The following is a 40,689-nucleotide window of genomic DNA, read 5'->3' on the forward strand; positions in this document are numbered from 1 at the left end:
GCGACCCAGGCCCACCAGCGATGGATGAAATGGACGAGGAAGGGATCGTTGTTGAACGCGGCCAGCCCCTGCGACCAGTCGACGCCCGCCGGGAAGAAACTGCCCTGCATCAGCGGCCAGTCGCTCGCGACATAGCCGGCGCGCATCCCGGCGACCCAGGCGCCGTAGAGCAGCTGGACGAAGAGGATGACGAGTACGCCTATGCCGAAGCCGGTCAGTTTCGCGGGCCGGGCCTCGGCATTGCGATGGAGGCGTTGGAGGTCGAGCGCGGTCCAGACCAGCCCGCCGAGGATGAAGAGCGCGAGCAGCAGGTGCACCGCCAGCCGGTAATGGCTGACCCGGTCGCCGGTCCACAATCCCGACGTCACCATCCACCAGCCGATCGCGCCTTGTAGCCCGCCGAGCGCGAGGAGGGCGAGCAGGCGCGGCTTGTATCCGGCTGGGATCGCCTTGCGGATCCAGAACCAGGCGAGGGGAAGGGCGAAGGCGAGGCCGATGACGCGGCCCAAGAGCCGGTGCACCCATTCCCAGAAGAAGATGAACTGGAATTGCGACAGCGTCATCCCGGCGGGGCCGGTGACGGTGCGATATTGTTCGGTCTGCTGGTATTTGGCGAACTCGGCCATCCAGTCGGTCTGGTTCAGCGGGGGGAGGGCACCGGTGACGGGATCCCATTCTGTGATCGAAAGCCCCGATTCGGTCAGCCGCGTGATTCCGCCGACGACGACCATCGCAAAGACGAGACCCGCCACGCCGAGCAGCCAGAGCGCAAGGGCGCGTGGGCGCTCTGTCCTGAAAGGGCTCGATGTGCTCGCGGCGGGGGCGGTGCGGCTGGCCATATCGGTCCGCCCATAGGCGAGCGGCGGCGCGAAACCAATATGCGGAAAAAATCGAAGAAGCATGTGTTGTGATATTGTATCGTTCGTGCCATAGCCTAGATGAACAGGGAGCCGCGCGACGGACCATCGCGCGGGCGAAGGAAATTTGACGATCATGCCACGACTGGCTTTCGGAGCAGGTTCAATGGACCGATGGGCAATCGCCCTGTCGGGCCTTTGTCTCGTCCATTGCCTGAGCACGGCGGTGTTCGTCGCGCTCGCCTCGGCGGCGGGCGGTGCGCTTTTCGATCCGCTGATTCATGAAGTCGGCCTTGCCGTCGCCATCGTCTTCGGCGTGATCGCGGTCGGCCGCGGCGCCTATCGGCACGGTTATATGATGCCCGTCGCCATCTCCTCGCTCGGCATCGGCGCGATGGCCGGCGCGCTGAGCCTGCCGCATGGCGAGATGGAAACGATCTACACGATGATCGGCGTCGGGTTGCTGGCGCTGGGGCATGACCTGAACCGTCGGGCTTTCAGATAATTTTGTCAGACTTTGGCTAGCGGCAAGCCAAAGGCGAGATCTGACAAACAACGCAAACCTCACAAACACCCGCACGCCTGCATCTATTGCACCCCGTGCCCCTCGCGCCTAACTTTCAACCATGGCCGACACCCACACCCATCATCACGAAATGCACGAGGGCGAGGCGCTTGCCGCTGCCGCGCAGACGGCGCTGGAACGCTCGGGCGAACAATGGACGCGGATGCGCGCCGCCGTCTTCGATGCGCTGGCCGAATTCGATCAGCCCGCATCGGCCTATGATATCGCGGAGGCGGTTTCCAAGGCGCAGGATCGCCGCGTCGCCGCCAACAGCGTCTACCGCATCCTCGACCTGTTCACCGCCGCCAATGTCGCGCGCCGGGTGGAGAGCGAGAACGCCTATCTCGCCAATCGCCATCCCGATTGCCTGCACGACTGCATCTTCCTCGTCTGCGACAATTGCGGGACGACGACGCATCTCGACAATGACAAGCTCGCCAACGGCGTGCGCGACGCCGCGCGCGCAAAGGGCTTCAATCCGGAACGCCCGGTGATCGAAGTGCGCGGGCTGTGCGAGAAGTGCGGGTAGGCCCAAAATCCTCTCCCATTTAGGGAGAGGATAGTGGAGCTTGCGAGCGCAGCGAGTTAGCGAAACTTGGTGAGGGCCCTCACCAAGTCGGCTAAGAAAATCGATCGCTTCGCATCACGATTTTGCAAGCCTTCCTATCCTCTCCCTAGATGGGAGAGGAAAAACCTCCATTCGACACGGCGCTTTCCCGCCCCTAAATAGGGGGCAAGAAAGGTCGTGCCTCATGTCAGATCGTCCCGAGACCCCGTTGCTTGATCAGGTGTCCTATCCCGAAGACCTGCGCAAGCTGAAGCAGAGCGAGCTGCGTCAGTTTGCCGATGAGCTGCGCGAGGAGGTGATCTCGGCGGTGTCAGTGACCGGCGGGCATCTCGGTGCCGGGCTGGGCGTGGTCGAACTGACGACCGCGATCCACTACGTCTTCGATACCCCCGATGACCGGCTGGTCTGGGACGTCGGCCATCAATGCTATCCGCACAAGATTCTGACCGGCCGCCGCGATCGTATCCGGACGCTGCGGCAGGGCGGCGGGCTTTCGGGCTTCACCAAGCGTTCCGAGAGCGAGTACGATCCGTTCGGCGCCGCGCACAGCTCGACGTCGATCTCCGCCGCGCTCGGCTTTGCCGTTGCCAACAAGTTGAGCGACCGGCCGGGGAAGGCGATCGCCGTGATCGGCGACGGCGCGATGAGCGCGGGCATGGCCTATGAGGCGATGAACAATGCGGAACAGGCAGGGAATCGCCTTGTGGTGATTCTCAACGACAACGACATGTCGATCGCGCCGCCCGTGGGCGGGCTTTCCACCTATCTCGCGCGGCTCGTTTCGTCCGGCAAATTCCTTGGCCTGCGCGAACTCGCGCGCCGGTTTGCCCGCAAGCTGCCGCGCCCGCTTCACATCGCGGCGCGCAAGACCGACGAATATGCGCGCGGCATGATGACCGGCGGGACGCTGTTCGAGGAACTGGGCTTCTATTATGTCGGCCCGATCGACGGCCACGATATGGACGCGCTGATCCCGGTGCTCGAAAATGTCCGCGATGCTGCCGAGGGGCCGATCCTCGTCCATGTCGTCACGCAAAAGGGCAAGGGCTACGCCCCCGCCGAGGCCGCTGCCGACAAATATCACGGCGTTGCCAAGTTCGATGTCGTTTCGGGCAAGCAGGACAAGGGGCCGGGTGGCGGGCCGCCCGCCTATCAAAACGTGTTCGGCGAAACGTTGGCGAAGCTTGCCGAGAGCGACCCGCGTATCTGCGCGATCACTGCGGCGATGCCGGGCGGCACCGGCGTCGACAAGTTCGCCGCCGCGCACCCCGACCGCGCCTTCGATGTCGGCATTGCCGAGCAGCATGCCGTGACCTTCGCCGCCGGCCTTGCCGCACAGGGGATGCGGCCCTTCGCCGCCATCTATTCGACCTTTCTCCAGCGCGCATACGACCAGGTCGTGCATGACGTGGCGATCCAGAACCTGCCCGTGCGCTTCGCGATGGACCGCGCCGGGCTGGTCGGCGCCGATGGTTCGACTCATGCCGGCAGTTTCGATCTCGCCTATCTGTGCACGCTGCCCAATTTCGTCGTCATGGCGGCGGGCGACGAGGCCGAGCTCGCGCACATGACCTATACCATGGCCGAATATGACGACGGTCCCATCGCTGTTCGCTATCCGCGCGGCGCGGGCATGGGCGTGCCGCTGCCCGAAACGCCCGAAAAGCTCGAGATCGGCAAGGGCCGGATCGTGCGCAAGGGAAAGAGCGTCGCGATCCTCTCGCTTGGCGCGCGGCTCGAGGAATCGCACAAGGCGGCCGATAAACTGGAGGCCATGGGCCTCTCAGCCACCATCGCCGATATGCGCTTCGCCAAGCCGCTGGACGAGGCGCTGATCCGCAAGCTCCTCGCCAACCATGAAGTCGCGGTGACGATCGAGGAAGCGAGCATCGGCGGCTTCGGCGCGCACGTCCTGACCATGGCGAGCGACGAAGGCCTGATCGACACGGGCCTCAAGCTGCGCACGATGCGCCTGCCCGACGCGTTCATCGACCAGGACAAGCCCGAGAAGCAATATGCCGAAGCGGGCCTCGATGCCGACGGCATCGTCGAGACCGTTCTGAAGGCGCTCCGCCATAATAGTGCAGGCGTCGAAGAGGTTGGCGAGAGGGCGTAGTTCGGGCGGGGGGATGTCGATCCGCGCTGCCCTCTATCGCGAACTCGAACCGCGTGCGCGGCCGGGGGCGCTTTCGACGACCAACCTCATCATCGCGGGCGTCATTATCCTCGCGGCGTTTCTGGCGATCATCGAGACCGAGCCGACCATCGGCAAACCCTATGCCGCCACCTTCCTCACGCTGCAGCTCGCCTTCGGCGTCCTGTTCTGCATCGAATATGCGGCCCGGCTATACGCGGCGGGGGAGGATCCGCGGTTCAAGGGCAAGCGGTTCGGCCGCCTGCGCTGGATTGTCACGCCTTCGGCGCTGATCGACGCGGTGGCGCTGCTGCCCCTGTTCCTGACGCTCGCATCAACGAGCTTCTACTGGCTGCGTTTCGCGCGCATCGTCCGCATCCTGCGCGTCGTGCGGCTCGGCCGGATGAGCACCGCTTTCGACAGCGTCATGGCCGCGCTCTACGACCGTCGTTTCGAGCTTTGGGTGTCGATCATCATCGCGATGCTGCTGATGCTGTTCAGCGCCAGTCTGCTCTATTTCGCCGAAGGCCAGGCGCAGCCCGAGGCATTCGGTTCGATCCCGCGTGCGCTGTGGTGGTCGATCGTGACGCTGACGACGATCGGCTATGGCGACGCCTATCCGATCACCGTGCTCGGCAAGATGTGCGCCGCGGTGATCGCGGTGTGCGGGATCGGCGTGATCGCGATGCCGACCGGCATCTTCGCCGCCGCCTTTTCCGATGCCATGCAGCGCCGCCGCGACAGGGAAAGCGACGATGAATAAGGCTTCAGCCCATTCCCGGCAGCCTCTTCCACCAAGGTAGCGATGGTGCGATGCGCTCCGCCTCTTCGGCGACATAGCGGGCCTGTTCCTCGCTCGGCGGCGGGATATGGCCCTTGCCCCAGTCGCCAAGAATGAGCTTGAACATGCCGTCGTCGCCCGGCTCGGTGGACACGCCGAGCGTTTCGGCGAACGGCTTCAGCTGCAGTTCGACATGGTCGTCATGCCGGTTCTGGCAGTAAACGATCCGGTGCGGCACGACCCTGTCGCGCAGGTCGAGATGTTCCTCGCCATGCGCCAGCCCCTCGAAATATTCCTCGATATCCCAACCGTGAAGCAGCCAGGGTTGGACGCGGCTCCAGGTGAAATTGCGGAGCACGATCTGCGGGTTCATGACGACGCTTGTATCCTGCTCGCGCGCATAGATTAGGGCCGCCGTCCCCCCCGCGCTGTTGCCCCAGAGCAGGCGAGGGCCGTCCGCGCCCATCAGCGCGTCGATTGTATCCATGATCCGGGGCCAGATGGCGGGCATGTCGACATGCTTGCTGCCGAGGAACCAGCCGACGCGCACGTCGTCGTGCAGGTAGAGCGAGGGATCGGAGACGAGCACGGTGTTGAGTCGCTGCGGCGCGATTTGCCGTCCTTGAAAATAGGGGACGGGCCGTCGCGTCACCGGGCTTTGTGCGGCGTGGAAACCGTAGAAGGTCGAGGTTGCCCCGCGGTTGCGGATCAGCAGGCCGAGCTCGACCGCGCCGAAATCGATGAGGTGCAGACCCGACGGCAGCGTCTCGAGCGCCAGGAAGCCGTCGAGATCGTGCCGCCAGCGCTTGCGGCCCCAGCGGGCGTAATCGGTTTCGACGGGAAAGCGCATTGCCCCAGCCTCTTGCCGAGAAAGGGGCGCGGATGGCAATGCTGCAATCCACCGCGGAAAGGATCGCCATGGCCAAGGGAATGCGCGCCGATCAGGCGCTGGTCGATCGCGGGCTGGTCGAAAGCCGGACGCGGGCGCAGGCGCTGATCCTCGCCGGCAAGGTGTTTTCCGGCGAAACGCGCGTCGAAAAGGCGGGGCAGCCGGTCAAGGCCAATGCGCTGCTGGAGGTGCGCGGACGCGATCATCCCTGGGTGTCGCGCGGCGGGCTCAAGCTCGATCACGGGCTCGTCCATTTCGGTTGGGACGTGACGGACGCGGTGGCGATCGATGTCGGGTCGTCGACGGGGGGCTTTACCGATGTGCTGCTCAGCCGGGGCGCGGCGCGCGTCTATGCCGTCGATTCGGGCACCAACCAGCTCGCCTGGAAATTGCGGCAGGACGATCGCGTCGTCGTGCTCGAGCAGACCAATGCACGTCATCTGACGCGCGAACAAATTCCGGAGCCGCCGGATATCGTCGTTTGCGATGCCAGCTTCATTTCGCTCGCCAAAGTGCTGGAAACGCCGCTGAATCTGGCTGCGCGCGATGCCAAACTCATCGCCCTGATCAAACCGCAGTTCGAGGCGGGGCGTGAGGAAGTGGGGAAGGGCGGCGTGGTGCGCGATCCCGCCGTCCACGCCCGGGTCTGCCAAGAAGTTCGCCAATGGCTGGAAGGCATTGGCTGGAACGTCTCAGGCGTGACGCAAAGTCCCATTACGGGACCCGAAGGCAACGTCGAATTTCTCATCGGCGCGGAACGCTTGGAAAGCTTGGCCGGTTAAGGCTATCGGGTAACAACGCAAGCGCAGCAAAGGGATTCGCATATGGTCGGCGTCGCCACGAAGGGCCAGCTTCGCATGTCGTTTCTGCGCTGGGCACTCGTGCTGGTGCCGGTGGTCGTGTTGCTCGGGCTCGCCTCGGGCATGATCTCCGGATCGGGCGATACGAACTGGTATCGCGCGCTCGAAAAGCCGTCCTTTCAGCCACCATCTTATCTGTTCGGCATCGTCTGGCCGATTCTCTATGTGTTGATGGGGCTGGCGCTCGTGCTGGTCGTCAACGCCAAGGGATCGCGGCTGCGCGGGATCGCGATCGCCACGTTCATCGCCCAGTTCGTCGCCAACCTGCTCTGGTCGCCGATCTTCTTCGGCATGAACCAGGTCAGTTTCGCCTTCTGGTGGCTGCTGCTGACACTGGGGCTAGCCGGGCTGACGACATGGTTCTTCTGGCGCGTACGGACGGTCGCGGGCGTCATGATGCTGCCCTATATCGCCTGGCTGATTTTCGCCGCGGCGCTCAACTTCCAGGTCGACCAGCTCAATCCCGACGCCGAAACCCTTGTCGTCGGCAACAACAGCACCCAGATATAGCTGTATTAGAGACCTGATACGCCGGAGGGCATCATGCAGACCGAAAACAAGCTGATCGACGATATCGTCAAGATGGTGAACAGCGCCGCCGGCACGATTGCCGGGATGGGGCGCGAAGCCGAATCCTCAATGCGCGAAAAGGCACGCGAGTTCGTCGGCGGGATGGATTTCGTCAGCCGCGAAGAGTTCGAAGCGGTGAAGGAAATGGCCGCCGCCGCGCGCGACGAAGCCGAGGAATTGAAGGCGAGACTCGACGCGCTCGAAGCCGCCGCAGCGAAACCTGCGCCGCGCAAAAAGGACGCCACATCAACCACTTCGAAGAAAAGTTAAGCCGCGATTCACTGCGTTCCTCCACAGCTTGGTAAGGCGGGGAGGTTGCGGGCGGACTCGCGATGATTCACTTCGCACCCATGACGAACGGGGCGCGAACATCATGAACGTGGGCGAATATGGCGACCGCCTGCTCGCGGGCGCGCCGCTCGATATTCTCGAGGACTATTTCAACGCCCATGGCTGGCAGTCCGAGCGCAATGGCGACGAGGAAATCGTCACCGCGGTCAAGGGAAGCTGGACGCAATACGAGATGCGCGCGGTCTGGCGCGAGGAAGAGCGCGTGCTGCAATTCCTGGCGCTCCCCGACATTCGCGTCCCCGCCGAAAAGCGCGGGCTGGTCTACGAAACCTTCGGCCTGATCAACGAGCAGCTCTGGCTCGGCCATTTCGAAATGTGGGCGGCATCGGGGATGATCCTGTTCCGCCATGCTGCCTTGCTCGATCCCGGCAGCGACGGGACGCTGTCGATCGAACAGGCCGAGATGCTGATCGAGGCGGCGCTCGACGAATGCGAGCGTTTTTACCCGGTGTTCCAGTTCGTGCTCTGGGGCGACAAGACGCCGCCCGAAGCGATCCAGGCGGCGCTGGTCGAGACCGTCGGGGAGGCCTGAGGCGATGGGCGAGCGGCCCATCTGGCTGATCGGCTGCGGCAATATGGCGGGCGCGATGCTCGACGGCTGGCTGGCGAGCGGGATGGCGACGCAGGATTTCCGCGTTGTTCGTCCCAGTGGCAAGGCCGCGGCCCGCGACGTGCCCGTCCAGCGCGAATTGCCCGGTACGCTCTTTGGCGATGCGATCGTGCAGATCGGTTTCAAGCCCTATCATCTGGCCGAGGAGGCGCCGAAGCTTGCGCCGTTGATCGGGCCGGACACGCATATCGTGTCGATTCTTGCCGGCGTCGAACTGGCGACGCTGCGCAAGGCTTTCCCCGATGCAGGGTCGATCGTGCGCGCCATGCCGAACACGCCGGTGGCGCTGAATGCGGGGGTCGTGGGATTGCTGGCCGAAGACAGGAACGCGGTCGGCGCCGATGCCGTCGAGGCGCTGATGGGGCGTCTGGGCCTGGCCGAGTGGCTCGACGACGAGGCGCTGTTTAACGTCGTCACCGCGCTGGCCGGCAGCGGCCCGGCCTTCCTGTTCCGCTATATCGACGCGATGGCGCGGGCGGGGGCGGCGCTGGGGCTCGATCCAGCGCAGTCGGAGCGCATGGCAATCGCCACCGTCGAAGGCGCCGCGCGCCTCGCCGCCCGGTCGGACGAAGACCCCGGCACGCTGGCGGATCGCGTCGCCAGCCCCGGCGGTTCGACGCGCAAGGGGCTCGACGTGCTCGACGCCGATGGGGCGCTGGACGCGCTGGCGCGGGCGACGTTGGAGGCGGCTACCCGGCGCAACGAGGAAATGGCGGAAGAGGCGCGGTAGTCGTTCGTCATTGCGAGCGCAGCGAAGCAATCCAGAGCTACAAGGCGCAACGCATGCCGCTCTGGATTGCCGCGTCGCTTCGCTCCTCGCAATGACGGTAACGTGTTCGCGTTAGCGCTTGTCCCCGAGCTCGCCGGCCAGCGCCGCCCGATCCGCACTCAGCAGCTTCTCCAGCACCGTCCAGAACCCCGAAATCGCGGCCGAACCCGCATCGCTATAGGCCGCGACCATCTTCTCGCGCAGCGCCTCGAACAGCTTCGCCTCCAGCGCCGTGCCGCTCGCCGTCAGCTTCAGGAGCACCTGCCGCCGGTCTTCGCGCCCCGGCTTGCGCTCGACGAGTTCGCGTTGCTCCAGTTCGCGCAGCACGCGGCCCAGCGATTGCTTGGTGATGCCGAGCAACGCGATCAGATCGCCCACGGGCAGCCCCGGCTTGCGCGCGATGAAATAGAGCGCCCGGTGATGCGCGCGGCCCAGCCCTTTTTCCTCGAGCAACGCATCGGCGCTTGCCATCAACTCGCCATGGCCGAAGAACAGCAGTTCGATCCCGCGCCGGATCTCGGCTTCGCGCAGGAAGAGGGGGGAGGCGGAAGGAGGTTGGCTCGCCATGTTGACCGTTTTTGGCAGCGGGCCTAACCCGGCGCAACAACCGAATGGCCAATATCGAAGGTTCCTGTAGATGCCCGAATCCCAGCCCTATGACGATCGCGACGGCAAGATCTGGTTCGACGGAAAGCTCGTCGACTGGCGCGACGCCAACGTCCATATCCTGACCCATGCGATGCACTATGCCTCGAGCGTGTTCGAAGGCCAGCGCGCCTATGGCGGCGAGATATTCGAGCTGACGCGGCACAGCGAACGGCTGCATGTCTCGGCCAAGATCCTCGGCATGCCGATGCCGTACAGCGTCGAGGAGATCGACGCGGCGTGCAGGCAGGTGCTCGAGGCCAACGATCTTTCCGATGCCTATGTCCGCCCCGTCGCCTGGCGCGGGCCCGAGCAGATGGGCGTCGCTGCGCAGGCGACCAAAACGCATGTCGCGATCGCGGCCTGGGAATGGGGCGACTATTTCAAGAACAAGGAGCAGGGTATCCGGCTCGATATCTCGCCCTGGCGGCGCCCCGCACCCTATACCGCGCCCGTCCATGCCAAGGCCGCCGGGCTCTATATGATCTGCACCATGGCCAAGCACGCCGCCGCCGACAAAGGCTATGACGACGCGCTGATGATGGACTGGCGCGGCCAGATCGCCGAGGCGACCGGCGCCAACGCCTTCTTCGTGGCTGACGGCATCATCCACACCCCGACGCCCGATTGCTTTTTGAACGGTATCACGCGGCAGACGGTGATGGCGCTCGCCAAGAAACGCGACATCAAGGTGATCGAACGCGACATCTGGCCCGAGGAACTGGAAGGCTTCGAGCAGTTCTTCCTCACCGGCAGCGCGGCAGAGGTAACGCCTGTGCGCGAAGCGGGGCCGTGGAATTTCGAGGTCGGCGAGATGACGCTGGGGCTGATGAACGATTACGCGAAGCTCGTGCGGGGGCAGTTGTCGAACAGCTAGATGGAAATCTGGTGGACAGCGAGTTCGGCTATCCATTGCCGAACCGGCAGTGGATTATTGACAGCAAATTGATCAACGACCGCGGCGCGCAGCGCGATGCGTTGAACCTGCTGGAATTGATGACCACCGAGCCCAAAAATTTTTATCATGCGCGCCAAATAGCGGAGTGGGAAAATCGACGTCTTCCGTTTCGTACCTTGTGCGGAGCGATTCTGGTCTACATTTTCGTGCATTGGGACCACGTTCGCAATCGGGCGGCCTCACTCGAAAATTTGGTGAGTGACTTCGGCCCGGTTGCGCAGATTTATCAACCGCTGGCGAGCGATGTCGCAGGGATGGGGTATATCACCCATCGCGAAGATCCCTTCGTTGACCTGCTTCGAGAATATTGCCGTTTGGCCATTGCCGAATTGATCGCCGACAATGCTCTTAGTTCGTCAAATCGCGTGTTGTAGGTTTAGTCGGAAAGGCGAACAAAAAGCGCGATGCGACAGGATACGCCATTTTGAATTTCTGGAGAAGATCGGAGCAATGCCATGATGAGTTACAAAGGCTATCGCGCCGCCGTCGCTTTCGACGAAGGCGATATGCTGTTTACCGGCAGGGTCGCGGGTATCGACGATGTCGTCGGTTTTCACGCGGACACCACCGAAGGGCTGAAAGCGGCGTTCGAGGAAGCCGTCGCTGATTATCTTGTAACCTGCGCCAAAGTCGGCAAGCGGCCGGAAAAAAGCTATTCGGGCAAGGTCATGTTGCGGATGAGCCCGGCGGTGCATGCGAAAGCCGCGCTGGCCGCCGAAATCGCCAGTCAAAGCCTCAACGAGTTCAGCGAGGCCGCGCTGGCTGCGTCGGCGGAAGAGAAATTGACCGGCAGGCACGCGCGCTGATTGAAAACGGTTTCTAGCTCGTCCTGATTCCGTGATACCCGCGATACCACTCGACAAACTTCGGAATCCCTACCTCGATCGGCGTCGTCGGTTCGAAGCCGATGGCCTCCTGGATCGCGCTGATATCGGCGGCGGTCGCTGTCACGTCACCGGCCTGCATCGGTAGCATCTCGCGCTCGACTTTCCGGCCCAGCGCTTCTTCCAGCACGTCGATCATGTGCATCAGCTGTTCGGAGCGGTTGTTGCCGATATTGTAGAGCGCGTGCGGCTTGGTGCTGCCGCCCGGCTTCTCCTCGCCGTCATCGGCGGGCGGATGGTCGAGCGTGGCCAGCACGCCGGTGACGATATCGTCGATATAGGTGAAATCGCGGCGCATCTCGCCATGGTTGAACACCGGGATCGGCTCGCCGGCGAGGATCTTCCGCGTGAAGATCCACAGCGCCATATCGGGCCGGCCCCAGGGGCCGTAGACGGTGAAGAAGCGCAGCCCCGTCATCGGAATGCGGTAGAGGTGCGCATAGGTCTCGCTCATCAGCTCGTCGGCTTTTTTCGTTGCGGCATAGAGCGAGACGGGCTGGTCGACCCGGTCCTCGACACGGAACGGGAAGCTGTCATTGCCGCCATAGACCGACGATGACGAGGCATAGACCATGTGGCCGACCTCGCGGTGCCGCGCGACTTCCATCATGTTGACATGGCCGGCGAGGTTGGACTGCACATAGGCTTGCGGGTTGGTGAGGCTGTAGCGGACACCCGCCTGCGCGCCGAGATGCACGATCCGGTCGAAACGATGATCATCGAGCGCTGCGTTGAGTGCATCCATGTCCGAAAAATCGACCCGTTCGAAGCTGAACCGGTTGCCCGCGATCTGCTGCAGACGGTCCTTTTTGAGCTGCACCGAATAATAATCGTTGAGGCTGTCGATCCCGATCACGCTTTCGCCGCGCGCCATCAGTCGCTGCGCCACATGCATGCCGATAAAACCGGCCGCGCCCGTTACCAGAACCGTCATGGGTGTTCCCTCACTGTGTCGCCGGTCGCTTAGCGAGGGCGGGGCGTGGTGGCCAGTATGAGGTGTCGATTGTCGATTTCGCGCGCGACAGCGAGATTGTGGTCAGGCTCGCCAGAGCCGTGGCAATCACAACGAGGCACATGAAGGCGGATTTTTTAACGGACCCCGGTCGTGTTGCCCGAAAAATAGAAATAGATCGCCCAGAGGACGAACACGGCTGCCGTGACGATCGCAAGCCAGTTGGGGCGATCGCGATCGGGGCCGGGAATGGGCGAGATACCTTGCAGCCCATGGACGAGGCCGGTGACGACGGCCGCGATCACCGCCTGTTCGACACGGCCCATGATGAGCCACACCAACGCCGCGACGATCGCGGAAATGATGGTCGTCTTGATCGCCAATGACATATTGTCTCTCCCTAGCCCAGTTTCTCCAGTTCCTCGAAATTCAGCCCGCCCGGAACGATGATGACGGGGCAGGGCAGATCGCCCGCGGCCGCGGCGAAATGGGTGACGAGCGGGCCCGGCGAGGCGCCCGGCGCCGCGGCGAGCATCAGGCCGGCGATATCCTCGCTCTCGGCAATCGCCTCGCGAACGGCCTTGATCGGATCGCCGCGTTTGACGGTGATTTTCGGCTGCACGCCGGTCGCCTCGACCAGTTCGCCCGCAGCCTGCGCGACCGCCGCCTCGGCCCGCATCCGGGCCTCTTCCTCGAAGGTCGCTTCGACGGCAGCCCAGTTGACGAATTCCTGCTGCGGGATCAGCGCGACGATCTCGACCGTGCGGCCCAGCCTGATCGCGCGTACCGCGGCATAATGGAGTGCGGTACGCGACTCCTCAGTCTCGTCGATCACCACCAGATAGGTGCGCATGCGGTTGCCCCTCGCCGTGTTGCCCGGAGACTGCGCCAGATGGGAGGATGAGGCAAGCGGGGAGGCGAGATGCAGCCATATCCTTCGACAGCGCATCGCCCGGCCGCTAAAGAACGTTGCATGACCCGAACCCCGATCGTCTTCTGGGCCGTCGCCGCGCTGGCGCTGATCTTCAACCTGTTCAGCCTATACGATCTTGTGATGACGAGCGTCGATTCGATCGCGCATCTGCAGGGCTATCCGCAGCCGCTGGTCGAATTCCTGATCACCCTGCCCGAATGGCGGCGCATATTGTGGACAACGACGGTGTTTCTCGGCGTTATCGGCGCGGTGACGCTGCTGCTCCGGCGCGGCATCGCCGAACGGGCGCTCTGGGCGGCGACGGTGCTGCTCGCGCTGGCGGTCGTCGTCGACTACACCATGCTCGACGGCGCGCGGGTCTATGGCGATGCCGGATCGGTGGTAAACGTGCTCGTCGTGGTGATCGAGGCGGGCTTTGCCCTTTACGCAGGGCGGGCGAGACGCCAAGGATTGCTGCGCTGACCGAAACGCCCGTTACGCAGGACTGACCGATGGCCATCGAACTCAAAATGCCCGCCCTTTCGCCGACGATGGAGGAAGGCACGCTCGCCAAATGGCTGGTAAAGGAAGGCGACACGATCGCCGCCGGCGACATCATGGCCGAGATCGAAACCGACAAGGCGACGATGGAGTTCGAGGCGGTCGACGAGGGCGTGCTGGCGAAAATCCTGGTGGCCGAGGGCACCGACGAGGTCGCCGTCGGCACGGTGATCGCTATGATCGCCGAGGAAGGCGAGGACGCCGACAGCATCGAAGCGCCGTCGGGCGATGCGGCCAAGGCCAAGGAGCCGGAACCGGCAACGCCCAAGGCTGAGGCGGCAGCGCCCGAAGAACCGAATGAGCCGGAGGCGGGGAAGCCTGCGCCAAAAGCCGCGGCGAAATCGTCCGACCCGGCCCCCGATATTGAAGCCCCGCCGGCGCCGGTGAAGGATGGCGAGCGGGTGAAGGCGAGCCCGCTGGCGCGGCGGCTGGCCGAGGCGAAGGGCATCGACCTGACGACCATTTCCGGCAGTGGACCGAAGGGCCGGATCGTCAAGGCCGATATCGATGGCACCGAAGCCGCGCCCGCCAAGGCTGCCCCGGACAAAGCCGCCGCCCCTGCGCCTGCCGCCTTCGACACCGATATCCCGCACGAGGCGGAGAAGCTCTCCAACATGCGCAAGACGATCGCGCGCCGCCTTACGGAGGCGAAGCAGACCGTCCCGCATATCTATCTCACCGTCGACATCCATCTCGATCCGCTGCTGTCGCTGCGCAAGGAATTGAACGCGACGCTCGAAGCGCGCGACATCAAGCTCTCGGTCAACGACCTGCTGATCAAGGCGCTCGCGGTATCGCTGATGCAGGTGCCCAAATGCAATGTGTCGATCTCGGGCGACCAGCTGCTCACCTATAGCCGCGCCGATATCTCGGTTGCGGTCAGCGTGCCGAACGGCCTCATCACCCCGATCATCGTCGGGGCAGACAGCAAGTCGCTCTCGGCGATCTCGAATGAAATGCGCGATCTCGCGGCCAAGGCGAAGGACGGCAAGCTGCAACCGCATGAATATCAGGGCGGCACGGCGAGCATCTCCAACATGGGCATGTTCGGCATCAAGCAGTTCGACGCCGTCATCAACCCCCCCCAGGGCATGATCATGGCGATCGGCGCGGGCGAGCAGCGGCCCTATGTCATCGACGGCGAGCTCCAGGCCGCGACCGTCATGTCCGCCACCGGCAGTTTCGACCATCGCGCCATCGACGGCGCGGATGGAGCGCAGCTCATGCAGGCGTTCAAGGCGCTGTGTGAGAACCCGCTGGGGATGCTGACTTGACTGTCAGCCCGTCTCCAACTGCGATCAGGCAGCAAGCTGCCGAGCCTCTGTTTCCTCTCCCGCAAGGTGAGAGGAGCTGCAGTGTATGATCGCGAAGCCAGCCCCTCTCCCCTTGCGGGAGAGGGAGGGGCCCGCGCGCGTCAGCGCGTGGGAGGGAGAGGGGACGAACTTCGCGAGCGCGCGAAGCAAATGCGTTGCAATCCCACCGATGCCGAACGGCGCGTTTGGTCATTGTTACGGGCGAAACGGCTGGCCGAATTCAAATTCAAGCGGCAGGTCGTGATCGACCGTTACATCGTCGATTTCGTGAATTTCCGGCACCGGGTCATCATAGAAGCGGACGGGTCGCAGCATGCCGAAAGCACCTATGATACCGAACGCGATGCGTATTTGCGTGTTCAGGGTTTTGCGGTGTTGCGGTTCTGGAACAACGAGATACTGAACAACCCGAACGGTGTTGCGGAAGCCATTCTTGCGGCTCTGGTGCGTGTGCCCTCTCCAACTGCGACTAGGCAGCAAGCTGCCAAGTCTCCGTTTCCTCTCCCGCAAGGGGAGAGGAGCAATGCTTCATGACCGACACCTTCCCCACGACACCGCCTCTCATCCGCACCACCGCGATGCCGTCCGATCTCAACCCCTATGGCACGATGTTCGGCGGGTGGATCATGGGGCAGATGGCGCTGGCCGCCGGGTCTCTCGCCTCGCGCCATTGCGACGGGCAGGCTTCGGTGATCGGGGCGGAGGGGCTCAAATTTATGAGGCCGGTGATCGTCGGCGACGAGCTGTCTGTCTGGGCGACGTTCGATCGCATCGGCCGCTCTTCGATGACGATCCGCACCGATGCCTGGCGCCGCGATCGCAACAGCGAATTCGCCGAACGCGTTGCCGAGGGACTGTTCACGATGGTCGCTATCGGCGAGGACAAGAAGCCGCGCCCCGTCCCGCCGCTCGAAACCGACTGACGCGGGCGAGGGGGCAATGACACGGGACAGGATGATCGTTCGCTGGGCGCTGGCGATCATCTTTTCGCCGCTGGCGGCCGGATTCGCCGCCGCCTTCACCTTCACTGCGCTGATGTTCTTTTTTCTGCCGGGCGGCGGGCTGGAGAATGAGAGCGCCGGTTCGTTTTTCACCATCGCCTTTTTCTACGGCCTGCTTGCTTCCTTTTTCGGCGCGCCGCTGTCGATCGTCGCCGCGCTGGCGTCGCAAATCCCGCTGATGATGTGGTATCGCAAGAAGGGCCGGGCGCCGTTCTGGCCGCATCTCGCCTTTAGCGCCGTCGCGGGCATCGTCCTGCTCTGGCTCCTCGTACCGCTGTTGACCCCGCTCGGCACCCCGCGCATCGCCAACGCGGAAGATCTTGTTTCGGCAATGGCGGTCGGTTCGGTTGGCGGGATCGCGGTCGGCTTGCTATGGCATGGCCTCATTCTCAAACCCCTGTTCGAAAGCGACTGAAGCGATGGCCGAAAGCTACGACCTCATCATCCTCGGCTCCGGCCCCGGCGGCTATGTCGCCGCGATCCGCGCGAGCCAGCTCGGCCTCAAGGTCGCGATCGTCGAGCGCGAGAAGCTCGGCGGGATCTGCCTCAACTGGGGCTGTATCCCGACCAAGGCGCTGCTCAGGACCAGCGAGATCTATCATTATATGGAGCATGCAGGCGATTACGGGCTCAAGGCCGAGAAGGTCGGGCACGATCTCGCCAAGGTTGTCGAGCGGTCGCGCGGTGTGGCGAAGCAATTGAACCAGGGCGTCACGCACCTGATGAAGAAGAACAAGGTCGCCGTGCATGAGGGCGTCGGCAAGCTGACGGGCAAGGGCAAGCTCAGTGTCACGGCCGGGGACGGCAAGACCACCGAGCTTGCCGCGAAGAACATCATGATCGCCACCGGCGCCCGCGCCCGCGACCTGCCCTTCGCCAAGGCCGACGGCAAGCGGATCTGGACCTATCGCCATGCCATGGTGCCGCAGGAAATGCCGACCAAGCTGCTCGTCATCGGATCGGGCGCGATCGGGGTCGAATTCGCGAGTTTCTACAGCGATCTAGGCGCCGAGGTGACGATCGTCGAAATGCTGCCGCGCATCCTCCCGGTCGAGGACGAAGCGATCTCCGCGCATATGGAAAAGACTCTCAAGAAGCAGGGCATGACGATCCTGACTGGCGCCGGCGTCGAGAAGCTGGAGAGCGATGCCAAGGGTGTGAAGGCGGTGATCAAGGACGCCAAGGGTAAGTCCGAAAGCCACGACTTCAGCCACGCCATCGTCGCCATCGGCATCGTGCCGAACACCGAGGAAATCGGGCTCGACACGCTTGGCGTGAAGACGGCGAAGAACGGCCATATCGAGGTCGACGGCTTCGGGCGAACCAATGTCGAGGGCATCCTCGCCATCGGCGATGTCACCGGCCCGCCCTGGCTCGCGCACAAGGCGTCGCACGAAGGCGTCGTCGCGGTCGAAAGGCTCGCCGGCGGCAACCCGCACGCCTTCGAGACAAGCAACATCCCCGGCTGCACCTATTCGCGGCCGCAGGTGGCGAGCGTCGGCATGACCGAGGCCAAGGCCAAGGAAGCCGGGCGCAAGGTGAAGGTCGGCAACTTCCCCTTTATCGGCAACGGCAAGGCGATCGCGCTCGGCGAGGCGGACGGCTTCATCAAGACGGTGTTCGATGCCGAGAGCGGCGAGCTATTGGGCGCGCACATGATCGGCGCCGAGGTGACCGAACTGATCCAGGGCTATGCCGTGGCGCGGCAGCTGGAGACGACCGAGGCAGAGCTGATGCACACGGTGTTCCCGCACCCGACGCTATCGGAGATGATGCACGAAAGCGTGCTCGACGCCTATGGGCGCGCGCTGCATTATTGATCGCCCACCGTGGATTGAACAATCGACCGGCCGGTCCGTTGGCGGGGCATGGCGGGAGACAAGCACGAAACCGGTAACGGCGAAAATCTGTCACGGTCGATTTCGACGCCGATGCTCGCAATTTACGGGCTCGGCACCGTGCTCGGCGCGGGCATCTATGTGGTCATCGGCGACATCATCGGCGAGGCCGGCGCACTGGCCCCGTTCGCCTTTCTTCTTGCCGCCGGTGCGGCCGCGTTCACCGCATTGTCCTACGCCGAACTCGGCGCGCGGGTGCCCCAAAGCGGCGGTTCGGCCGCCTTCGTCGCGGAAGGCTTCGGCCGCGATGGTTTGACCTGGATCGCGGGTTGGGCGCTGATCGCGACGGGCTTGGTATCGGCGGCCACCATCACGACGGGTTTCGTCGGTTATCTCGGAGTTTTCGTCGAGGTGTCGAAGTGGTGGGCAGTGCCGCTTCTCGTTGGTACACTTACCTTCGTGGCGGCGGTCGGCGTCAAACAGTCGGCCTGGTTTATGGGGATTACGACCGCGGCGGGCGTGGTCGGCCTGCTGGTCGTGATCTTCGTCGCGGGCGGCGATCTCGGCGCCTATCCGCGTGCGGCGGAGGCGGCGCTGGCGCAGGACGGCGGCTGGACCGCAGGCGTCGTCGCCGGCAGCTTCCTCGCCTTTTACGCGTTTATCGGTTTCGAGGATCTCGTCACGCTCGGAGAGGAGGCCGAGAATGCCAAGCGTTCGCTGCCGATTGCGATCTTCTTCGCGTTGATCGTCGCGCTGGGTTTCTACGTGATCACGGCGGCTGTCGCAGTGACGACGCTCGATCCGCAGATGCTATCGCGGAGTTCCGCGCCGCTTGTCGACGTGATCGAGGCGCGGGGCGGCAGCGGTCCGTTACTCGGGATTCTCAGCTTGTTCATTATCGTCAATGGCGCGCTCGCACAGATCGTCATGGCCTCGCGTGTCGTCCACGATCTGGGCCGGCGCCGGGGCGGTGCGCCCGAATGGCTCGCGCGTCTCCATCAGCGCACGCAAACGCCGCTTATCGCCACGCTGATCGGCGGGGGCATCGTGACGGCGCTCGCACTTTTCTTCCCCACCGCGACGTTGGCAAGCGCAACCAGTTTCATCATTCTCGCCGTTTTCTTCGCCGCGAACTGGGCGCTGATCCAGATGAAGCGGCAAGGGCACAGTGTCGAAGACAGTGTCCGGACCTTTCCGATCGTGGTTCCTCTTTGTGGCTTGCTGAGCTGCGCGGCGCTTCTGTTCGGGCGGGTCGTGCTCGAAGGTGCGCCTTAGAACGCCGCCTTCTGCTCGCCCTTGGCCTCGTTGACCAGCGTCAGCGGTGGTTCGTCGGCGGGCGCGGCGCTGCGCGGGGCGTCTTTTTTCAGCGTACCGCTGCTCATATGGCGGAAGCTGCCTTCGACATGGCCGCCGGTGGCGATGCTCAGCTTTTCGTAGGTCACGTCGCCTTCGACCCGCGCCGAGGCTTCGACGATCAGTTCCTTGGCGTGGATCGCGCCGGTCACGGTGCCGGCGATGCGGGCCTGGTCGGCGCTGACGGCGCCGTTGATCGTGCTGTTCTCGCCTTGGACGAGGATCGCGCAGCGGATGTCGCCGTCGATCTTGCCGTCGATATGCAAATCGACGCTGGCATCGATATCGCCCGACACGGTGACGTCGGTGCCGATGACCGAGAAGCTGGACGAATGGGCGGCGCTCGACGGGATCGCCATTTCGTCCCTATCCGGCTGATTCGTTTTCGAGAACATTGCGGTTGGCCTCCAGGAAGGGCCGCGGGTTCACCGCGCGGCCGTTGATACGCACTTCGTAATGGAGATGGGTCGCGGTGGAACGGCCGGTCGAACCCATGCGGCCGATGCGCTGGCCGCGATCGACCTGCTGGCCGAGCCGGACATCGATGCCCGACAGATGCGCATAGCGGGTGACGACGCCCGATCCGTGATCAATCTCGATGCAATTGCCATATCCGCCCTTGCGCCCGGCGAAGACGACGCGGCCGTCGCCCGTGGCGAGAATACCCTGGCCGTGCGCACCCCGGAAATCGAGGCCGTTATGCATGGCGCGACCGCCACCGAAAGGATCGCGGCGCAGGCCGAACGGGCTCGAAAGCGAAACGCGCGAGGTCGGCGTGGCCGAGGGGATCGAGCGTAGCGACAATTCCATCACGGCGAGGCGGTTGAGCGAGACTTCGAGCTCGGCCAGTTCGTCGTCGACATGGCTGCGTACGCTGGCCGGGATCAGCGGACCACCCATGCCCTGATTCGCCAGCGCATTGGGGTCGATGCCGAAGCGGCGAATCTGCGCCGCGGTTTCCACGGTGCGGCGGTCGACCGCGACACGCAGCGCGCGGGCAAAGGCGAGCTGGCGATTTTCGAGCGCGGCAAGGCCGGCGGCTTCGGGAATCGCTTCGCTGCTTTCGTCGCTCGCGGCCGTTTCGGCTTCTGCCTCGGGATCGACTTCGACATTCTCGAAATAGCGATCGACCAGCGCGTCGAGAATCTGCTGCCGCTGTTCGACCCGGGCGATCTGTGCGTCGACCGAATCGCGGTAGCGATCGACGCGCGCTGCCGATTCGGCGACCTGTACTTCGCGCTGATCGAGGGCGATTCGGTCCGACGCGCCCTTTACCTGCAAGCCGACCATGACCAGCGTGAACGCCAGCCAGCCGAACAGCGCAAGCGCGGCGATGCTGACCACGCGAATCTGTAACTTGCTCGAAATCCTGATGAATCTGAGCTTGCCGCCGGAGCGGATATGGAGCTCGTGATCAGGAAAAAATGACCGTATCCGGGCCATAAGCCCGGCGGTGTCCCGCTCGTTCTTCAAAACTGCAACCCTGTAGATTTGAATTTGTGCATCCGCCGCTAGCAACAATGTTACCCAGGGGCGAATCGTTAACGGGATTCTCCGACGAGTCGTTGGCACCGTGCGTTGAATCGACGGAACTGGTGACAAATGGCTGATTTGGGCGCTTTTTCGGTTCGGCTTTCGCCGCCGTACGCCGCGCCCTATAGCGGCGCCATGGCCAAGGGAACGCACGATTACGCCACCGATCCGCGCAATGCGGCTATCCTGATCAACGTCAACGGAACGTGCGTGCCACGCAACGAAGCGACCGTTTCGGTATTCGATTCGGGCTTCATGCTCGGCGACGGCGTGTGGGAGGGGCTGCGCGTCCACAAGGGCCGGATCGCCTTTCTCGACCGTCATCTCGACCGGCTGTTCGAAGGCGCCAAGGCGATCGCGATGGACATCGGCCTTTCGCGCGAAGACTTGGCCAAGCGGATCTATGAGACGCTGGACGCCAATAGGGATATGGAGGACGGCGTCCATATCCGGCTCATGGTGACGCGCGGCATCCGTTCGACGCCGTATCAGGATCCGCGCGTCGTGATTTCTCCGGCGACGGTGGTCATCATCCCCGAGCACAAGGAGCCGCTGCCCGAGACGGTCGAGAAGGGGATCCGGCTGTTCACCGTCCATGTCCGCCGCGGCGATCCGGCGGTGCAGGACCCCAAGCTCAATTCGCACAGCAAGCTCAATTGCATCACCGCCTGCATCCAGGCGACGCAGGCGGGCGCCGACGAGGGGCTGATGCTCGATCCGCATGGCTTTGTCGCGACGTGCAATTCGACGCATTTCTTCGTCGTGCGCGGCGGCGAGGTCTGGACCTCGACCGGCGACTATTGCCTCGGCGGCATCACGCGCGGAACGGTGATCGAGATCTGCCGGGAGGCGGGCATCCCGGTGTTCGAGAAGAACTTTTCGCTGACCGACGTCTACGGCGCCGACGAGGCGTTCGTGACGGGGACGTTTGCCGGTGTGGTTCCCGCAACCGAGGTGGACGGGCGTGTGCTGACCAAGGGGCGCGGGCCGATGGTCGAACAATTGCAGCGGCTTTATTCGGCGCGGCTCGAGACCGATGTCATGGAGCGGTCCCGCCCGTGAAGATTGCCGCTTGCCCTGAGCCTGTCGAAGGGCGGCCTTTCTCTGCCTTCAAAAAGTGGAAAGAAAATCAGGGCTTCGACAAGCTCAGCCCAAGTGGAATGGGGTTTTTCTCATGACCATCCGCATCGCCATGTGGTCCGGGCCGCGCAATATCTCCACCGCGATGATGCGGAGCTTCAGCGCTCGGGCCAACTGCTTTGTGAGCGATGAGCCTTATTACGGCGCCTATTTGGAGCGCACCGGCTTCCCGCATCCGATGGCGGAAGAGGTGATCGCGTCGATGGATTGCGACTGGCATTCGGTGACCGACGCCCTCAACGGCGATCCGCCGGGCGGCGAGCCGGTCTGGTACCAGAAGCACATGCCGTCCGAGATGGTCGGCCCGGTCGGGATCGGCGATTTGACCGGCCACCGTCACGCCTTTTTGATCCGTGACCCCGCCCGGATGATCGCCAGCTATGCGAAGAAGATGGAGGCGGTGACCTTCGAGGATATGGGGCTCGAACGGCTGCACCTTTATTTCCGGATCGAGGCGGACCGGCTCGGCCATGCGCCGCCGGTGGTCGAGGGCGCAGATATCCTCGCCGCGCCGGAAGCGATGCTGAAGAAACTGTGCAGCGCGCTCGGTATAGACTGGGACCGGGCGATGCTGTCCTGGGCGCCGGGGATTCACGAGACCGACGGCGTCTGGGCGCCGCACTGGTACAACCGCGTCGCCGAGAGCACAGGCTTCGAGGGCCGCGACGACGGCCTGGTCACGATCCCCGACGGCTATCGCGACCTCTACCAACGCTGCCGCCCGCATTACGAGGCGCTGAGAGCCTACAAGATTACTGCGTAATCCGGCTCGCGCACGGCGGCTTGTGCTGCCAGCGCGCCGCGCCTTCGACGCGCATCTCGCCGACCGCCTGCTGTTCCAGCGCGTCGATCCAGCTGGTGAGGAGCGGGCCGATGAGGCGGAAATTGGGGCGGTGGCGCACGCCGTCGACCATGATCAGCGCGGTGTCCGAGCAGGATCGGGCGTAGAGCGCCTCGGCCTGGCCGGGCGTGATATAGCTGTCCTCGGCGCCGTGGATCAGGAGCATGGGCTCGGCTACATCGTCAAGCGCCTCGATGCTGCGCCATTTGTCGGGAATGAACCATTCGGCATAATAGGGCGCCGCCTCGTCGATATCGGTGAAGGTGGCGAGGGTGATGAGCCCGTCCAGCTCCTCACGCGCCGCGAGCTGGATCGCGACCGCGCCGCCGAGCGAGTGACCGAAGACATAGACGTCGCCATCGGGGCCGGCCCGCCGCCGCGCTTCGCGATAGAAGGCGCGCGCATCCTCGATCAGCCCTTCCTGCGTTGCGTCGCCCGGATTGCCGGCAAAACCGCGATAGGAGGCGACAAGGATGCCGCGCGGCTCCTCGGCCAGCCGCTGCACATAGTCCGCCATGCGCGAATAGGTATCGCGGCGGCCGTGCAGGACGAGGATGACGTCGTGCTCACCGGGGTCGGGCGCCCAGTAATAGCCGGCAAGGCGCAGATTGTCCGTAGTGGTCACGGCGATCTCTTCGGCCGGTTCGCCTGTCCATTCGGGCACGGCGGGCCGGCCGGCAGGGGCTGCGTAGAGCCGGTCGCGCGCATAGTCGGTGCAGCCGATCAGCGCGACGACGAGCAGGATGAGCAGCAGCGCCGCCACCGCATAGCGCCATCGAAACCGGATCGCCTGTTGCATGGGGGCGGCTTTAGAAGTTCGGCGATGAACCGCCAATGGCTTTCGGATGAGGGCGGGCTAGCGGCCGGGTCTTCGCCGTCCCTCGATCATCGGCTCTTCGGCCGGGGCGTCGACAGGTTCGGATGCCGCCTCCGCCATTTGCTGTCGCAGCTCTTCGGGCGCGCTGTTCTCGATCCAATGCTCGTCGGGCAGGCCGTAAAGATCGTCGAACAGGTCCATCGGGATGGCAAAGGGCCGGCCGCTGTCAGAGTTCGACAGGACGACAATACCGGTCCGGAGCCGAGGATCGAACATGATCGCCGCGCGATAGCCGCGCACGGCCCCACGATGCACGATCAGCTCATGTCCGGCATAACGGTAAATACGCCACCCGAGCCCGTACCAGGTGTCCTCGATCCGCTCCGAATAGCGGCGGTTTCGCCGGTCCTCGCGATCGGTGCGCACGACGGGCGCGTGGATGCGGCGCAGGACGGCCGGCGAGACGATACCCGGCGCCTCGCCCATCTGGACCTGCATCCAGCGGGCAAGGTCGCGGATCGAACCGTTCATGCCGCCGGCGGCCGGAATCCGGTAATAGGGTTCGACGACTTCGACCTCATTGCGTTCGCGGTCGTGGCTGCGGGCCCAGCTCTCGCTCGCCATCAACCCCCGGCGTGTCAGGCTCGCCGAATCCATGCCCAGCGGGGTGAACAGCATTCGCTGCGCTGCCGTTTCGTAGCTCATGTCCGACACCGCCGAGACCATTTCGCTCGCCGCGTCATAAGCGATGTTCTGGTAGTTGAAGCAGTCGCCGGGCGGGCAGGGCGAATCGACGGTCGCAAGATCGCCGCGCAACGCGCGCGGGTCCTCGCCATCTTCGAGCTTGCCGTCAAAGGCGTTGCGGGTCAGCCCGAGACGGTGGCTCAGCAGGTCGACGACGCGCGCCTGCCGCTCGCCGCCATTGGGCAGGCGCAGGCTGTGCTGATAATGGGTCACGGGCGCATCGAGATCGATCTCGCCGTCTTCTTCCAGCATCGCGAGGAGCGTCGAGGCGATGCCCTTGGAGAGCGAGGCCCAGCGGAACACCGTATCGACCGTGACCGGGTCGCGCGATCCGGCCAGCGTCTCGCCATAGCCCTTGGCGAATGTCACCTCGCCATCCTCGACGACCGCCACGGCGAGGCCCACCATCTGCGGATCGGCCATCATCGTCGTCAGGCGATAATCGAGGAGCCTGTAGTCGATCCGCCCCGACCGCGCTTCGGTATGGACGAGCGGGCCTTCGACGACGGCCGGGCTGCTGGCGTCGATCGGAACGGTCAGCCCGCTGCTTGCGATGCTGTCCGAAACACCGATCAACCGCGCGAGAACAAGCACGCCTATGGCGACGACGCCGAGTGTGAGGTAAAGGGATAAACGCTTCATGGGACCCGCCTTTGATATAGGCGTACCGGCGGAGCAATAAAATTACCCCGGCCATTGACCCGTGGATGGGCCACAGTTATATGCCCGCCCGTCTCGAGCGCAGGGTCCGGAACGCTTCCGATTCCACGCAAACGGGACAAGAGCTTGAACATTGCCATTGGCGTGTAACGGGTCTTGCGGAACCGAACATGGTCATCCGTGAGGCCTTTGTGCGTTTACGGCTTCGGTCGGGGCGCACTGACGTGCCTTGGTAAAGTAACTGAAAAGGTGAAGGGCTTCATGCCGACGATCAACCAACTGGTCCGCAAGGGCCGCACGCCGCAAAAGGCGAAGAGCAAAGTGCCCGCGATGGAGGCGAACCCGCAGAAGCGGGGGGTCTGCACGCGTGTCTATACGACGACCCCGAAAAAGCCGAACTCGGCTCTGCGCAAGGTGGCCAAGGTTCGCCTGACCAACCAGCGCGAAGTCATCAGCTATATTCCGGGCGAAGGGCACAATCTGCAGGAGCACTCGGTGGTGCTGATCCGCGGCGGTCGTGTGCGCGACCTTCCCGGCGTGCGCTATCACGTGCTGCGCGGCGTTCTCGACACGCAGGGCGTGAAGGATCGCAAGCAGAGCCGTTCGAAATACGGCGCCAAGCGTCCCAAGTAACCTGATCGTCGAAAAGGTAGATAGAAGATGTCTCGTCGTCGCCGTCCCGAAAAGCGGGAAATCCTGCCCGATCCCAAATTTGGCGATCTGGTGCTTTCGAAATTCATGAACAACCTGATGTACGACGGCAAGAAGTCCGTCGCCGAAGGTATCGTCTACGGTGCGCTCGACCAGGTCGAAGCGCGCGCCAAGACCGATCCGGTCGCGCTGTTCCATGACGCGCTGAACAACATCAAGCCGGGCGTCGAGGTCCGCAGCCGCCGCGTCGGCGGTGCGACCTATCAGGTGCCGGTCGAGGTCCGCCCCGATCGCGCCCAGGCGCTCGCCATTCGCTGGCTGATCGGCGCCGCGCGCGGCCGCAACGAGAAGACGATGGCCGCGCGCCTGTCTTCCGAACTGATGGACGCCGCCAACAATCGCGGCAACGCGGTGAAGAAGCGCGAGGACACGCACAAGATGGCCGAAGCCAACCGCGCCTTCTCGCACTACCGCTGGTAGCGCAGGGCTCCCAAGCCCCCATATAGCAATCACGAACCCGCCGGGACGGCCCCGGCAATGGAGCATAAAATGGCCCGCGACACTTCGATCGACATGTATCGCAATATCGGCATCATGGCCCACATCGATGCCGGTAAGACGACGACGACCGAACGCATCCTCTACTACACCGGCAAGTCCTACAAGATCGGCGAAGTCCATGACGGCGCCGCGACGATGGACTGGATGGAGCAGGAGCAGGAGCGCGGGATCACGATCACGTCCGCGGCCACTACTACGTTCTGGCGCGACCATCGCATCAACATCATCGACACGCCCGGTCACGTCGACTTCACCATTGAAGTCGAGCGCGCGCTGCGCGTGCTGGACGGCGCGGTCGCGGTGTTCGACGGCGTTGCCGGCGTCGAACCGCAGTCGGAAACGGTGTGGCGCCAGGCCGACCGCTACAAGGTTCCGCGGATGTGCTTCGTCAACAAGCTCGACCGCATGGGCGCGAACTTCGAAATGTGCGTCGACATGATCAAGGACCGCCTCGGTGCGACGCCGCTCGTGGTGACGCTGCCGATCGGTCTCGAATCGAACCTCAAGGGCATTGTCGACCTCGTCGCCAACAACGCGATCATCTGGAAAGACGAATCGCTCGGCGCCGAATTCGAGATCACCGATATTCCGGAAGACCTGAAGGATGCCGCCGAAGCCGCGCGCACCGAGATGATCGAGCTCGCCGTCGAACAGGACGACGATGTCATGGAGGCCTATCTCGAAGGCAACGAACCCGACGTGGAAACGCTGAAGAAATGCATCCGCAAGGGTACGCTTGCCCAGGCGTTCGTTCCCGTGCTTTGCGGTTCGGCGTTCAAGAATAAGGGCGTCCAGCCGCTGCTCGACGCTGTCGTCGACTATCTGCCGAGCCCGCTCGACGTGCCGGCGATCAAGGGCGTCAAGCCGCATGGCGAAGGCGAGGAAGAGGTCGAGGACACGCGCCCGGCCGACGACGAAGCGCCGTTCTCTGCGCTCGCGTTCAAGATCATGAACGACCCGTTCGTGGGTACGCTGACCTTCTGCCGCGTCTATTCGGGCAAGCTCGGCCGTGCCGACCAGGTGCTCAATTCGGTCAAGGATTCGAAAGAGAAGATCGGCCGCATGCTGCTGATGCACGCGAACGACCGTGAGGACATCGATAACGCCTATGCCGGCGACATCGTCGCGATCGCGGGTCTCAAGGACACGACGACGGGCGACACGCTGTGCGCGCAGAACGCCCCGATCATTCTCGAGCGCATGGACTTCCCCGATCCCGTGATCGAGGTTGCCGTGGAGCCGAAGACGAAGGCCGACCAGGAGAAGATGGGCATCGCGCTCAATCGCCTCGCTGCCGAGGATCCCAGCTTCCGCGTCACCAGCGACGAGGAATCGGGCCAGACGATCATCAAGGGGATGGGCGAGCTCCACCTCGAGATTCTCGTCGATCGCATGAAGCGCGAATTCAAGGTGGACGCCAATGTCGGCGCGCCGCAGGTCGCCTATCGCGAGAGCCTGAAGCGCGAGGTCGAACTGACCTACACGCACAAGAAGCAGTCGGGCGGCTCGGGCCAGTTCGGTGAGGTGAAGGTTGTCGTTTCGCCCGGCGAACGCGGCGCCGGCATCGAGTTCATCGACGAGGTCAAGGGCGGCAACATCCCGCGCGAATATATTCCTTCTGTCGAGAAGGGCATGCGCGAGACGGCCGAGACCGGCTATCTCATCGGCTTCCCGATCATCGATTTCCAGATCCGTCTGATCGATGGTAAATATCATGACGTCGACTCATCGGCGCTCGCCTTCGAAATCACCGGTCGCGCCGCGATGCGCGAGGTGGCCGAGAAGGCCGGCATCAAGCTGCTCGAGCCGGTGATGAAGGTCGAGGTCGTGACACCGGAAGAATTCATGGGCGACGTGATCGGCGACCTGAACTCCCGCCGCGGGCAGGTGCAGGGCACCGACAGCCGCGGAAACGCGCAGACGGTGGACGCGATTGTCCCCCTTGCGAATATGTTCGGCTACGTTAATGAGCTTCGCTCGTTCACGCAGGGCCGTGCACAATACACCATGCAGTTCTCCCATTATGAGGAAGTGCCGCAACAGGTTGCCGATGAGGTGAAGGCGAAACTTGCCTGACCCTTTGTGTGTTTGACGATTTGAAGAGACGCTAGAAAGACAAGGACGTTTAAAATGGCAAAAGCGAAATTTGAGCGCAACAAGCCGCACTGCAACATCGGCACCATCGGCCATGTTGACCACGGCAAGACCACGCTGACCGCGGCGATCACCAAGGTCCTGGCGGAAGAGTTCGGCGGCGCGGCCGTCGACTTCGCCAATATCGACAAGGCGCCCGAAGAGCGCGAGCGCGGCATCACCATTTCGACGGCGCACGTCGAATATGAGACCGGCGAGCGTCACTATGCGCACGTCGATTGCCCGGGCCACGCCGACTATGTGAAGAACATGATCACCGGTGCCGCCCAGATGGACGGCGCGATCCTCGTCGTGAACGCCGCCGACGGCCCCATGCCGCAGACGCGCGAGCACATCCTGCTCGCCAAGCAGGTCGGCGTGCCGGCGATGGTCGTCTACATGAACAAGGTCGACCAGGTCGACGACGAAGAGCTTCTCGAGCTCGTCGAACTCGAAGTCCGCGAACTGCTTTCGAGCTACGAATTCCCGGGCGACGATATTCCGATCGTCAAGGGTTCGGCGCTTGCCGCCCTCGAAGGCCGCGACGACGAGATCGGCAAGAACTCGATTCTCGAGCTGATGAAGGCCGTGGACGATTATATTCCGCAGCCGGAACGCCCGCTGGATCAGGACTTCCTGATGCCGATCGAAGACGTGTTCTCGATCTCGGGCCGCGGCACGGTTGTGACCGGCCGTGTCGAGACCGGTGTCGTGAACGTTGGCGACGAAGTCGAAATCGTCGGCATCAAGGACACTTCGAAGACGACCGTTACGGGCGTCGAGATGTTCCGCAAGCTGCTCGATCGCGGCGAGGCCGGCGACAATATCGGTGCGTTGCTCCGCGGCATCGAGCGCGACGGTGTCGAGCGCGGCCAGGTTCTGGCCAAGCCCGGTTCGATCACGCCGCACACCGACTTCTCGGCCGAAGTCTACGTCCTGTCGAAGGACGAGGGCGGCCGTCACACGCCGTTCTTTGCCAACTATCGTCCGCAGTTCTACTTCCGGACGACGGACGTCACCGGTGAGATCACGCTGCCCGAGGGCACCGAGATGGTCATGCCTGGCGACAATGTGACGCTCGGCGTGAAGCTGATCGCCCCGATCGCCATGGACAAGGGCCTGCGCTTCGCCATTCGCGAAGGCGGCCGGACGGTCGGTGCAGGGGTTGTCGGCGACATCACTGCATAGTATAGGACTGCCAAGCCCGCCCGATTCCCTTCGCGGAATCGGGCGGCTTGTTTCGTTATTAGTGAATTGAAGGCCCGGTTTCGGCCGGGTTTGGCTCTTTCTCATCGGTAGTTGGACATGGAAACGCAGAATATCCGCATTCGCCTGAAGGCGTTCGATCATCGTGTGCTCGATCAGGCCACGGGCGATATTGCAGACACGGCGCGCCGCACCGGCGCCCTGATTCGCGGCCCCATTCCGATGCCGACGAAGAAAGAGAAGTTCACGGTGAACCGCGGGCCGCACGTCGACAAGAAGTCGCGCGAGCAGTTTGAGGTTCGGACGTACAAGCGGCTGCTCGATATCGTGCAGCCCACGCCGCAGACGGTCGACGCGCTCATGAAGCTCGATCTGGCCGCCGGCGTCGACGTCGAGATCAAGCTCGCCTAGCGAGTAGCGTTTCCGCTTCGGCGGAGACATCGGGATACCGCACGGCAATGCCGTGGGCTGCGTCCCCCGTCTTTTTGCAAAGGCTGCGGCCTGCGCGAAAGCTCAGCCCGGACGGGGCGATGCATGACAATTTGGGCTGGCATGCCCGTCGGGATGGTTCCGGCGGGCCTCTGTGTTGGAGGTTTGAACGATGCGCACTGGCGTTATCGCGAAGAAAATGGGCATGACCCGCCTGTTCCAGGCGGACGGCCGGCATGTGCCGGTAACCGTCCTGCAGATGGACGGGTGTCAGATCGTGTCCGTCCGCGAAATGGAGCGGGACGGCTATACGGCCGTTCAGCTCGGCGCGGGCACCGCGAAATCGAAAAATGTGTCGAAGCCCGTTCGCGGCCATTTCGGCAAGAACGAGGTGGAGCCCAAGGCGCGCGTCGTGGAATTTCGCGTCGCCGAAGATGCGTTGCTGCCGGTCGGCGCGACGATGACGGCCGACCATTTCGTCGCCGGCCAGCTCGTCGACATCACAGGCCAGACGCAGGGCAAGGGCTTTGCCGGCGCCATGAAGCGGCACGGCTTCGGCGGTTTGCGCGCGACCCACGGCGTTTCGGTCTCGCACCGTTCGCACGGTTCGACGGGTAACCGGCAGGATCCGGGCAAGGTCTTCAAGAACAAAAAGATGGCCGGCCATATGGGCGACCGTCAGCGCACCCAGCAGAATCTGGAAATCGTGCGCACGGACGCCGCGCGCGGCCTGATCTTCGTCAAGGGTTCGGTGCCGGGCCACAAGGGCGCCTGGCTGATCGTCAAGGACGCCGTAAAGGTTCCGATGCCGGAAGGTGCGCCTTATCCGGGCGCGCTGCGTCGCAACGCCGACGAGATCGAACATGAAGAGGCCCCGGCCGGCATGGTCGAATCGGGCGCCGAGCACGAGGCCGAGACCGGCCCGACCGACGCCGAGATCGCGGCCGCCGCCGAGGAAATGGAAGCCAACCAGGCTGCCGAAACCGAATCCGATGACACCACCGAAGGCGATGCCGCCTCGGATGACGAGAAGAAGGAGGGCTAAGCCGTGAAGGTCAAGGTGAAGACCCTCGACGCCAAGGCAAAGGGCGATATCGAACTCAACGATGCCGTGTTCGGCGTCGATCCGCGTGCCGATATCCTGCACCGCGTCGTCAACTGGCAGCTCGAAAAGCGTCGCCCGACCGCGCGCCCGACGCGCGAACGGGCCGATGTTGCCCGCACCGGCAAGAAGTACGGCGCGCAAAAGGGTTCGGGCAATGCCCGCCACGGCGATCGCCGCGCCCCGATCTTCATCGGCGGCGGCAAGGCCCATGGTGCCCGCAAGCGCGACTTCAATCCTTCGCTGAACAAGAAGGTGCGCGCGCTCGGCCTGAAGATGGCGCTCAGCGACAAGGCGAAGTCCGACCAGCTGATCATCATCGAGAATGCCGATCTGAAGGACGCCAAGACGAAGGCGCTCAAGGGCCATTTCGAAAAGCTCGGCTTCGGCCGAACGGCGCTCGTCATCGACGGCGAGACGGTGAATGACGGCTTCCGCAAGGCGGCCGGCAACATCGTCGGCGTCGATGTGCTGCCCGCGATCGGTGCCAATGTGTACGACATTCTCAACCACGAGACGCTGGTCCTGACCCGCGCCGCGGTTGAAAAGCTGGAGGCCCGCTTCAATGGCTAAGAAGAAGGACGCGGCGGTTTCCCTGGCGCATTACGATGTGATCAAGGGCCCGCACATCACCGAAAAATCGACGCTGCTCGGCGAGCACGGCGCGGTGGTCTTCCAGGTCGCCAAGCAGGCGAGCAAGCCGGAGATCAAGGCGGCCGTCGAGGCGCTGTTCGACGTGACTGTGACGGGCGTCAACACGCTGAATCAGAAGGGCAAGTCGAAGCGCTGGCGGGGTCGCCCCTATAAGCGCAGCGACGTCAAGAAAGCGGTGGTTACCCTTGCAGAGGGTGATTCCATCGACGTGACCACGGGGATCTAACGATGGCACTGAAGAAAGCCAAACCGACGAGCCCTGGCCGGCGCCATCTCGTCATCGTCGACAAGTCGGGCCTCTGGAAGGGTGGTCCGGTCAAGGCGCTCGTCGAAGGCAAGCGCAAGACCGGTGGCCGCAACAATATGGGCCATGTCACCTCGCGCGGCATCGGCGGCGGTCACAAGCAGAAGTATCGCAAGGTCGACTTCAAGCGCCGCAAATGGGACGTTGAGGCGACGGTCGAGCGGATCGAATACGATCCCAATCGCTCGGCCTTCATCGCGCTCGTCAAATATGCCGACGACGAACTCGCCTATATCATCGCGCCGCAGCGGCTCGAAGTGGGCGATACGGTCGTCGCGGGCGAGAAGGTCGATACCAAGCCCGGCAACGCGATGTTGCTCGGCCAGATGCCGGTCGGCACGATCTGCCACAATATCGAGATGCGCCCGGGCAAGGGCGGGCAGATCGCCCGCGCCGCCGGTACCTATGCGCAGATCGTCGGTCGCGACCGCGGCATGGTGATGATCCGGTTGAAATCGGGCGAGCAGCGCTACATTCCGGCCAATTGCATGGGCACGGTGGGCGCGGTTTCGAACCCCGACAACGCCAACACCTATTTTGCCAAGGCCGGCCGCAATCGCTGGCGCGGCAGGAAGCCGCTGACCCGCGGTGTCGCCAAGAACCCGGTCGATCACCCGCATGGTGGTGGTGAGGGCAAGACCTCGGGTGGCCGTCACCCGGTCTCGCCGACGGGCAAGCCCACCAAGGGCGCCCGGACCCGTAATCCCAAGGCTGCCTCGAACAAGATGATCATCCGTTCGCGGCACAAGAAGAAGAAGAGGTAAGCCATGGCCCGTTCCGTCTGGAAAGGTCCGTTTGTCGACCTGCATCTCCTGAAAAAGGCCGAAGACGCGCAGGACGCGAATTCGAACAAGCCGATCCAAACCTGGTCGCGCCGTTCGACGATCCTGCCGCAGTTCGTCGGCCTGACGTTCAACGTGCACAACGGCCGCAAGTTCGTGCCGGTGTCGGTCAACGAGGACATGGTCGGGCACAAGCTCGGCGAGTTCGCTCCGACGCGCACCTATTTCGGCCATGCCGCCGACAAGAAGGGCAAGCGCTAAAATGGGACAGGCAAAGAATCCCCGCCGCGTCGCCGATAACGAGGCGTTCGCCGTCGGCACCGCGATCCGCGGTTCGGCGCAGAAGCTGAACCTCGTCGCCGGTCTCATTCGTGGCAAGAAGGCCGAAGAGGCGCTGAACGTGCTTTCGTTCTCGAAGCGCGCCATGGCCGTCGACGTCAAGAAGGTGCTCGCCTCGGCGATCGCCAATGCGGAGAACAATCATAATCTCGATATCGATGCGCTGGTCGTGTCGGAAGCGAGCGTCGGCAAGGCGATCACGATGAAGCGCTGGCGCGCCCGCGCCCGCGGCCGTTCTGCTCGCATCGTCAAGTCGTTTAGCCGCATCCGCATCGTCGTGCGTGAGGAGGAAGACGCGTAATGGGTCATAAATCCAACCCGATAGGCATGCGCCTGCAAATCAACCGGACCTGGGACAGCCGATGGTACGCCGAAGGCCATGACTATGGCCGGCTGCTGATGGAGGATCTCAAGATCCGCAAATACATCATGGAAACGGTGCCGCAGGCGGCGATTTCCAAGGTGGTGATCGAGCGTCCGGCGAAGCTGTGCCGCATTTCGGTCTATGCCGCGCGCCCCGGTGTCATCATCGGCAAGAAGGGCGCCGACATCGAGAAGCTGCGCAAGGCTCTTGGCGCGATGACGGAAAGCGACGTGTCGCTGAACATCGTCGAGATCCGCAAGCCCGAAGTCGATGCCAAGCTCGTCGCCCAGTCGGTCGCCGACCAGCTGGAGCGCCGCATCGCCTTCCGCCGCGCCATGAAGCGCGCGGTGCAGTCGGCGCTGCGTCTCGGTGCCGAGGGTATCAAGATCACTTGCGGCGGCCGCCTCGGCGGTGCCGAGATCGCGCGGACCGAATGGTATCGCGAAGGCCGCGTTCCGCTGCACACGCTGCGCGCGAACGTCGATTATGCCGAGGTTCCGGCGCACACCGCCTATGGCGTGTGCGGCGTAAAGTGCTGGATCTTCAAGGGTGAGATCCTGGCGCACGATCCGACGGCGCAGGACCGGCTGATGGTCGAGGCTCAGACCTCGGGCGTGCGTCCGGCGCGGCGATAGAGTTTATTAGAGAAGGTACGGCACGATGCTGCAACCCAAACGGACCAAGTTCCGCAAGGCCTTCAAGGGCCGTATCCACGGCAACGCCAAGGGCGGGACCGAGCTGAATTTCGGCGCCTATGGCCTCAAAGCCATGGAACCCGAGCGGATCACCGCGCGCCAGATCGAGGCGGCTCGCCGCGCGATCACGCGTCACATCCGCCGCCAGGGCCGCTTGTGGATCCGCATCTTCCCGGACGTTCCGGTTTCGAAGAAGCCGGCCGAAGTCCGCCAGGGCAAGGGCAAGGGTTCGCCCGAATATTGGGCCGCGCGCGTCAAGCCGGGCCGGATCCTGTTCGAGCTGGACGGCGTTCCCGGTCCGCTCGCCAAGTCCGCTTTCGAGCGGGCGGCGGAGAAGCTGCCGATCAAGACCAAGGTGGTCGCCCGCCTTGGCGAGAGCGTGAATTAGGAGCCGGGCAGATGGCACGACCGATTGAAGACCTGAAGGTCAAGAATGACGACGAGCTCAAGGCCGATCTCGCCGATCTGAAGCGCGAGGCGTTCAACCTCCGTTTCCAGGCGGCGACCAGCCAGCTCGAAAAGCCCGCGCGCATCAAGGAAGTGCGCCGGAACATCGCTCGCATAAAGACGCTGCAGGCTGAACGGGCCGCGGCGTCCGGCGAGGCATAAGGAGTTTATCATGCCCAAGCGCGTGCTGACGGGTGTTGTCGTTTCGGACAAGACCGACAAGACGGTGGTGGTGAAGGTGGAGCGCAAGGTGAAGCACCCGCTCTACGGCAAGATCATCCGCCGTTCGAAGAAATATCATGCCCATGACGAGGCGAACGAATTCGCCGAAGGGCAGACCGTGCGGATCGAAGAGACCCGTCCGATCTCCAAGCTGAAGACCTGGAAGGTCCTCGGCACGGTGGAAAGCGACAAGGCGACCAAGGTGGTCGGCAAGGTCGACATCCAGGAGAGCGACGAGGTCGATCTCGAGGCGGCGCGCGAAGGCAGCCCGCAGGACGGCAAGAAGAAGGCCGAGGAAAAGACCGAGGCGTAACGAATTCCCGCAAGGGATTGGAAGCAAGCCCGCTTTGGCGGGGCAATGAAGAAGGAACGGATCGATGATCCAGATGCAATCTGTTCTCGACGTCGCCGACAATAGCGGCGCGAAGCGCGTCCAGTGCATCAAGGTGCTGGGCGGCTCGAAGCGCCGCACGGCCAGCGTCGGCGACATCATCGTGGTCTCGGTGAAAGAGGCCGCGCCGCGCGGACGCGTCAAGAAGGGCGACGTTCACAAGGCCGTGATCGTGCGCACCCGCAAGGACGTGAAGCGCCCCGACGGCTCGACCATCCGTTTCGATTCGAATGCGGCCGTGCTCGTGAACAACAACAAGGAGCCGATCGGTACGCGTATCTTCGGACCCGTAGTTCGCGAACTGCGCGCCGCGCGTCACATGAAGATCATCAGCCTTGCACCGGAGGTGCTGTAAAAATGGCCGCCAAGATTCGCAAAGGCGACAAGGTCGTCGTGCTCGCCGGTAAGGACAAGGGCCGTCACGGTACCGTGACCCAGGTCCTGCCGAAGGAAAATCGCGTGCTTGTCGACGGGATCAACGTAAAGGCCCGTCATCGCAAGCCCACGCAGCAGAACCCGCAGGGCGGCATCGACCGAGTCGAAGCCCCGCTGCACATGTCGAACGTCGCGCTGGAAGATCCGAAGACCGGCAAGCCCACGCGCGTTCGCTTTGAAGACAAGGACGGCAAGAAGGTTCGCGTCGCGGCGCGTTCCGGGGAGACGATCGATGGCTGATTACACGCCGCGGCTTCGCACCGCCTACAAGGAACAGATCGCCAAGGCGATGACCGAAAAGTTCGGATACACGAACCCGATGCAGGTTCCGCGTATCGAAAAGGTCGTGCTCAACATGGGCGTCGGCAAAGCGGTCGACGACAAGAAGCGCGTCACGAACGCTGCCGAAGAGATGGAGAAGATTTCCGGCCAGAAGCCGGTGATCACGCTCGCCAAGCAGTCGATCGCCGGCTTCAAGCTGCGCGAAGGCAATCCCATCGGCTGCAAGGTCACGTTGCGCGGCGATCGGATGTACGAATTTATCGACCGGCTGGTGACGATCGCCATGCCTCGCATTCGCGACTTTCGCGGGCTCAATCCCAAGAGCTTCGACGGTCGTGGCAATTTCGCCATGGGCCTCAAGGAACAGGGTATCTGGCCTGAGATCAAATATGACGAAATCGACGAACAGCGCGGCATGGACATTATCGTGACCACCACGGCGCAAACGGATGACGAGGCGCGCGAATTGCTGCGCCTGTTCAACTTCCCGTTCCCGCCGGAGGAAGTGCCGGAAACCACGAACGAAGAGCAGAAGGAAGCGGCGTAAGCCGTTCTCCCTCGCATAAAGGAGCGAGAACTTAAGTCATGGCGAAACTGAGTTCCATTCAGAAGAACGAAAAGCGCAAGCGTATGGCCAAGAAATATGCGGCCAAATACGCGAAGCTGAAGGCGATCGCGAACGACGAAAGCGTCGACGAGACCGAACGCCTGATGGCGCGCCTCAAGATGGCGGAAATTCCGCGCAACGCGAACCCGACCCGCATCCGCAACCGGTGCGAGCTGACGGGCCGTCCGCGCGGTTACTACCGCAAGTTCAAACTCTCGCGCATCGCGCTCCGGGACCTGGCCAATAAGGGCCTCATCCCCGGTGTGACGAAGTCGAGCTGGTAGGAGTTGGCGGAATGTCGATGAACGATCCGATCAGCGATATGCTGACCCGCATCCGCAACGGCCAGCGGGCCCGCAAGGACAGCGTCATGACGCCGGCGTCCAAGATGCGCGCACGCGTGCTGGAAGTGCTCCAGCGCGAAGGCTTTATTCGCGGATTCAGCGAGGAAGAGCTCGGCAAGCATAAGGGCCTGCGCATCGAGCTGAAATATTTCGAAGGCCAGCCGGCGATCCAGCACCTGCAGCGTGTTTCGACCCCCGGCCGCCGCGTCTATTCGGGTTCGAAGGACCTGCCGCGCGTGCGCAACGGCCTGGGCATCACCATCGTGTCGACCCCGCGCGGCGTCCTTTCCGACGCCGAAGCACGCGAGCAGAATGTCGGCGGCGAAGTGCTGGCGGAGGTATTCTAGTCATGAGCCGTATCGGAAAACGACCGGTCGCGCTGCCCGACGGGGTATCGGCCGAAATTTCGGGACGCGAGCTGAGCGTCAAGGGCCCCAAGGGCACGCTTTCGATGACGCTGATCGACGATATCTCGTACACGATCGAGGATGGCGAGATTCTGGTGAAACCCGCCAACGACACCAAGCGTGCGCGGGCCTTCTGGGGCATGCAGCGGACTTTCGTCGCGAACCTCGTCGAGGGCGTGTCGGAAGGCTATTCCAAGGTGCTCGAGATCACCGGTGTCGGCTACCGCGCGCAGGCCCAGGGTAAGACGCTCAAGCTGCAGCTCGGCTATAGCCACGATGTCGATTACGAGATTCCCGAGGGGATCACGATCAACACGCCCGATCAGACCACGGTCGAGATCAGCGGCATCGACAAGCAGCAGGTCGGCCAGGTCGCCGCGGAAATCCGCAAGTGGCGCAAGCCCGAGCCGTACAAGGGCAAGGGCATCAAATATCGCGGCGAGTATGTTTTCCGCAAGGAAGGAAAGAAGAAGTAGTCATGAACAAGCGAATGACTCCTTTCGAAAAGCGCCGCCAGCGCGTGCGCGTCGCCCTGCGGCGCAAGGCGGGCGATCGCCCGCGTCTCTCGATCCACCGGACCGGGCGGCACATCTACGCGCAGGTGATCGACGACAAGAAGGGCTCGACGATCGCGTCGGCCTCGACGCTCGACAAGGACGCCAAGGCCAAGTCCGGCGCCAATGTCGATGCGGCGGCCGAGGTCGGCAAGCTGGTTGCCGAGCGTGCGACCAAGGCCGGCGTCAAGCGCGTCGTGTTCGATCGCGGCGCCTTCCTGTTCCATGGGCGCGTGAAAGCGCTCGCCGATGCCGCCCGCGACGGCGGACTGGAGTTCTGATCGATGGCTGAAGACAAGAAGACCGAAGCCGAAACGCCCAAGGCCGAAGCCGAGGACAAGAAGTCCGACGCCGAAAGCGCCAAGCCCGAAGCCGAAGCCAAGAAGCCCGAAACCGAGGCCGGTGCGGCGGCGGACGAGGCGGTTGCGGATGAGGGCAAGGCCGAGGCGGAAGCAGCACCCGAGCCCAAGGCGCCTGCCAAGGCCGCCGAGGAAGCCGAAGTGGCGACCCCGCTGGTCGAGGAAAAGCAGCTTTCGAACGAGAACACCGTTCAGGCGGTCAGCAACCCGTCCGAGAACACCTCGTCGCGCAGCCGTGGGCCGCGTGGCGGTCGTGGTGGCGGCGGTGGCCGTGACAATCGCGGCGGTGGCCGTGGTCGTGGTGGCCGCGACAATCGTCGCGACGATGACGGCGAGGATCTGGTCGAGAAGCTCGTCCACATCAACCGCGTCTCGAAGACCGTAAAGGGCGGTAAGCGTTTCGGCTTCGCCGCGCTGATGGTCGTCGGCGACGGCAAGGGCCGTGTCGGTTTCGGTCATGGCAAGGCGCGCGAAGTGCCGGAAGCCATCCAGAAGGCGACGGCGGCTGCGAAGAAGGACATGATGCGCGTTCCGCTGCGTGACGGTCGTACGCTGCATCACGACGGTAACGGCCGCTTCGGCGCCGGTCGCGTGACGGTCCGTTCGGCGCCTGCCGGTACCGGCATTATCGCGGGTGGCCCGATGCGCGCCATCTTCGAAAGTCTGGGCGTTGCCGATGTCGTGACCAAATCGGTCGGGACGTCCAACCCCTACAACATGATCCGTGCCACGTTCGAGGCGCTGAAGGACCAGACGAGCCCGAAATCGGTCGCGGCCCGCCGCGGTCTGAAGGTTGCCGAACTGGTTCGCCGTCGCGGCGATGTCGGTGCGGAAGAAGCCAAGGCCGAGGCCGAGGCGGTGGCGGAGTAATCACCAATGGCTGACAAGAAAATCAAGGTCACCCAGACGGGTTCGCCGATCCGGCGCCCGATCGTGCAGCGCCAGACGCTGATCGGCCTGGGCCTCAACAAGATGCACAAGACCGTCGAGCTTGAGGATACGCCCGCCGTGCGCGGCATGATCCGCAAGGTCCAGCACATGGTGTCGGTCGAGGAATAGAGTGAATTCCCCTCCCGCTTGCGGGAGGGGGGGGCAGTTTTTAGCGCGAAACAAGCGAAAGCGAGTGCAAGACATGAAAATCAACGATCTCAAAGACAATGACGGTGCCCGCAAGGACCGTGTCCGCGTCGGACGCGGCATCGGTTCGGGCAAGGGCAAGACCGGCGGACGCGGCATGAAGGGCCAGAAGAGCCGTTCGGGCGTCTCGATCAACGGTTTCGAGGGCGGCCAGATGCCGCTCCACATGCGGATCCCGAAGCGCGGCTTCAACAATCCCTTCGGCAAGGACTATGCCGAGGTGAACATCGGCGCCGTGCAGAAGGCGATCGACGCAAAGAAGATCGATGCGAAGAAGGACATCGACCACGAAGCGCTGAAGGCCGCGGGCCTCGCGCGCGGCGGCAAGGATGGCGTCCGTCTGCTCGGCAAGGGCGAGATTTCCGCCAAGGCCAATTTCAAGGTTGCCGGCGCATCGAAGGGTGCCGTCGAGGCCGTTGAGAAGGCCGGCGGGAAAGTCGACGTCGTTGCCAAGCCTAAGGCGGAAGCGCCCAAGGCCAAGAAAGCCGACGCCGAATAACAGCCTGTCCGGGGCGGGGCTTGCCCTCGGACAGGTCCGCCCCGATATAACGGTCTTTGCGGACCGGGGGATTTAAGTCGATATGGCAAGCAACGCCAATGCCGCAGCCGGAATGAATCTGGGCAAGTTCGCCCAGGCGACCGAACTGCGTCAGCGCATCTGGTTTACCCTTGGCGCGCTGATCATCTTCCGGATGCTGTCCTTCGTGCCATTGCCCGGCATCGATCCGGTGGCGTTGCAGCAGGTCGTCGATTTCACGCAGGACAATACCGGCGGCGGCGGCATCCTCAACGTCTTCAACACCTTCTCGGGCGGTTCGCTTGAGCGTATGTCGATCATCGCGCTCGGCGTCATGCCCTATATCACCGCCTCGATCGTCGTGCAGATGGCGGCGGCGCTCTCGCCGACGCTCAACGCGATCAAGAAAGAGGGCGAGAGCGGCCGCAAGAAGCTCAACCAGTACACGCGCTACGGCACGGTCGGCCTGACCGCCGTGCAGGGCTATTTCCTCGGCGTCGGCCTCGAAACGCTGGCCGGCGCGCAGGGGCAGACGGTGATCGTCTCCGACAGCATCATGCTGTTCCGTATCGGCGCTGTAGTCAGCCTTGTCGGCGGCACGATGTTCCTGATGTGGCTGGGTGAGCAGATCACCGAGCGCGGCATCGGCAACGGCGTCTC

At 63.7% G+C, this 40,689-nt stretch carries 56 protein-coding genes and 1 pseudogene; 47 read left to right on the forward strand and 10 right to left on the reverse strand.

All coding sequences use genetic code 11. The features are described from left to right. Positions 1-839 (reverse strand): COX15/CtaA family protein (locus tag Q0139_RS05800; protein ID WP_298018833.1); only part of this gene is annotated, 839 nt, incomplete at its 3' end. Between the two features lie 184 nt (positions 840-1,023). Between Q0139_RS05800 and Q0139_RS05805 the strand changes: the two genes are divergently transcribed. The 4 genes from Q0139_RS05805 (at position 1,024) to Q0139_RS05820 (ending at position 4,887) form a co-directional block, all read left to right on the forward strand. After that, on the forward strand, positions 1,024-1,362 hold the full coding sequence (locus Q0139_RS05805; RefSeq protein WP_298018836.1) for a MerC domain-containing protein: 339 nt from the start codon (positions 1,024-1,026) through the stop codon (positions 1,360-1,362). Positions 1,363-1,483: 121 nt separating this feature from the next. Beyond that, complete coding sequence (locus Q0139_RS05810; RefSeq protein ID WP_298018838.1) at positions 1,484-1,951, forward strand: Fur family transcriptional regulator; 468 nt, start codon at positions 1,484-1,486, stop codon at positions 1,949-1,951. Between the two features lie 223 nt (positions 1,952-2,174). Continuing rightward, on the forward strand, positions 2,175-4,106 hold the full coding sequence (gene dxs, locus Q0139_RS05815) for a 1-deoxy-D-xylulose-5-phosphate synthase (RefSeq protein ID WP_298018841.1): 1,932 nt from the start codon (positions 2,175-2,177) through the stop codon (positions 4,104-4,106). Between the two features lie 13 nt (positions 4,107-4,119). Further along, entirely contained in the window at positions 4,120-4,887 is a 768-nt protein-coding gene (locus tag Q0139_RS05820) for an ion transporter (RefSeq protein WP_298018844.1), read from the forward strand. Positions 4,888-4,891: 4 nt separating this feature from the next. On the opposite strand, the gene Q0139_RS05825 is transcribed toward Q0139_RS05820, so the two are convergent. Then, on the reverse strand, positions 4,892-5,755 hold the full coding sequence (locus Q0139_RS05825) for a hypothetical protein (RefSeq protein WP_298018847.1): 864 nt from the start codon (positions 5,753-5,755) through the stop codon (positions 4,892-4,894). 68 nt (positions 5,756-5,823) lie between these two features. On the opposite strand from Q0139_RS05825, the gene Q0139_RS05830 reads away from it, so the two are divergent. From Q0139_RS05830 to proC, 5 genes are all read left to right on the forward strand, one after another. Beyond that, complete coding sequence (locus tag Q0139_RS05830) at positions 5,824-6,576, forward strand: TlyA family RNA methyltransferase (protein ID WP_298018998.1); 753 nt, start codon at positions 5,824-5,826, stop codon at positions 6,574-6,576. Between the two features lie 42 nt (positions 6,577-6,618). Beyond that, on the forward strand, positions 6,619-7,164 hold the full coding sequence (locus Q0139_RS05835) for a TspO/MBR family protein (protein ID WP_298018850.1): 546 nt from the start codon (positions 6,619-6,621) through the stop codon (positions 7,162-7,164). A 33-nt stretch (positions 7,165-7,197) separates the two neighbouring features. Next, entirely contained in the window at positions 7,198-7,494 is a 297-nt protein-coding gene (locus Q0139_RS05840; protein WP_298018853.1) for an accessory factor UbiK family protein, read from the forward strand. Between the two features lie 103 nt (positions 7,495-7,597). Next, entirely contained in the window at positions 7,598-8,107 is a 510-nt protein-coding gene (locus tag Q0139_RS05845; protein WP_298018856.1) for a YbjN domain-containing protein, read from the forward strand. 4 nt (positions 8,108-8,111) lie between these two features. Continuing rightward, entirely contained in the window at positions 8,112-8,915 is an 804-nt protein-coding gene (gene proC, locus Q0139_RS05850; RefSeq protein WP_298018859.1) for a pyrroline-5-carboxylate reductase, read from the forward strand. Between the two features lie 111 nt (positions 8,916-9,026). On the opposite strand, the gene Q0139_RS05855 is transcribed toward proC, so the two are convergent. Beyond that, a complete protein-coding gene (locus tag Q0139_RS05855; protein ID WP_298018862.1) occupies positions 9,027-9,521 on the reverse strand; it encodes a MarR family winged helix-turn-helix transcriptional regulator in 495 nt (164 codons plus the stop codon). Positions 9,522-9,591: 70 nt separating this feature from the next. Between Q0139_RS05855 and Q0139_RS05860 the strand changes: the two genes are divergently transcribed. The 3 genes from Q0139_RS05860 to Q0139_RS05870 all read left to right on the forward strand — a co-directional run bounded on the left by Q0139_RS05860 (position 9,592) and on the right by Q0139_RS05870 (position 11,363). Beyond that, entirely contained in the window at positions 9,592-10,476 is an 885-nt protein-coding gene (locus tag Q0139_RS05860; RefSeq protein ID WP_298018866.1) for a branched-chain amino acid aminotransferase, read from the forward strand. A gap of 11 nt (positions 10,477-10,487) precedes the next feature. After that, positions 10,488-10,931 (forward strand): hypothetical protein, encoded by a 444-nt coding sequence (locus tag Q0139_RS05865; protein ID WP_298018869.1) that lies wholly within the window; start codon positions 10,488-10,490, stop codon positions 10,929-10,931. An 81-nt stretch (positions 10,932-11,012) separates the two neighbouring features. Then, positions 11,013-11,363, forward strand: coding sequence for a type II toxin-antitoxin system HicB family antitoxin (locus tag Q0139_RS05870; protein WP_298018872.1), 351 nt, complete (start codon positions 11,013-11,015; stop codon positions 11,361-11,363). A 13-nt stretch (positions 11,364-11,376) separates the two neighbouring features. Here Q0139_RS05870 and Q0139_RS05875 read toward each other — a convergent pair whose 3' ends face one another. From Q0139_RS05875 to Q0139_RS05885, 3 genes are all read right to left on the reverse strand, one after another. After that, positions 11,377-12,375 carry an SDR family NAD(P)-dependent oxidoreductase gene (locus tag Q0139_RS05875; protein ID WP_298018876.1) on the reverse strand — a complete coding sequence of 333 codons (999 nt, stop codon included), beginning with the start codon at positions 12,373-12,375 and terminating at the stop codon, positions 11,377-11,379. 155 nt (positions 12,376-12,530) lie between these two features. Beyond that, a complete protein-coding gene (locus tag Q0139_RS05880; RefSeq protein ID WP_298018879.1) occupies positions 12,531-12,782 on the reverse strand; it encodes a hypothetical protein in 252 nt (83 codons plus the stop codon). 11 nt (positions 12,783-12,793) lie between these two features. Further along, on the reverse strand, positions 12,794-13,246 hold the full coding sequence (locus Q0139_RS05885; RefSeq protein WP_298018882.1) for a universal stress protein: 453 nt from the start codon (positions 13,244-13,246) through the stop codon (positions 12,794-12,796). Positions 13,247-13,366: 120 nt separating this feature from the next. Between Q0139_RS05885 and Q0139_RS05890 the strand changes: the two genes are divergently transcribed. The 7 genes from Q0139_RS05890 (at position 13,367) to Q0139_RS05920 (ending at position 19,294) form a co-directional block, all read left to right on the forward strand. Next, positions 13,367-13,789, forward strand: coding sequence for a hypothetical protein (locus tag Q0139_RS05890; RefSeq protein ID WP_298018885.1), 423 nt, complete (start codon positions 13,367-13,369; stop codon positions 13,787-13,789). Between the two features lie 29 nt (positions 13,790-13,818). After that, positions 13,819-15,141 carry a pyruvate dehydrogenase complex dihydrolipoamide acetyltransferase gene (locus Q0139_RS05895; protein WP_298018888.1) on the forward strand — a complete coding sequence of 441 codons (1,323 nt, stop codon included), beginning with the start codon at positions 13,819-13,821 and terminating at the stop codon, positions 15,139-15,141. Between the two features lie 81 nt (positions 15,142-15,222). Next, complete coding sequence (locus tag Q0139_RS05900) at positions 15,223-15,714, forward strand: DUF559 domain-containing protein (protein ID WP_298018891.1); 492 nt, start codon at positions 15,223-15,225, stop codon at positions 15,712-15,714. After that, on the forward strand, positions 15,711-16,103 hold the full coding sequence (locus Q0139_RS05905; protein WP_298018894.1) for an acyl-CoA thioesterase: 393 nt from the start codon (positions 15,711-15,713) through the stop codon (positions 16,101-16,103). Before Q0139_RS05900 ends, Q0139_RS05905 begins: the two co-directional genes overlap by 4 nt. A gap of 16 nt (positions 16,104-16,119) precedes the next feature. Then, positions 16,120-16,596, forward strand: a complete 477-nt coding sequence (locus Q0139_RS05910; protein ID WP_298018898.1) for a hypothetical protein — start codon at positions 16,120-16,122, stop codon at positions 16,594-16,596. A gap of 4 nt (positions 16,597-16,600) precedes the next feature. Then, entirely contained in the window at positions 16,601-18,001 is a 1,401-nt protein-coding gene (gene lpdA, locus Q0139_RS05915; RefSeq protein ID WP_298018901.1) for a dihydrolipoyl dehydrogenase, read from the forward strand. A 48-nt stretch (positions 18,002-18,049) separates the two neighbouring features. After that, on the forward strand, positions 18,050-19,294 hold the full coding sequence (locus Q0139_RS05920) for an APC family permease (RefSeq protein ID WP_298018904.1): 1,245 nt from the start codon (positions 18,050-18,052) through the stop codon (positions 19,292-19,294). Here Q0139_RS05920 and Q0139_RS05925 read toward each other — a convergent pair. Both Q0139_RS05925 and Q0139_RS05930 read right to left on the reverse strand, forming a co-directional pair. After that, positions 19,291-19,731, reverse strand: coding sequence for a polymer-forming cytoskeletal protein (locus Q0139_RS05925; protein ID WP_298018907.1), 441 nt, complete (start codon positions 19,729-19,731; stop codon positions 19,291-19,293). The genes Q0139_RS05920 and Q0139_RS05925 overlap by 4 nt on opposite strands. Positions 19,732-19,738: 7 nt before the next feature. After that, positions 19,739-20,716 carry a M23 family metallopeptidase gene (locus Q0139_RS05930; protein ID WP_298018910.1) on the reverse strand — a complete coding sequence of 326 codons (978 nt, stop codon included), beginning with the start codon at positions 20,714-20,716 and terminating at the stop codon, positions 19,739-19,741. A 258-nt stretch (positions 20,717-20,974) separates the two neighbouring features. Here Q0139_RS05930 and Q0139_RS05935 point away from each other — a divergent pair, with 258 nt between their 5' ends. Next, positions 20,975-21,967, forward strand: a complete 993-nt coding sequence (locus Q0139_RS05935; protein ID WP_298018913.1) for an aminotransferase class IV — start codon at positions 20,975-20,977, stop codon at positions 21,965-21,967. A 112-nt stretch (positions 21,968-22,079) separates the two neighbouring features. Continuing rightward, positions 22,080-22,808, forward strand: a complete 729-nt coding sequence (locus Q0139_RS05940) for an HAD family hydrolase (RefSeq protein ID WP_298018916.1) — start codon at positions 22,080-22,082, stop codon at positions 22,806-22,808. On the opposite strand, the gene Q0139_RS05945 is transcribed toward Q0139_RS05940, so the two are convergent. Both Q0139_RS05945 and Q0139_RS05950 read right to left on the reverse strand, forming a co-directional pair. After that, the gene (locus Q0139_RS05945; RefSeq protein ID WP_298018919.1) at positions 22,798-23,685 is read right to left on the reverse strand and encodes an alpha/beta fold hydrolase; all 888 of its coding nucleotides are present in this window, start codon (positions 23,683-23,685) and stop codon (positions 22,798-22,800) included. The genes Q0139_RS05940 and Q0139_RS05945 overlap by 11 nt on opposite strands. 57 nt (positions 23,686-23,742) lie before the next feature. Beyond that, the gene (locus tag Q0139_RS05950; RefSeq protein ID WP_298018921.1) at positions 23,743-25,089 is read right to left on the reverse strand and encodes a serine hydrolase; all 1,347 of its coding nucleotides are present in this window, start codon (positions 25,087-25,089) and stop codon (positions 23,743-23,745) included. Between the two features lie 279 nt (positions 25,090-25,368). Here Q0139_RS05950 and rpsL point away from each other — a divergent pair, with 279 nt between their 5' ends. The 26 genes and pseudogenes from rpsL to Q0139_RS06080 form a co-directional block, all read left to right on the forward strand. After that, complete coding sequence (gene rpsL / locus Q0139_RS05955) at positions 25,369-25,740, forward strand: 30S ribosomal protein S12 (protein ID WP_067108793.1); 372 nt, start codon at positions 25,369-25,371, stop codon at positions 25,738-25,740. Between the two features lie 27 nt (positions 25,741-25,767). After that, on the forward strand, positions 25,768-26,238 hold the full coding sequence (rpsG, locus tag Q0139_RS05960; RefSeq protein WP_298018930.1) for a 30S ribosomal protein S7: 471 nt from the start codon (positions 25,768-25,770) through the stop codon (positions 26,236-26,238). Positions 26,239-26,307: 69 nt separating this feature from the next. Then, entirely contained in the window at positions 26,308-28,395 is a 2,088-nt protein-coding gene (gene fusA / locus Q0139_RS05965) for an elongation factor G (RefSeq protein ID WP_298018933.1), read from the forward strand. 54 nt (positions 28,396-28,449) lie between these two features. Further along, the gene (gene tuf, locus Q0139_RS05970; RefSeq protein WP_298018936.1) at positions 28,450-29,640 is read left to right on the forward strand and encodes an elongation factor Tu; all 1,191 of its coding nucleotides are present in this window, start codon (positions 28,450-28,452) and stop codon (positions 29,638-29,640) included. 117 nt (positions 29,641-29,757) lie between these two features. Further along, positions 29,758-30,069 (forward strand): 30S ribosomal protein S10, encoded by a 312-nt coding sequence (gene rpsJ / locus Q0139_RS05975; protein WP_298018940.1) that lies wholly within the window; start codon positions 29,758-29,760, stop codon positions 30,067-30,069. A gap of 190 nt (positions 30,070-30,259) precedes the next feature. Then, on the forward strand, positions 30,260-31,132 hold the full coding sequence (rplC, locus tag Q0139_RS05980) for a 50S ribosomal protein L3 (protein ID WP_298018943.1): 873 nt from the start codon (positions 30,260-30,262) through the stop codon (positions 31,130-31,132). Positions 31,133-31,135: 3 nt separating this feature from the next. Next, on the forward strand, positions 31,136-31,762 hold the full coding sequence (gene rplD / locus Q0139_RS05985; RefSeq protein ID WP_298018947.1) for a 50S ribosomal protein L4: 627 nt from the start codon (positions 31,136-31,138) through the stop codon (positions 31,760-31,762). Beyond that, positions 31,755-32,069 carry a 50S ribosomal protein L23 gene (locus Q0139_RS05990; protein WP_298018950.1) on the forward strand — a complete coding sequence of 105 codons (315 nt, stop codon included), beginning with the start codon at positions 31,755-31,757 and terminating at the stop codon, positions 32,067-32,069. The genes rplD and Q0139_RS05990 overlap by 8 nt, the downstream gene beginning before the upstream one ends. A 2-nt stretch (positions 32,070-32,071) precedes the next feature. Beyond that, positions 32,072-32,911, forward strand: a complete 840-nt coding sequence (gene rplB / locus Q0139_RS05995; protein WP_298018952.1) for a 50S ribosomal protein L2 — start codon at positions 32,072-32,074, stop codon at positions 32,909-32,911. Between the two features lie 3 nt (positions 32,912-32,914). Beyond that, the gene (rpsS, locus tag Q0139_RS06000; protein ID WP_298018955.1) at positions 32,915-33,190 is read left to right on the forward strand and encodes a 30S ribosomal protein S19; all 276 of its coding nucleotides are present in this window, start codon (positions 32,915-32,917) and stop codon (positions 33,188-33,190) included. A gap of 1 nt (position 33,191) precedes the next feature. Further along, positions 33,192-33,569 carry a 50S ribosomal protein L22 gene (rplV, locus tag Q0139_RS06005; RefSeq protein ID WP_298018958.1) on the forward strand — a complete coding sequence of 126 codons (378 nt, stop codon included), beginning with the start codon at positions 33,192-33,194 and terminating at the stop codon, positions 33,567-33,569. Continuing rightward, positions 33,569-34,267: a 30S ribosomal protein S3 gene (rpsC, locus tag Q0139_RS06010; RefSeq protein ID WP_298018961.1), complete on the forward strand. Its 699-nt coding sequence runs from the start codon at positions 33,569-33,571 to the stop codon at positions 34,265-34,267. The genes rplV and rpsC overlap by 1 nt, the downstream gene beginning before the upstream one ends. Positions 34,268-34,292: 25 nt before the next feature. Next, a complete protein-coding gene (gene rplP, locus Q0139_RS06015) occupies positions 34,293-34,715 on the forward strand; it encodes a 50S ribosomal protein L16 (RefSeq protein ID WP_298018964.1) in 423 nt (140 codons plus the stop codon). A gap of 11 nt (positions 34,716-34,726) precedes the next feature. Next, positions 34,727-34,936 (forward strand): 50S ribosomal protein L29, encoded by a 210-nt coding sequence (gene rpmC / locus Q0139_RS06020; protein ID WP_298018967.1) that lies wholly within the window; start codon positions 34,727-34,729, stop codon positions 34,934-34,936. Between the two features lie 10 nt (positions 34,937-34,946). Further along, positions 34,947-35,183, forward strand: a pseudogene (gene rpsQ / locus Q0139_RS06025) (30S ribosomal protein S17); the annotation flags it as partial. Between the two features lie 190 nt (positions 35,184-35,373). Then, positions 35,374-35,742, forward strand: a complete 369-nt coding sequence (gene rplN / locus Q0139_RS06030) for a 50S ribosomal protein L14 (RefSeq protein ID WP_298018970.1) — start codon at positions 35,374-35,376, stop codon at positions 35,740-35,742. 2 nt (positions 35,743-35,744) lie between these two features. After that, positions 35,745-36,062, forward strand: a complete 318-nt coding sequence (gene rplX / locus Q0139_RS06035) for a 50S ribosomal protein L24 (RefSeq protein WP_298018974.1) — start codon at positions 35,745-35,747, stop codon at positions 36,060-36,062. Further along, positions 36,055-36,651 (forward strand): 50S ribosomal protein L5, encoded by a 597-nt coding sequence (rplE, locus tag Q0139_RS06040; protein ID WP_298018977.1) that lies wholly within the window; start codon positions 36,055-36,057, stop codon positions 36,649-36,651. The genes rplX and rplE overlap by 8 nt, the downstream gene beginning before the upstream one ends. Before the next feature lie 38 nt (positions 36,652-36,689). Continuing rightward, positions 36,690-36,995, forward strand: coding sequence for a 30S ribosomal protein S14 (gene rpsN, locus Q0139_RS06045; RefSeq protein ID WP_298018980.1), 306 nt, complete (start codon positions 36,690-36,692; stop codon positions 36,993-36,995). A gap of 11 nt (positions 36,996-37,006) precedes the next feature. Continuing rightward, entirely contained in the window at positions 37,007-37,402 is a 396-nt protein-coding gene (gene rpsH / locus Q0139_RS06050; RefSeq protein ID WP_298018983.1) for a 30S ribosomal protein S8, read from the forward strand. Positions 37,403-37,404: 2 nt separating this feature from the next. After that, complete coding sequence (gene rplF / locus Q0139_RS06055) at positions 37,405-37,938, forward strand: 50S ribosomal protein L6 (protein ID WP_298018986.1); 534 nt, start codon at positions 37,405-37,407, stop codon at positions 37,936-37,938. Positions 37,939-37,940: 2 nt separating this feature from the next. Next, entirely contained in the window at positions 37,941-38,297 is a 357-nt protein-coding gene (gene rplR, locus Q0139_RS06060; RefSeq protein ID WP_298018989.1) for a 50S ribosomal protein L18, read from the forward strand. A gap of 231 nt (positions 38,298-38,528) precedes the next feature. Next, a complete protein-coding gene (rpsE, locus tag Q0139_RS06065) occupies positions 38,529-39,245 on the forward strand; it encodes a 30S ribosomal protein S5 (protein ID WP_298019000.1) in 717 nt (238 codons plus the stop codon). A 6-nt stretch (positions 39,246-39,251) separates the two neighbouring features. Further along, entirely contained in the window at positions 39,252-39,434 is a 183-nt protein-coding gene (gene rpmD / locus Q0139_RS06070) for a 50S ribosomal protein L30 (protein ID WP_298018992.1), read from the forward strand. Positions 39,435-39,507: 73 nt separating this feature from the next. Further along, a complete protein-coding gene (gene rplO / locus Q0139_RS06075; RefSeq protein WP_298018995.1) occupies positions 39,508-40,011 on the forward strand; it encodes a 50S ribosomal protein L15 in 504 nt (167 codons plus the stop codon). An 82-nt stretch (positions 40,012-40,093) separates the two neighbouring features. Continuing rightward, a partial coding sequence (locus Q0139_RS06080; protein WP_367180734.1) for a preprotein translocase subunit SecY occupies positions 40,094-40,689 on the forward strand: 596 nt, incomplete at its 3' end.

This window comes from uncultured Parasphingopyxis sp., from assembly GCF_937129435.1.
GTDB lineage: Bacteria > Pseudomonadota > Alphaproteobacteria > Sphingomonadales > Sphingomonadaceae > Parasphingopyxis.

Coding starts and splice junctions, on each gene's coding strand:
- Q0139_RS05805 (WP_298018836.1), top strand. CDS start 1,024: ATGGACCGATGGGCAATCGCCCTGTCGGGCCTTTGTCTCGTCCATTGC.
- Q0139_RS05810 (WP_298018838.1), top strand. CDS start 1,484: ATGGCCGACACCCACACCCATCATCACGAAATGCACGAGGGCGAGGCG.
- dxs (WP_298018841.1), top strand. CDS start 2,175: ATGTCAGATCGTCCCGAGACCCCGTTGCTTGATCAGGTGTCCTATCCC.
- Q0139_RS05820 (WP_298018844.1), top strand. CDS start 4,120: ATGTCGATCCGCGCTGCCCTCTATCGCGAACTCGAACCGCGTGCGCGG.
- Q0139_RS05825 (WP_298018847.1), bottom strand. CDS start 5,755: ATGCGCTTTCCCGTCGAAACCGATTACGCCCGCTGGGGCCGCAAGCGC.
- Q0139_RS05830 (WP_298018998.1), top strand. CDS start 5,824: ATGGCCAAGGGAATGCGCGCCGATCAGGCGCTGGTCGATCGCGGGCTG.
- Q0139_RS05835 (WP_298018850.1), top strand. CDS start 6,619: ATGGTCGGCGTCGCCACGAAGGGCCAGCTTCGCATGTCGTTTCTGCGC.
- Q0139_RS05840 (WP_298018853.1), top strand. CDS start 7,198: ATGCAGACCGAAAACAAGCTGATCGACGATATCGTCAAGATGGTGAAC.
- Q0139_RS05845 (WP_298018856.1), top strand. CDS start 7,598: ATGAACGTGGGCGAATATGGCGACCGCCTGCTCGCGGGCGCGCCGCTC.
- proC (WP_298018859.1), top strand. CDS start 8,112: ATGGGCGAGCGGCCCATCTGGCTGATCGGCTGCGGCAATATGGCGGGC.
- Q0139_RS05855 (WP_298018862.1), bottom strand. CDS start 9,521: ATGGCGAGCCAACCTCCTTCCGCCTCCCCCCTCTTCCTGCGCGAAGCC.
- Q0139_RS05860 (WP_298018866.1), top strand. CDS start 9,592: ATGCCCGAATCCCAGCCCTATGACGATCGCGACGGCAAGATCTGGTTC.
- Q0139_RS05870 (WP_298018872.1), top strand. CDS start 11,013: ATGATGAGTTACAAAGGCTATCGCGCCGCCGTCGCTTTCGACGAAGGC.
- Q0139_RS05875 (WP_298018876.1), bottom strand. CDS start 12,375: ATGACGGTTCTGGTAACGGGCGCGGCCGGTTTTATCGGCATGCATGTG.
- Q0139_RS05880 (WP_298018879.1), bottom strand. CDS start 12,782: ATGTCATTGGCGATCAAGACGACCATCATTTCCGCGATCGTCGCGGCG.
- Q0139_RS05885 (WP_298018882.1), bottom strand. CDS start 13,246: ATGCGCACCTATCTGGTGGTGATCGACGAGACTGAGGAGTCGCGTACC.
- Q0139_RS05890 (WP_298018885.1), top strand. CDS start 13,367: ATGACCCGAACCCCGATCGTCTTCTGGGCCGTCGCCGCGCTGGCGCTG.
- Q0139_RS05895 (WP_298018888.1), top strand. CDS start 13,819: ATGGCCATCGAACTCAAAATGCCCGCCCTTTCGCCGACGATGGAGGAA.
- Q0139_RS05905 (WP_298018894.1), top strand. CDS start 15,711: ATGACCGACACCTTCCCCACGACACCGCCTCTCATCCGCACCACCGCG.
- Q0139_RS05910 (WP_298018898.1), top strand. CDS start 16,120: ATGACACGGGACAGGATGATCGTTCGCTGGGCGCTGGCGATCATCTTT.
- lpdA (WP_298018901.1), top strand. CDS start 16,601: ATGGCCGAAAGCTACGACCTCATCATCCTCGGCTCCGGCCCCGGCGGC.
- Q0139_RS05920 (WP_298018904.1), top strand. CDS start 18,050: ATGGCGGGAGACAAGCACGAAACCGGTAACGGCGAAAATCTGTCACGG.
- Q0139_RS05925 (WP_298018907.1), bottom strand. CDS start 19,731: ATGGCGATCCCGTCGAGCGCCGCCCATTCGTCCAGCTTCTCGGTCATC.
- Q0139_RS05935 (WP_298018913.1), top strand. CDS start 20,975: ATGGCTGATTTGGGCGCTTTTTCGGTTCGGCTTTCGCCGCCGTACGCC.
- Q0139_RS05940 (WP_298018916.1), top strand. CDS start 22,080: ATGACCATCCGCATCGCCATGTGGTCCGGGCCGCGCAATATCTCCACC.
- Q0139_RS05945 (WP_298018919.1), bottom strand. CDS start 23,685: ATGCAACAGGCGATCCGGTTTCGATGGCGCTATGCGGTGGCGGCGCTG.
- Q0139_RS05950 (WP_298018921.1), bottom strand. CDS start 25,089: ATGAAGCGTTTATCCCTTTACCTCACACTCGGCGTCGTCGCCATAGGC.
- rpsL (WP_067108793.1), top strand. CDS start 25,369: ATGCCGACGATCAACCAACTGGTCCGCAAGGGCCGCACGCCGCAAAAG.
- rpsG (WP_298018930.1), top strand. CDS start 25,768: ATGTCTCGTCGTCGCCGTCCCGAAAAGCGGGAAATCCTGCCCGATCCC.
- fusA (WP_298018933.1), top strand. CDS start 26,308: ATGGCCCGCGACACTTCGATCGACATGTATCGCAATATCGGCATCATG.
- tuf (WP_298018936.1), top strand. CDS start 28,450: ATGGCAAAAGCGAAATTTGAGCGCAACAAGCCGCACTGCAACATCGGC.
- rpsJ (WP_298018940.1), top strand. CDS start 29,758: ATGGAAACGCAGAATATCCGCATTCGCCTGAAGGCGTTCGATCATCGT.
- rplC (WP_298018943.1), top strand. CDS start 30,260: ATGCGCACTGGCGTTATCGCGAAGAAAATGGGCATGACCCGCCTGTTC.
- Q0139_RS05990 (WP_298018950.1), top strand. CDS start 31,755: ATGGCTAAGAAGAAGGACGCGGCGGTTTCCCTGGCGCATTACGATGTG.
- rplB (WP_298018952.1), top strand. CDS start 32,072: ATGGCACTGAAGAAAGCCAAACCGACGAGCCCTGGCCGGCGCCATCTC.
- rpsS (WP_298018955.1), top strand. CDS start 32,915: ATGGCCCGTTCCGTCTGGAAAGGTCCGTTTGTCGACCTGCATCTCCTG.
- rplV (WP_298018958.1), top strand. CDS start 33,192: ATGGGACAGGCAAAGAATCCCCGCCGCGTCGCCGATAACGAGGCGTTC.
- rpsC (WP_298018961.1), top strand. CDS start 33,569: ATGGGTCATAAATCCAACCCGATAGGCATGCGCCTGCAAATCAACCGG.
- rplP (WP_298018964.1), top strand. CDS start 34,293: ATGCTGCAACCCAAACGGACCAAGTTCCGCAAGGCCTTCAAGGGCCGT.
- rpmC (WP_298018967.1), top strand. CDS start 34,727: ATGGCACGACCGATTGAAGACCTGAAGGTCAAGAATGACGACGAGCTC.
- rplN (WP_298018970.1), top strand. CDS start 35,374: ATGATCCAGATGCAATCTGTTCTCGACGTCGCCGACAATAGCGGCGCG.
- rplX (WP_298018974.1), top strand. CDS start 35,745: ATGGCCGCCAAGATTCGCAAAGGCGACAAGGTCGTCGTGCTCGCCGGT.
- rplE (WP_298018977.1), top strand. CDS start 36,055: ATGGCTGATTACACGCCGCGGCTTCGCACCGCCTACAAGGAACAGATC.
- rpsN (WP_298018980.1), top strand. CDS start 36,690: ATGGCGAAACTGAGTTCCATTCAGAAGAACGAAAAGCGCAAGCGTATG.
- rpsH (WP_298018983.1), top strand. CDS start 37,007: ATGTCGATGAACGATCCGATCAGCGATATGCTGACCCGCATCCGCAAC.
- rplF (WP_298018986.1), top strand. CDS start 37,405: ATGAGCCGTATCGGAAAACGACCGGTCGCGCTGCCCGACGGGGTATCG.
- rplR (WP_298018989.1), top strand. CDS start 37,941: ATGAACAAGCGAATGACTCCTTTCGAAAAGCGCCGCCAGCGCGTGCGC.
- rpmD (WP_298018992.1), top strand. CDS start 39,252: ATGGCTGACAAGAAAATCAAGGTCACCCAGACGGGTTCGCCGATCCGG.
- rplO (WP_298018995.1), top strand. CDS start 39,508: ATGAAAATCAACGATCTCAAAGACAATGACGGTGCCCGCAAGGACCGT.